Genomic DNA, 57,671 nt, shown 5'->3' on the forward strand with positions numbered 1-57,671 from the left:
GATCACAGGAGTAAGGTTTCATTCTACAGGCACTTAGACGTTGATATACTCCATCATCCCATACTGTATTGCACTCAAGCAGGAACTGCTATAGAAGTCCAAGCCTGCCTGCAGTTGGCAGTTCCTCTGGTAATTACTCAAATATTAGAAGCGGGCATTCCTTTATTGGATGGCGTAATGATGGGCTTGCTTAACAGCCAAGCTTTAGCTGCGGGTGCTTTAGGTGCTGTTACCTTTTCTACCCTAGCTTCAGTTTGTCGTTCTGTTCTTTCAGCTGCGGGTGTGAGTGTTGCCAATGCTTTTGGTGCAGGAAAAATAGATCAAGTTAGCCGTGCTACTGGTCAAGGAATTTGGTTAGCTGTGACGATGTGCTTACCTGTGATGTTTATCATTTGGCACTTTGACTATATCCTACTGCTAACTGGTCAAGAAGAAAGCAATGTATTATTAGCTCAAACATATTTGCGGTCTATTGTTTGGGGTTTTCCGGCTGCACTTGGTTTTTGTATCTTAAAAGAAGTTAGCTCTGCCCTAAATCGCCCCCAATTCTTAACAGTAATTACGGTAGCTGGACTATTATTAAATGCGGTTGCTAATTACGTGCTAATGTTCGGTAAATTTGGTTTACCAGCCCTTGGTTTAGCCGGTATCAGTTGGGGAAGTGCACTCATTTTTTGGCTGAATTTTATCGCTGCTGCCAGTTGGATTTGCTTTGATAACTACTTTCAAGACTATCAGCTTGATTGTGCTTTGCATCAGTTCGATAAAGATATATTTTTAGATATCTTCCAAACTGGGTGGTTTTTGGGGTTGCAGTATGGAGCAGAAATTGGAGTATTCACTGTTACTGCTTTACTGATGGGGTGGTTTGGAACAGAGACATTAGCAGCACATGAAATTACCGTCGAGACAGAAAGTTTTGTTGAAACAGTGTCTATAGGTATTTCCTATGCCGTCACGATGAGAGTAGGACAGTTGAGGGGACAAGATGATCTTAAGGGTGCAAGCAGAGCGGGATTAATATGCATTGCGCTTGTTACTCCCTTTGTAAGCATTGTGGCACTAATTTTTTGGCTGTTTCCCAACTATATTGTGGCAATGTATTTAGACACCAGTAATCTAGATAATATCGAGATAGTTAAAACGGCAACTTCTTTCCTCGCTGCGGGGGCAATAGTTCAAATATTTTATTCTATTCAGACTATTGCTGCTGGTGCTTTAATCGGGTTGAAAGACACCAAAATGCCAGTGTTCATTACTATGTTCGCTTACTGGGGAGTAGGTCTAGGTGGTGGCTATCTAATAGCATTCACTTTCGGCTGGGGTGCTATAGGTTTATGGTTAGGTTTAGTACTAGGGTTACTTATGGGTGCAGTGATTTTAACTGGGCGTTTTTATCTTTTGACTTCTGAGATTGAGTCTGGTTGACTAAAGAGGTAGAGGGACAAGGGGAAAGACTTATTGCAAATTCTCAAAATAGCCAAGTAGCCCAGACTTGTAATTTAATTCCATTAACAGAGCCAGTCCATAAATAAGACAATCCTAATAAGCGTTTAACAGAGTAAAAAGCTTCTTCAATTCTCCATCTTCGTCCATATAAGTCAGCGACGGCGTAGGGAGGTAATATATGTGGGTCTAGGACAGAAGTAATGTAAGAATAGCTAGTTTTACCAATTTTGATTTCGATTAAACGTAAAGTGAGAACTGGTGCGTCACGACGAACAGTTCCTAATTGAATTAATCGGTCTTTAACTAAGTGGTCATAACTAAAAATTTTTAAATACTTAATAGCCGCTTTAGCTTTTAAACGAGTAATAAAATGAACTTCTTGGTCAATAAGTTGTTGAAAAAAATGAAAATGATAAAAACCTCTATCAAGTAAAATCAGAGTTTTAGCAGATAGTAAATTCAGTAATGGAACTTCAAAATTAGTTTCTGAGGCGGCTGGGTTAGTATGGAACCAAACTTCAATGGGTAAACGAGTAACCAAATCAATAACTGTACAGATTTTTCCGGCTAACTGACCTGCTTTCAGGTCTTCCAAGCTTTTGAGCTTGCGGAATAAAGCCTCTAATGTAGAGCCATCAGCTATCCAAATCTGGTCATAAATGCTTAAGGGCAAACTTAATACTATCTGGAAGCGGTCGTCTGAGCCTTTGCTACCAATTGAGTTGCAATTGAGGTATTAAATCTTTAAATACACGCTCAAATAACTCAGATGGAAATACTAAAAATCTTTCTGAAAGTGATTTCTAAGCAATTTTTGTGGCACGACACCATAATAAATCTTCCCTTGCTAATAATCGAGTCAATTCTTGTACACCAAGGAACTTGTCACCACAGCAGTGTTAATACTACCGCAACCATGAGGGACAAATTGAGAACTCTATCTCGCAATCCTAACTGCTTATAATATTTTTGTTGAGCAAAAATGGCAGAAGTTAATAAAGCTTCTAATTGTTGAGAAATAGCTTCATTATTTATGCTAGGAGTGTTGTGCCGTTGTGCATGGTTAGAATTTCGTTTTGTAGTTTTGGGCATGGTAGTCAACGCCGCTTTTATTACCTGGTTTGATTATTGAATTTATCTAAGATTCAAAATTAGTTTTTCCAAAATTATTCTGTTGTTACAATAGTTTTTTGTTTTACATTTAATCTGCCAAAACTTTAACAATAATGATAATCAAAAATTTTGAGTACTTTAGCTCATTAACAAAACACACTTTTATTTAACCCTTCACGAGTGGCTTATGTTGGTCTTCTTTTTTTGTTTTTAATTTTTACTTTTTTAATTTGAGTTCCATAAATATTTCGGCTATTTCATTGTCATTATATTTATTAATTTCTTGAAATCCATATTTTTCAAAAATCTTCCTAGCTACAATAGATTTTCTCATTGTATCCAATCTTAATATATGTAATTCGTTTTTGTTGGCATTCAATAATAAATGTTCCATTAATAATGTACCTATTCCTTTACTCTGATATGAAGGTAAAACAAAGTACCTTTTAATCTCTCCTATTTTATCTATTTTGTTTAATATCTTTAATCCAATACTTCCAATTACTGCGGCATTTTCCCTCATAATCCAGAAATTTCCCCCTTGACTTTGGTATGTATTTTCAATATTCCTTATATCTGACTGTAAGCCAGTTGGATCAAATTTATATCCTCTGTACGAATACATTATTTCCAAAAAATCTTCCAAACTAGCCTGGAATTCGGAACTGTATGAGATTAATTCCATTTGTTCAAAGGGAGTTCTCAGTTTACGTTTAATCGAAATCAAAGTTGGTAAAACTAGCTATTCTTATATCACTTATCATTTCTGTAAGCTAGATTTATCTCCTTTTCCTGCACCCTCTTGACAAATGTGCAATTCTCTTAACCTCTCACGGATGGGTGTAGGTTTGTACACAGCGATCAGAAAATAAAGCATAAATGAGTATCTGAAATAGTGGTCGTGCATAGTATCAGCAATGCCCACTTCTGATTACTTCATTACTGTTGAGAAGGTCTAAGTCTATCCCGCCAAGATGGTTGTGACGATGAAGAACCTGAAGAACCGGAACTGTTTGCGGGAGGCAACTCTCGCCGAGTTCTTCTAGGTGGGGGAGAATCAGATTCTACTCTTCTAGCTCGTCGCCGTGGAGTAGATGATTCTGAGGTAGATGATCTTGAGGAGGAGTTACTAGAACTTGATTCGCTGCGATCGCGCCTTCTCCGTCTTGGGGTATAATCGCTTGCTTGCTGTTCTTCTTGAGAATAGCTCCTGCTTCTTCTACGTCTTCTAGATGAACGACTTTCCTCAGAATTAGAATTTCTAGCTCTTTCCCCTTCTGAGTCATCATCATCATCAGAGGCAATAGAACGATTCAGCACTTGTTTGGGCTTGATGGATTGGGCTTTGATAGTGCCTTTGCGACCTTCTAACTTAGGTCGTTTGGGAAACTTTTCTATGGGCATCCCCTCTACCGCTTTTTCCATAAATTCGTGCCAAGTGTAAGCGGCACTACTACTACTGCCATCAGTAGGGTGGTTGTCATCGTTACCTAACCAAACCCCTGTCACCATCTGAGGAATGTAGCCAATAAACCATAAATCGCGGGCTTCGTCGGAGGTGCCGGTTTTGCCTGCAACTGGTCTATTATCTAATTGGGCAGCACCACCAGTTCCCGCTTCGACGACGTTGCGTAGCATCCAAGTCATGATGGCGGCACTGTCAGCGTCGAGGGCCCGTTTTGACTTGAAATTAGCTGACCAGATGACTTTGCCTTGGCGGTTGAGAATGCGAGTAATACCATGAGGTTCTGCGTGCAATCCTTGAGTAGCAAAACTGCCATAAGCGCTAGTCAACTCTAGCAGATTGACTTCATTTGAACCGAGTGCTAAGGAGTAGGTGGGTTTGAGTTCAGATGTTATCCCCATATCATGGGCAAGTTTAATTGTTGGGGTAAATCCTACATCAATCAACACCTTGACCGCAATAATATTAACAGAGCGAGTGAGGGCATCTCGGATGTTCATTGAACCCCGGAAGTTTTCACTATAGTTTTTCGGTTCATAGCCGTCTACGACAAAAGGCGCATCTTCGTAGCTATCGTAAGGGCTTTTGCCGGTAGCGATCGCAGTGGCATAGACAAACCCTTTAAATGTCGATCCTGGCTGCCGTTGTGCCTGGGTAACTCGATTAAACTGATTTTTACCAAAGTCTTTTCCCCCAACCATTGCCTTAATTTCACCACTGCGGGGGTCAATGGCCACCATTGCAGCTTGCTTAAAGTTTTCCCAGCGTCCTTGGTTTCGCAACGTTTTCGCAACTGCCTCTTCTGCCACCTTTTGCCAACTTGGGTTGAGCGTGGTTTCTACTACTAGACCCCCACTTTTGAGCACATTAGCAGAAACATACTTGGGTAATTCTTTTTGGATGTAGCTGGTAAAATAGGGTGATTCTACTTGGACTCGCTTGGGTGAACTGCTTTTGAGGGCTAATGGCTCCTGAACTGCTGCCTGTCTTTGCTCTGGTGTAATTACTCCATCTTCCTGCATCCGTAGTAATACCAAGTCCCGCCGCCGTTTTGCTGCTTCGGGATTTTTGTCTGGGGCGTATAAGCTTGGAGCAGGAGCTAATCCAGCAATCGTTGCCATTTGGGCCAGGGAGAGTTGATCTGGCGACTTACTAAAGTATACCCAGGCTGCATCTGCTACACCATAAGCTCCACCTCCCAAATAAACCAGATTTAGGTAACGCTCTAAAATCTGATCTTTGGTTAATTCTTGCTCCATTTTTTGAGCTAAGCGGACTTCTTTGAGTTTGCGCCAGATTGTCTGTTCTTGTTTCAAAAACAGAATCCGCGTTAGCTGTTGGGTGATGGTGCTACCACCTTCTACCACGTTTTGCGATCGCAAATTATTCAAACCCGCTCTGACAATCCCTTGCGGATCGACTCCGTTGTGTTGCCTAAATCTTCTATCTTCTGAGGCGATGAAAGCTTTTTTTAAAGTATCTGGTATTTGTTCTAGCTTTAGCTGTTCTCTGGTCGCTTCACCTTGTTGTTGTAATATGGTGCCATCAGCAGCTTTAATGGTCAGTGTTTGCTCTCGAAACACTGCATTCAACTCGGACTTATCTGGCAAAGTCCGATCTATTAAACTGATCCCGTAGATCGAAGCAACTATCCCACCACCAATACCTAGACCTGCCCAAAACCATAAGCGACGATAGAGTGGTTTTTTGCCAGTTGCCCGATTGGTCTTCATCCTAGATGATAAAATTTTCATTTTGCTCAGTAACTGCCTCTTTTTCGCCAGATGTGCTGGTGGTAAGCTCTCATTCGTTCCTCCTTGTCCAGAGTCACTCAAATTACTTGGTTTTCGCTTGAACCAGGAGATAAGCTTCCCCACGTCAGTTCCTCGCTCAAAGTGGTAACTGTATAACCACCATCAATCAACTTTGGGGTTATCTAATTACCATTGTGTTTAGTATAATATCCTATAAATAATTAACTAAATTCACTGTCAAACAATGTTTTTTAAATTTGATTAATTTAGTTTTGTAAAAAAGCTTTAATTTTGATAAATACTGGGAATATAAAAGCTATTGACAAGTATCCGCAAAGACAGCCCGAAAACGGCTTATTTCAGGAAAGTATAATGTCTACACCGAGTTACGACGAAGCAGAGCTAAGACGAAGCGCCGTTGCTCTTGGTAGTAATATCGGCGATTCCCAGACAATTTTATCAGCAGCTATAGAGACTTTAGCCCAAACGCCAGGTATTGTTTTAGAAGCCAGATCCCATTGGTATCAAACCAAAGCTGTTGGGCCACCACAGCCAGATTACCTCAATGGCTGCGTCACATTGCAGGTAGAAATACTTCCCCAGCAGTTATTAGAAATTTTGTTAGGAATTGAACAACAATTTGGGCGCGTGCGTCAGGAACGCTGGGGACCACGAACCCTAGATTTAGATTTGTTATTATATGATGACATTATTTTGGATACACCAAATCTCCAGATTCCCCATCCACGAATGCGGGATCGGGCCTTTGTGTTAGTCCCACTGGCAGAAATTGCCCCAGATTGGATAGAACCAGTTTCCGGGTGTGTTATTAAAGAGCTGCTGAAAAAGGTAGACTGTTCTGATGTACATTTATGGATAGACTATTAAAATTACCATCCTTAAAAGTAGAAGAACACTGATTTTGCCTCTGTATTCACGAGATAATCAGATTTTATTATGCCATTAGGTAGAGAATTACCACAACTGCTGAGACAACGCCTGTTTCATAAAGGACGCAAATTTGATTTTGAAGTTAATCGCTTGCGTTTGCCGAATAACTCGGAAGGAGAATGGGAATGTATTCGTCACCCTGGCGGTGCCCTAGCTGTACCAGTGACAGCAGAAGGTAAACTTATACTGGTGCGCCAGTACCGTTTTGCGATTCAGGGACGGATATTAGAATTTCCGGCAGGGACAGTGGAAGGAAGTGAAGATCCTTTAGAAACAATACAGCGTGAAATTGCCGAAGAAACTGGCTACAGTGCCCAAAAATGGGATAAGTTAGGCGAATTTTTCCTAGCTCCTGGCTATTCTGATGAAATTATCTATGCTTTTCTGGCACGAGATTTAGAAAAGCTGGAGACACCACTACTACAAGATGAAGACGAGGACATCGAAACTGTGTTTATGACTCCTGAAGAATTAGAAAAAGCTATTCTGGAGGGAGAGGCGGTAGATGCTAAATCAGTTTCTAGCTTTTTTCTAGCGCGTCCGTTTTTAGGTTAACACCCGTTATGCTGCTAGAGTTAGCGATGCCTACGGCAGGCTAAGCCTTGGCATCTATCCGACACCAGAAAAAGTCATTAAGGCGGTAACAATTCAAGCGGCAATTACTCACAATACACCCAATGGGATCGATGCTGCCGTTGCTGCTGCCTTAATGTCACATTATTTTATCTATCGACTGGGAGCAAAACGCAAATTAGGAGAGTTTCTGGAAGGTTATGTATCTGGAGAGTGGAATAAACCGTGCCAAGGTAAAGTAAAATCCAAAGGCTGGATGAGTGTCAGGGCAGCGATTACTGCCGTGATGCGAAATGACAGTATGAGTGAACTTTTACAAGATTGTATCGCTTTTACTGGGGATGTGGATACAGTAGCTACGATTGCCCTCGCTGCTGGTTCTTGTAGCGAGGAAATTACTCAAGATATTCCTCATTATCTTGTCATAGGCTTAGAGAATGGAGCTTACGGTAGAGATTATCTCATCGAACTGGATAAGCAGTTAATGAGTTTGGTGGGCAAAAATATCGGCTAAATCTTATACATCACAGAACGAGAACCACTATATATAGATAGAGCGATAAATCGCTCACTACAAACTAGGATTTTATTTTATGTTGAATTATGCCTACTGGTCTGTCAAACCCATTTTGACGTTTGCACAGACGCGATAAATCGCTGTCTCTACAGAAAATTTATTTGTCAATTATTTCTTGACAGACTACTACCTACTTATTAAAAAGGCTGATAGCGCACTGAAAAATTAAACCCATTCTCTTGCAGTGAACTACCGCGATCGCTTGTGCCAACTAATGGTATACCATAGTCTGCACGCAATATCAAACCGTTAAAAGGTTGCCAGTTCAAGCCCAACCCCAAGCTAGCAATGGTTTGCAGGTCGGCATTAATACCGCGATTATTCCAAGCTGTACCGATGTCAAAAAATGGGATTAGCTGTAATGTTTCCACATTTGAGGACAGGGGAATCCGAACTTCCATACCTCCAACTACCCCATTGTCAGCAACAATTTGATTTTGATCGTAACCGCGCACTGTATCAACTCCCCCAATGCTAATTTTTTCCAACGACAGTAAGGAATCAGGAGTAAGTTGAGTGTTGACTTTAGCTAGCATCAAGATGCGGGGAGATAGCCGTTGTACCCATTGAAATTGTCCCACCCAAGAGAAAAAACGCCCATCGGTACCACTATTGTTAACGGTTGCGTCAATTGCATCAATCCCAAAACTAAATTGCGATCGCGCTGCTAGAACACTGTTAGCATTACGTTGTAACCAATCTTGAGAAAAGCGGATTACCGTAACTCTTGATTCCCCATCTTCGGGCCCTTCGGTAAAGGAGAAGGGAATATCATTGAGGATGTAGGTTTGACTGCGCCGTAAATCGAATGCTAACGAGAGAGCAAATTCTCTGTTTGGCGTATGGATTAGCGGTTGACGGACGTTAAAAGAAAGGGTTTCGGCTTCGCTGCGGATATTTAAGTCACGAAATTCACTTTCAATAATGCGGCTAGCGCTGTTGCTGTAGCGGACACCAATGGTTCCATCTAAGGCGTTAAAGGGAATAGAATAATTGATATCGTAAATGTCTAAACCTTCGCTACTACCATATTCAGCACTAAATTTATCCCCAAATCCTAATAAATTATCATGAGCAAGAAAAATACTCCCTTGTTCTGAGCCGACGCTAGTTGATTGGTTATTTGCAAAGGTAACTCCAAGGTGGAAGGGTGGTGATTCGGTAATTGTCACCTGTAAAATATTATTTCCGGGAGTGCTACCTGCGGTTAACTCAGCATTAACTCGTTGAATCACTGGGTCAAGTTGTAATAATTGTAGCGCTTGTTCGAGGCTTTTTTGATTTAAAGGCTTACCTGCAAGCCGTTCAATCCGGGAACGCACATACCCAGGCTGCAATCTTTGTAACCCTAAAATGGAAATTCCTTCGAGTTCGCCTTCCACAATTTGGATTTGCACGATACCGCTAGCGACATTTTGATTGTTGGAAATAAATGCACCACTGGTGATATAGCCATTATCAACATAGAGTTTAGTAATTTGCGATCGCAGTTGCAATAACTGCTCAAATGTAATTTTTTTATTTTCTAAAGGTTGTTTTAACTTGATGATTTCATTTTTTAAAACAGAATAGCCTATGACTTGAATTTCTTTGACAAAGAACTCTTCACCACTAGGAAAAGCTGTATCAGGTAGATTTTCCTGTGGGGGTGATGGGAGTATGGGGACAGTTGGTGTCGGTGGTGTGGGTGGAAGAGTTGGGGTAGGTGATGGTTGGGGTAGAGTTTCTTCAACTTTCCCTGGTGTATCGGGAGGAATTGTGACTCCCGATGGGGGTGTCGATTGTGCAAATACTGCAAGTGGAGTGATGCTAATGCAAGTAAGTAATATGAAAAAAAGCTCTTGAAACCGAAAGTATGAACCCATTGTTTATATATGATATGTAAAATTTGTAAAAGATAGTTTCTAAATTTTTGCAAGTCACTACCGGGTATCTGAGAAGATAAAATACCCAAATATCCGACTTCTGTTTAATCATTAATAAAGCAGACATGATGTTATATCATGCCCAGATTAATAATTAATCAAGCAGACATGATGTTAGTAGATTCTCTAAAATTGCGTTTCCAGGCTGAAATCTGGAACAGGATATTATTATTTAATTAAAATACCATAATAGTTTTCTTGATGATTGCATAAAAGTGCAAATCATCAAGAAACAATTTGGAAATCTCTAAGATTATTGATGGTCGCCTCCATGACCATAAAAAGTTATTACATAAGTACTGCAAAGATTGGCCTGACGCATGACATCATAAGTACCATCGCTATAAATAGCTTTGACATCATAGGTACAATGATTACTATTATTGTCAAAGGTAACGGCGTCAGATGAACCGTTAACAATATCTGAATTGAGAATATTACTACCCCAATATTTAGATTTAGTTGAGGATACATACAATTGAGTGATTTCTAACTCATTATTGTTGTAAACTAAAAAATCGCGCTCGTCTGCAAGAGCATTTTGGCTGGTTAATGGCACTATTGGTAATGCCAAAGCTGTTGCTAAAAGTGTGTTGCGAAATAGTTTGGAAAGCATAAAAACCTCTCAATCTGAATGAATAAAAATTACAAGATTTTTATCAGCAACGGTTAATCAATGATAGTTTTGGTTGTTTTTCGATTGATTAACCGTTTCTTTAATACTCAGATTAAGAGATATGACTAAGTAATGCATTCACTATTTCTGCATATAAATTTGCATGAATTGTATGGTGCGATCGCATGATGGTGCGTCCCATTTTGCAGAAAACTGTGTACGCAATTCTTCCGATATGTGCAATATTTATTTTGAACAACTTCGACTTAAGATTAATTGCCCATTGGGCAATCGATACAATCCTTGTGGTTCAACTATTGGGTCGCCTTTTTTCCAAGGACGTGATGTTGGTTCAACACTACGTACATCACCAGTTATATAGGCGGAAATTAATACATCCCCTGGACTATTGCGTAAAGCACCAGAACCTGTAATTGTAAAAGAGTTTTCCTGTCGCTTGGTGCCGCGTGAAATACAGCTATTGGCAATGAGTGCGTTGGTATCGATGACGTTTGGTGATAATCCGGTGAAGCTATTTTGAATAGAACTGTTATCGGGTGTATTGATATTTGTTACACCCAAAACGCCTAATTCCGAACTGGCGGTAATATCACTTTTTTCGGTTAGTTTTGGACGCGATTCGATACCGAAAATACCTTGGGAGTTGATTTGGATATTTCCACCACTTCCTGTAAAGGCGTTGGCTGTGATGTCGCTATTTTCACCAGGGACGGCAACGATAAATCTTGAGTTGAGATTGATGTTACCGCCATCGCCACCTAGTTTTTCTGTACCTGCGCTGGTGGAAATTTGAGCACCATGACGGAGTAAGAGTAAGTCGCTGTTGACGTTGATATTACCACCGTTACCGGATGCAGATTCAGCGTTGAGTTTACCTTGGTTATCTAAGGTAATTTTGGGTGAGTTGATTTCGATGTCGCCTGTAATTCCTGAACCTGTGGAACTGACAAATAAGCCACTGTTAGCACCGATATTTCCTACTGTGCTAGGAACTTTAGTAATACGGTTATTGTAATTAGAGTCAATACCGTTAACAATTACTTTGTCTGTAGCATTGACTACAATTTTACCTGCACGTCCATTGCTTGAGGTAGTGGTGGTGAGTTGTCCGCCATTGATTGCTTCAAAGACATTTGCATTTACCGTAATATCGCCACCCTTTTGATTATTTCTAGTGCGTGCATCCACTAAAGCGCCGTCTGATACGCGAAAGATATTGGTGTTTACGTTAATATCGCCACCTTTGCCTTGAAAATTAGAATAAGTAGATGTGAATAAAGCACTAAATAATCCTGTCTCTTGACTAGTTCCAGAAACAGTTACTGTGTCTTTTGCATTGATGCGAATATTCCCCGCATTTCCCTGTCCCAAAGTTGAGGCAACAAGTAGAGCGCCATCACTTAGAGAGAAGTCACCAGAATCGATAAAAATGTTACCCCCATTCCCAACTGTTCCTATGTCCACATTGCTGCCAATCTGACTCTCAAAACTGTTTTTCTCCCCAACAATATCGACAGCACCTGTTACTTTAACATTGACATTGCCAGCATCCCCCTGCCCTGCTGGTTGGGTAGCAGATGCTTCACGAGTAGCAGTTAGCAGTTGAGCGCCATCAGTGAGTGACAGTGTTGTAGCATTGATGTCGATATTGCCTCCTTTACCTACGCCTCCTGCTTCTACGGTGCTGAAAATGTTAGCATTTGCAAGGGAAATAGCATCTTTTGCACGTACCGTTACATTCCCTGCATTCCCCACTCCAGAAGTTGAGGCTTCAAGTTGAGCGCCATCACTTAGAGAGAATGAACCAGAATCGATAAAAATGTTACCCCCATTGCCAACTGTTCCTATGTCCACATTGCTGCGAATCCCACTCTTGAAATCGTTTTTCTCCCCAGCAATATCAACAGCACCTGTTACTTTAACATTGACATTGCCTGCATCCCCCCGTCCTGCTGGTTGGTTCCCAAATGCATCACGAGTAGCAGTTAGCAGTTGACCGCCATCAGTGAGTGACAGTGTTGTAGCATTGATGTCGATATTGCCTCCTTTACCTACACCTCCTGCTTCTACTGCACTGAGGATGTCACTATTTGCAAGGGAAATAGCATTTTTTGCACCTACTGTCACATTCCCTGCATTCCCCACTCCAGAAGTTGAGGCAATAAGTCGAGCGCCATCACTTAGAGAGAATGAACCAGAATCGATAAAAATGTTACCCCCATTGCCAACTGTTCCTATGTCCACATTGCTGCGAATCCCACTCTTGAAATCGTTTTTCTCCCCAGCAATATCAACAGCACCTGTTACTTTAACATTGACATTGCCTGCATCCCCCCGTCCTGCTGGTTGGTTCCCAAATGCATCACGAGTAGCGGTTAGCAGTTGAGCGCCATCAGTGAGTGACAGTGTTGCTGCATTAATGTAGATATTGCCTCCTTTACCTACGCCTCCTGCTGACACGGTGCTGAAAATGTTAGCATTTGCAAGGGAAATAGCATCTTTTGCACGTACCGTTACATTCCCTGCATTCCCCTGTCCAAAAGTTGAAGCATTAAGTAGAGCGCCATCACTTAGAGAGAAGTCACCAGAATCGATAAAAATGTTACCCCCATTCCCAACTGTTCCTGTGTCCACCAAGCTGAAAATCACACTGGGAAAACCGTTTTTCTCCCCAGCAATATCAACAGCACCTATTACCAAAACATTGACATTGCCTGCATCCCCCCGTCCTGCTGGTTGGGTAGCAGATGCTTCACGAGTAGCAGTTAGCAGTTGAGCGCCATCAGTGAGTGACAGTGTTGTAGCATTGATGTCGATATTGCCTCCTTTACCTACGCCTCCTGCTGACACGGTGCTGAAAATGTAAGCATTACCTGCAAGGGAAATAGCATCTTTTGCACGCACCGTTACATTCCCTGCATTCCCCACTCCAGAAGTTGAAGCACTAAGTTGAGCGCCATCACTTAGAGAGAAGTCACCAGAATCAATAAAAATGTTACCCCCATTCCCAACTGTTCCTGTGTCCACCAAGCTGAAAATTCCACTGGGAAAACCGTTTTTCTTCCCAGCAATATCAACAGCACCTGTTACTTTAACATTGACATTGCCTGCATCCCCCCGTCCTGCTGGTTGGGTAGCAGATGCACCACGAGTAATAGTTAGCAGTTGAGCGTCATCAGTGAGTGACAGTGTTGCTGCATTGATGTCGATATTGCCTCCTTTACCTACACCTCCTGCTTCTACTGCACTGAAGATGCCAGCATTATCTGCAAGGTCAACAGCATTTTTGGCACGCACTGTCACATTCCCTGCATTTCCTTGTCCATAAGTTGAGGCAATAAGTTGAGCGCCATCACTTAGAGAGAATGAACCAGAATCTATGAAAATATTACCGCCATTGCCTTTTGAATCTTCACGCACAAGATTGTTAATCCCACTCCCGGAGTCAGCAACTTTGATGTCCCCCGTAGCATTAAGCGTAATATCCCCCGCAGTCGCCTCTGGTTGACCCAAACCTTCAGCGATACCAGCAGAAAGCTGACTCCCTCTCAAAATATTTATGTTGCGCGCATTAACCGCAATATCACCGCCACCAGCAGCTTCTACATACACACGCGCTTCATTGGTAAGTGATACCGAAGCACGAGTCACATTAAGAGGAAATTTCAAGCTGAGATTATCGCCATTAAAAAGAAGATTGACATTTCCAGGTGCTGCTAACCCCCCTAATTCAACTCTCCCACCATATGCATTTAACTCGCCACCATCCATGCTGACATTACCGCCTACTAGCAGCAAACTTTTACCATCAGCTACTCGTAAACCATATACATTAAACCCTGCTGGGTCTGTTCCGGCTCGTGCAATTGAGTTATTTTGAATTGCTGCACCTTGATTAAGCTGATTAAACCACAACGCCGAGGGTTGAATCGTCAACAATGCTGGTGCTTTGGGATTGGTGGCACTGAAAATACCTTGATTGCCAAACTGCACTCCATTGGCTGTTGTCCCGACAAAACTCCCTTGCACATCTAACCGCGCATTCTGTCCAAATAAAATTCCATTGGGATTAATCAAAAACAAATTTGCTGCACCAGTAACTCCCAATGTCCCGAAAATATTCGATGCATTTCCACCTGTTACCCGCGTCAATATATTTTCTATTCCACTGGGATTGGCAAAATATACTTGTTGCCCATCCTGGATATTAAACTCGCTAAAACTATGAAAAAGATTGCTGCCGCGTCTTGCACCACCGTCAATTTTGTCGCCTAGTGCGCCATTAATGGTTAGATTTTGATTCAGTTGAGAAGCTTCTGCACCCAAGGTGTTATCAGGTGTAATTTGTGCCTGGGCTGGCGAAGCTTGGCTGAATGCAGTGGATATTAGGCATAAACAAAGAATACTTTTAATACTGGCTTTTTGAGGATGATGTGCTTGATTCATAAATAATTTACCTTGGATAAATTAAAATAAAATCCCCGATCAAGTAAACGACTAGACAATGCATTCACTTTTTATGCAAATATCGTTGCATGATTTTGTCTGGTGCGATCGCATGATAGTGCATAGCATTTTGCAGAAAACTGTGTATGCGATTTTTCCGATATGTGCAATATTTATTTTGAATAACTTCGACTCAAAATTAATTGCCCATTGGGCAATCGATACAATCCTTGTGGTTCAATTATTGGGTCGCCTTTTTTATCTTTCCTTCGGACAAGGGAGCTATGGTGTTTAAATTAGAACCATAATGAAAAGCAAAAGTTCAGGCTAAACTCTGTATGCTGACATTCACCCAACTTAAACCATTTAATAACGATGCTGCTGTTACTTTTACTTTGGCGCTGACAGCAGAAGAACGTACCCGCAGTCGTCATCGCTTTGAAACTGAAGATGGTAAAGTTGTGTTTTTACATTTACCCAGAGGGACTGTCTTACACGATGGCGATATTCTGCAAGAAGAAACCCACAGCAATTTAATCAGAATTACTGCCAAACCAGAACTAGTGCTGACTGCCTTTGCCCAAACACCACTTTTATTATTACGGGCTGCATACCATCTGGGAAATCGCCACGTACCTGTAGAAATTACTCCGACTTATTTACGCTTGTCCTCAGATTCGGTTTTACACCAGATGTTGGAACAATTGGGGTTAGAAGTTAAAGAGGAAATTTTACCCTTTCAGCCAGAATTGGGAGCTTATGGACAACACAATCATGCTCACTGATAGCCATCTTTTGAGTATTTTGCAGCTAGCTAGCCCCGCTTTGCCTGTGGGAGCATACAGCTATTCTGAAGGTTTGGAAATGCTGGTGGAAAATGGTACGATCGCTAACCACACATATCTCAAAGATTGGTTAAAAGCAGAGTTACTTTATGGGGCAATTAGGTTAGAAGCGGCGGTGATGGTACGATCGCAGCAAGCTGTAAAAACAGGTGATGTTGAGTCCCTATGCCGTTGGAATCTGTGGTTATCAGCTGCTAGGGAAACAGAAGAGTTACGCGCCTCTAGTTGGCAGATGGGGCGATCGCTGATCCAATTACTTGGTAAACTAGAACCGCAGATTATACCTATTGCTAATGTTGTCGGGAATCCTTGCAATTATGCGATCGCTTTTGGCATTGCCGTTGCCCATTGGCAAATCAGCATCCAAGCCGCATTACTCGCATATCTGCATAGTTGGGCAAGTAATTTGATTACTGCTGGCGTGAAACTTATCCCTCTTGGACAAACAGCAGGACAGCAGTTATTACTAGATTTGCAACCATTACTCAGTGCTGCGACATTGGAAATTCTCGCTTTGGAGGACGATCAACTCGCCTGTTGTAGTTGGGGTTTGTCGCTAGCGAGTATGCAGCATGAAACGCAGTATACAAGGTTATTTAGGAGTTAGTCATTGGTCACGCCCCTTTGGGGAAGTCAAAAATCAAAAGTCAAAAGTCAAAAACTAAGAACTAATTACCATGTACCAAGAAAAAGTGATAACTGACAAATGACAAAGGACAAAGGACAAATCACAAATGACAATGAATGCATTTCGAGTAGGGGTTGCTGGGCCAGTGGGTTCGGGGAAGACGGCTTTGGTGGATGCTTTATGTAAAAAATTGCGCGAGCAGTATCAGATTGCGGTAGTGACGAATGATATTTATACTCAGGAGGATGCTCAGTTTTTAGTGCGTTCTCAGGCGTTGGCAAGCGATCGCATTTTGGGTGTAGAAACTGGTGGTTGTCCCCATACTGCCATCCGCGAAGATGCTTCGATGAATTTGGCGGCAATTGAACAGTTAGAGGAACGTTTTGTTGATTTGGATTTGGTATTTTTGGAAAGTGGCGGTGATAATTTAGCTGCTACCTTTAGTCCAGAATTGGTAGATTTAACGATTTACGTCATCGATGTTGCGGCTGGCGATAAAATTCCTCGCAAAGGCGGCCCCGGTATTACTAAATCTGATTTGTTGGTGATTAACAAAACTGACCTAGCACCTTATGTTGGTGCAGATTTAAGTGTGATGGAACAAGATACTAAAAAAATGCGCGGCGATAAACCTTTTATTTTTACTAATTTAAAAACTCAGTCTGGACTTGCAGATGTAATTAACTTTGTTTGCATAAATATCTGTTAAAAAAGAATTCGAGCAAAGCGAGTGACTCCTGAATTCTATTTCTATAATGCTTTCTGATGACGACTTCGCATCCGTTCAGCACTACCAGTGGGAATCGCAGCAATTAATTTTTGCGTGTATTCCTCTTTAGGTTGTTGGTAAATGCTTTCGGCTGTGCCTTCTTCAACAATTTGACCACGATTCATGACTAAAATGCGATCGCTCATAAATTTCACCACACTTAAATCGTGAGAAATAAAAATATAGGTAAGCTGAAAGTCTGACTGTAATTCTTTGAGAAGATTTAATACCTGCGCCTGTACTGAAACATCTAAAGCTGAAACTGATTCATCGCAGATGATAAACTTAGGATTTAACGCCAATGAACGGGCTATGCAAATCCGTTGGCGTTGACCGCCAGAAAACTGATGAGGATAGCGGTTAATTGCATCTGCACTCAACCCCACCCGTTCTAAGAGTTCGATTACCCGTTGGCGTCGTTGTTGTTTTGTCTTACCCACAGCGTGAATTAACAACGGTTCCATCACCGCGTCCCCAACCTTCATTCGGGGATCGAGGGAACTAAAAGGATTTTGGAAGACTATTTGCATTTCCCGCCGCAGTTTTTGCAACCGTTCTCCTTTGAGACTAGTAATATCTTGTTTCTCAAAGAAAATCTGACCACTCATCGGTTCAATTAAGCGCAGCAAGGTTCTACCAAGGGTAGTTTTGCCGCAACCGGATTCTCCTACCAAACCTACTGTTTCTCCTGGTTTGACATCAAAAGAAACGCCATTAACTGCCATAGTGTAGCGTTTTGTCCCACCAAACACCCCGCGCACTGGAAAACCAACTTTCAGGTTGCGGATTTGCAACAGGGGTTCCTTCTCATTGAAGTTTGCCAATCTTGCAGCAATCTCTTCAGTAGTCACTTCTATAGGTTGTGCGGGTTCTTTTGGCTGAATTATTACTTGTCCCGTTGGCGTCTCTTCTGCACTCATATAGTCAGAAACGGTAAGTAATTTTTGGGGACGACGGTTGAGTGTGGGGCGACAAGCTATCAAGCCTTTAGTATATGGATGCTGGGGATTGCTGAAAATTTGCTCAGAAGTACCAGATTCAAGAACTTTGCCTTTATACATTACCGCTACTTGGTCAGCAATTTCTGAAATTAGTCCCAAGTCGTGGGTGATGAAAATCATTGCCATATCACGGCTTTGCTGCAATTCCCGCATTAACTCCAAAATAGTCGCTTGTACCGTCACATCTAAAGCTGTGGTTGGTTCATCAGCAATTAAGATTAATGGGTTGCAAGAAATTGCCATTGCAATCATCACTCGTTGCAACTGACCCCCAGAAAGTTCATGAGGGTAGCGTTCCAGCATGGCTTCTTTGTGTTCTTTAACCAATTGTGCTAACTTTGATGGTTCTGGTTTCGATGAATTGCTGTTGGTTTGATGCCAATCGATAAACTGCTGCTGAATCTCCTCATCGCTAGGTAGAAGTTTAACCTCTTGCAGACCTGCGATCGCAATTTGTCGTGCTTGGGCAGCTGAGACATTTTGATGCCGCATAATTGCTTCTGTTAGCTGAAACCCGATGTTATAAACCGGATTAAGCGAACTCATCGGTTCTTGAAAAATCATCGCGATGTCGCCACCCCGGTGTAACTGCATTTGCTCAGGAGGCAATGTTACTAAATCGATGGGGTTAGCATTCTCTTGCGGACGAAACCAGATTTCACCGCCAGTCACTATACCGGGAGTTTGCAACAAACTCATCACAGCTAGGGCTGTCACTGATTTACCACTCCCCGATTCTCCTACTATTCCTAGAGTTTCACCTCGATGCAGCCCAAAGGAAATACCATCCAAAGCTCTGACGTGATTGCCATCACCGGGAAATTCAACTTGGAGATTGCGAACCTCTAGGACAGTTTCTCTCATAGGAGTTGGGTATGAATCTTAACTGAAAATTATTTGGATTTTAACAAGAGTTTTGATGTATGTGTCGATAAATTTGATTTTTACACTCCTTAGCGGTTTTTCACTGCTTAGACCTCAACCACAATTTTTAATGTTTTGAGAACTAGTTGCCTCATCCATCAAGATAATTTTCGGCTGATTGAGTTGTACTAGCTTTCCTCACAGCTATTTGTGCTGCCAAATCTGCTATTGTAATTTGAAACAATTCTGTTGTCTCGCGATTGCTACCGCTAAAAAGGATTTTGGATTATCAGGTGCTGTACCAAACAATGCCTCAAGAGCGTCCACATTGAACAGATAGCGGTGATGTCTGTTAACTTCCCGCTTTGAGCGATTGTCTACAGGCTACTTATCCTTGACTTCGGTGGCAAACAATGATTAAAGCTCAGATTTAATTCTTTTGAGGCGATACAAGACTTCCATATTGAGACAAGGTATTTTCTATAACCATTGCTGCGTATGAACTCAAAGATTCGAGAACAAGCACAAGAAATATTCAATAAAATTCCGGATATTTTTCTCCTTTATTTGTTGCAAGTAGCAGCGAAAATAAGCCTGAAAAGTTTGCAAAAAGACACTGTTAATGCTGTCTCTGTCCAACAAAAGCTTCTAAGAAATATTCTCAAACTTCAAAAGGATACAAAATACGGTAAGGAGTATAACTTTGCGGCTATAGATTCGGTTGCAGAATTTCAAAGGATACATCCTCTGACCACTTATGAAAATTACCGCGAAGTTATCGAAGATATTGCTAAGGATGGAAATTTCTCTCAATTAGTAGCAGAGCCAATTATTCTTTTTCAAGAAACATCAGGAACAACGGGTAAATCTAAACTTATACCTAGAACAAAACGCTTACTATCAACTTTACAAAAATCTTTTCAGGCTGTAAACGCGATCGCACGCTCTTACTATCTCAATGGTAAAGCATACACAAAAAACAGTCGTGGTTTGGCTTTGGCTAGTGCACTACCACTTAAATCTACACCTAGCGGTATTCCTAGAGGTTCAGGAACTAGCGGAGGAATTAGACAATCTAAGTCATTTCAAAAAATAGTCAGTCTCAATTTTTCTAGCCCCACTAGCATATTCTTGATTCCCGATTATAGGAGCGCTTATTATTGCCATATGCTTTTTGCTCTCTTGGAGCCAAAGCTTACTTATATTACGACAAATTTTGCCTCCAATGTTTTGGATGCTCTACAAATATTAGAACGAGAGTGGCCACAAATGGTAAATGATATTTACCACGGTCAAATTAATTCCAACTTGGAACTGGATACAGCTACAAGAAATGAGCTACAAAATAGGCTCAAACCCAATCCAGAAAAAAGTAACACACTCCGAACTGAATTTGAAAAAGGGTTTGAGGGTATTATACCTAGAATATGGCCGCAGTTATCTAACATCCAATGTATCATAACTGGATCGCTGCAACTTTATAAAGAAAGTTTGAAATTTTATGCAGGTGAAATACCAATTTACTCACATGGTTATGGTGCTTCTGAAGCTTGGATCGGGTGTAATCTAGAGCCACAAAAAGATTCTCCAGCTTACGTAATTACTCCTCATTCGGCGTTTTTTGAGTTTATACCTATTTCCCAAATTGATACAGAAAAACCCACTACAGTTGACTTGACTTCTCTAGAGGTAGGTGAAAGTTACGAAGTAGTTGTGACGACAGTAGCTGGACTTTACAGGTACAGGATGGGAGATATCGTTAAATGTGCGGGCTACTATAACCAAAGCCCCAAGATTGAATTTTTGTATCGCCAAGGTTCGCTGCTAAATATTAGCGGAGTTAAAATTTCTGAAAACGAAATTTTTGCTGCTATCACTGAAGCTTGCAAAATTTGGGGAGACGACTGCAAAATAATAGACTATACCACAAGCATTGATGTTTCATCATTTCCATTGAGTTACATTATTTACCTAGAGGTTTCAAAAATATTTGAAACTTTTCCTGATTTAACATCATTTCAAGATAAATTTGAACAGATTATTTATGATTTAAATGTGCTTTATCTGAATACGAGGAAAGCAAATGTTCTTTGCGCACCTGAAATTAAACTTGTTGAAAGAGACAGTTTCAAAATGCTTAAAAACCAAATGATTTCTCAAGGTACTTCAGAGGCACAGTTCAAAATGCCACGGTTGCTAAAAAATGTAGAGCAGGTCAACTTTATAGAAAGCAAATCTCTTAATTAATAATCAATAACAATGCGTTGGTAGGGTGGGTAATGCCCACAACAACCCAGATATGTATGGAGAATTAGTGAGCAAGAGTAGGTAAATGTCTCATAACAAGATGCAAAGCGTCAACGCAAACAAAAAAATAGCACATCCTAAAGGATGGCTACTTGTAGAAATTGTCTAATCGCAATTTTTTTTGCTAATTATACTTAGCAAATTGGATACACGCTTAACTAGCAAATTTAGAAGGGAATATCATCTGGATCTGGTTCTTCCTCTTTCACTGCTGGATAAGTGGTTCGCTCATAAGTGGGTTGGGGTACGGGTTCGTAAGTTTTCGTTTGGGGAGCAACGCCAACAGGATTTGTCGCTGGGGTAGGTGCTGGACGTGGTGACTCGTAAGTGGGAACGTCTTTTTGTGGAGGACGAGATGCTGATGGTTGTCGGGGAGCAGTTTCAGTAAATGATGGAGTTACGGTTGCTGAGGGTAATGGATCGGTATTAAAACTACCTCCAACAGATTGAATTTGTTGTACTGTCAATTCAGCGCGTTTTTCTTTAAAACCTTCTTGACGATCGACAGTATTCATACTTAAACGTCCTACCAAGATGACGCGATCGCCTTGGTGGTAGTTTTGCTGAATTTCTGTTGCTAAATTCCCCCAGCCAACAACTTTCAGAGTGGCTGGCGGATCTTCTGGTTTCTGGGAATTGGGAAACTGCACCAGCATTTCAGTGACTCCCAGATTATCGGCTGTATAGCGGAGTTGCGGTTCGTTAATAATTTCTGCCATCAAAACGCAGCTGTTCATTAAAATTACTCCTGACTGCAAAAAGTACTGATTCCAAAGAGGGGGTTTTTCTATGTAGTGCCAATTAATATCTAGATAGGTTTAATCTTTTGCATTTTTTAATAATGTTTAAACAAATTTTCTACATCCACTCTGAGTTTTTAGTCCTTTCTAACATAAAAGCCAAGCGATCGCTTTGAACAGCATTGAGTATACTGTTCGCCACCTTCGCTTGACTAAATTGAGCATTCAATTCTGCATAGAGTAGTATGATTGTACCACTTAATTAATTAAATAGAAAAAATTTTTGCCAAAAATTAAGCCTTAACGTGAACTGGAAAAACACCCAAGGCGATCAACCTGGCTGGAAGGTCGCGCAAGATGGGTAAGCGCAAAAATGCAGGTGGTACAAAAGTGCGATTTGAGGTGAGAACCGGGGTCAATACCCGCTTTTGGATAAAAGTTTGAAACGCCTGAATGATACGTGTAGGCAACTCACGTTGACGTTGTACTTTCGCTAGATCGCTAAGTTGTACTTGTTGGTTTTTGAGCGGTTTGCTGAGTACATTCGCCGCAACTACAGCATCTTGAACCGCGTAGTTAATGCCAACTCCACCAACGGGGGACATTATATGAGCTGCATCACCGATGAGTAACAAACCTTCACGATACCAACGTTTGACACGGCTGGACTCGACTGAGAGAAAAGCTATTTGTGACCAATCATGTAAATTTTGAATGCGTTGCTGGAATTCTGGCACTACTTCGACAACAGATTTTTTTAATTCCTCCAAACCCGTAGCCCTTAGTTGTTGATAGCCTCCTTTAGGAATAATATAGGCAACTTGCCACTCATCACCACGGTCAAGCATGGCGACTAGCTTACCTTGACCAAAGCGCCCCATTCCCCCCTCTGGGTCTTCTGGCTGACGCGGTAGGCGAAACCAGAGGACATCCATTGGTGGCGAGGTTTCGATGGATTCAAACTCAGCCAGGTGGCGTAAACGTGAGTGGCGACCGTCTGCACCCACTGTCAGTATTGCCCGAATTTCATGCCAACCACCGCCTCCTCGATAGCGGACACCTTGAATCACGTCATTTTCAGTAATCAATTCCTGCACATTCGCACCCATTACCAGATGGAAACTAGGATATTTTTGTGCTTCTTGGGTGATGAACTCCAGGAATTTTACCTGGGGAAGCATTGTAATGTAGGGATAATGGGTTTTCAGATGGCTAAAATCTGCAAATGTGACATTATCTTGAGGAGTTTGAATACTAATTTGGCGCATTTTAGTATGGGGAAGTCCTAGCAAGCGATCGCTAAGTCCCAATTCCTCCATAATTTCCATCACCGACGGATGAATTGTATCGCCACGAAAATCACGATCAAAGTCTTTGTGTGCTTCCAGCAGCGTCACCGAAATGCCTTGACGCGCTAATAACAGAGCCAATACTGCTCCTGCTGGCCCCCCACCCACAATGCAACAATCTGTGGTTTGTACGTCTACAATGTCATGGATAGGGTTAACACTTGGGTCTTGGGAAAGATTTTTAGGTACATCGGTAGTCATCACAACACCTCCTGACAGCCCTAAAATTTAGAATAGTTTGCTTTTTATCGTAAAAGCTATTTTTTTAACTTTTCGTATTTACCCTAAACGTGTATTATTATGAGCGCTAAACAGTCATTAGTCATTAGTCATATTGTCCAATGCCCCATGCCCCATGCCCAATGCCCAATGCCCCATGCCCCATGCCCAATGCCCAATGACAATAATTAGTTGTGTCCCAAGTTATTTTAGAAAACGTTTATAAAAGTTTTTCCTCGCGTCAAGGGGAAAGTGTTACCTCACAAATCCAATCTCCTCTCACGCTTGGGGAGAAAACTGATGCAGCCCAAGAACGTCCAGGAAGTGTTAACGTCTTGCGGCGGATTAACCTGACGATCGCAGATGGCGAGTTTATGGTGCTGGTAGGCCCTTCTGGTTGTGGTAAAAGCACGCTACTGCGGTTAATCGCTGGTTTGGAAGTGATGACTGGAGGCAATATTTGGGTGGGCGATCGCTTGATCAATGACCTACCACCCAAGGAACGCGACATCGCAATGGTGTTTCAAAATTACGCTCTCTATCCTCACATGACGGTGTATGACAACATTGCTTTTGGGTTACGCCGCACGGGAAGCAGGGAAGCAGAGGAGCAGAGGAGCAGAGGAGAAAATACTCCTTATTTTCGGACGTGGGCGGAAAATCTTTTTGTGGGGGCGACAAGAAAGTTACCTAAAGGATTGCGATACATTTCTGATAAGGAACGGGCGGTGAATGAACAGGTGCGTAGTGTTGCTCAATTGTTGCAAATCGAAACATTGTTGAATCGCCTACCCAAACAGCTATCTGGGGGACAAAGACAACGGGTTGCATTGGGACGAGCGATCGCTCGCAATCCCCAAGTATTTTTAATGGATGAGCCGCTTTCTAACTTAGATGCCAAACTGCGGGCGGAAACCCGCGCTCAAATTGTGAAATTGCAGCGCCAATTGGGGACAACGACAATTTACGTTACCCACGATCAAACAGAAGCGATGACAATGGGCGATCGCATTGCAATTATGTCTGAGGGTAAAATTCAGCAAGTTGCTTCTCCTCTAGAACTTTACAACCGTCCTGCCAACCTTTTTGTCGCAGAGTTCATTGGTTCACCACCGATGAATTTCCTTACTGTAGAATTTCATGCCCCGCAGTTGATTACTCATTCCCAGTTTCGGCTTACACTTCCAGAGGTTTGGGGAAAAGCTTTACAAAAATATGATGGGAAAACTTTAATTTTAGGCATTCGCCCAGAACACTTAAATTTGAGTCTGCCTGCTACCAAAAATCTACCTGTGCAAGTAGATTTGGTAGAGAATCTCGGCAACGATTCCTTTCTTGCTGTTAAGATTACCGAACCGGGATCTCAACCTGCGACTACAGCCAATTACCTACAAGTGCGAATACCACCAGACCGATTTGTACAAGTTGGTGAGCAACTTTGGTTATCTCTAACTCTAGAGAAAATTCACTTTTTTGACCCGGAAACTGAGTTGGCGATATTTCCTTAAGAAACCAATTGCCTAGTTGATATTTTCAGAAGTAGCAAAGTGGCGTAGGCGTAGCCCGTCGTAGACATCGCTTGACTTACCATGAATTCTTTGAACGTAGACGCACATTGGCTTCCCATATTTCCTTAAAACAGAATAAAGTCGATCCTACCTGTGTACTTGATCGCGGTGCAACAAGGTTTAAAGTACCTCAAAACGACTTTGGAGTACCTCAAAACGACTTTGGAGTACTTCAACACGACTTTGGAGTACCTCAAAACGACTTTGGAGTACTTCAACACGACTTTGGAGTACCTCAACACGACTTTGGAGTACCTCAACACGACTTTGGAGTACCTCAAAACGACTTTGGAGTACTTCAACACGACTTTGGAGTACTTCAACACGACTTCTAGGTATAATTTAAACTATTAGCCATATAAAGTATGACTATAAATTCGCCTGTTCCCCAAGATTATCAATATCAATTTGGTGGTAGTCTTCCTGCTAATGCACCTACCTACGTCACACGCCAAGCTGATGCAGATTTGTATCAGGCTGTGAAAGCCGGAGAGTTTTGTTTTGTCCTCAACTCTCGACAAATGGGGAAATCTAGTTTGCGTGTCCGCACAATGCAAAGGTTACAAGGTGAAGGAATTGCTTGTGTATCTATTGATTTAACTGCAATTGGGACATCAGGGCTAAAGTCTGAACAATGGTATTCTGGGATTATTGATACTATTGCTGGTTCTGAAAGTTTAAACTTAGGTGAGCAGTTTGATATAGATGAGTTATGGGAAGAAAATTCCCGATTTTCTGATGTGCAGATTTTTGGGAAGTTTATTGACAGATTACTCAAATTAATTTCCCCACAGATTGTTATTTTTATAGATGAAATTGATAGTGTTCTCAGTTTAAAATTTCCGGTTGATGATTTTTTTACTTTAATTCGAGCTTTCTTTAATCAAAGAGTTGATAATCCTGAATATCAACGCATTACTTTTGTGCTTTTGGGAGTAGCTACCCCTTCTGAGTTGATTCAAGATAAAAAGCGTACTCCTTTTAATATTGGCAAAGGAATTGAATTAACCGGATTTGAATTTACAGAAGCTTTACCTTTAATCAAAGGATTCTCTGGACAAACTAGTAACCCAGAAGCTGTACTAAAAGCGATTTTAGACTGGACTGGAGGACAGCCATTTTTGACTCAGAAAGTCTGTGAATTTGTCCGTAAATCTGCAACTGTAATTCCTTCAGATGAAGAAGCTCCTTTTGTAGAGAATTTAGTCAAAGATAGAGTGATTCAGAATTGGGAATCTCAAGATGAACCGGAACACTTTATAACGATTCGGGATAGATTTTTAAAAAGAGATGAACATAAAGCAGCATACTTGTTAGATTTATATCAACAAGTATGGCATTCAGGCGGAATTGATATTGATAGTAGTATTGAACAGAGTGATTTACAGTTAGCGGGAATCGTTGTTAAAAAAGAGAGGAAATTAAAGGTTTATAACCTAATTTATCAAACCATTTTTGACAACTTATGGATTGAGAAAAGTTTAGCCAGTTTGCGTCCTTATGCAGAGAATTATCGTCAGTGGATTTTATCAGGAAAACAGGATGAGTCTCGGTTATTGCGGGGGAAAGCTTTAGTAGAAGCGTCAACTTGGGCAAAGGATAAAAACTTAGGTTTTCAGGATTTAGAATTTTTAGCAGCTAGTCGGAAACGAAAGCGAGAAGAGGAACTAGCAGAAACAGAAATCCAGGCAGAATTAGAAAGAGAAAGAAAAGAAAAAGAAGCAGCAGAAAGGGCTAGACAAATTGAAGCTGAGGCTAAACAGGAAGCAGAAAAACAATTGGGAACTGCTAGCAAAAGAATACGTTTAGGAGTTATCATTTTATTCATTACTTTAGGTGTATCTGTAATAGTGGCATTTATAGCTGGTAGTAAAGCAATAAATGAACAACAAAAAGCTGAAAGCGCTAAAATAATCGCTATACAAGCTGAAAATAAATCTGACCAAGCTAACCGAGAACTTAATAATAGTAATAAGCAATTATCAAGCTTAAATGAGCAAATGAAAACACAGCAGCTAGCAGTCAATAATGCTCAAAAAAAAGCTAAAAAAACTAAAGAAGATTTAGATAAAGTTCAAAAAATTAAAAAGAGTTTAGAAGTACAAAAAAATCAATTAACTGATGCTGCTGAAAAACTCCAAGGAGAACTAAAATCTAAATCTAGAGAAATTAATAAGGCTGAACAGCAAGTTAAAAAATTCAAAAACCAGCAGCAAAACATTGAAATACAAGTTAAAGTTAAAGAACAAGAGCTTGAAACTGCTAACAAAAATACAAACGAACTCAAACAATCTCTAGCCAAAATTAGAGAAATATCAACAGTGGCTTCTCAACTTCAACAAAAAGGGAAAACAAACGAAGCTAATCAGTCTTTGAATATTGCTGGGTTAGTTTTACAGGACAAAATTAGTAATTCTCAGCTAAAAGAGGCTTTACTAGATAGTGCGCTGGTTTTAGGGTATCAATATTTAGCTGGTGAAGAAAAAGAGCGAAATCAAACAGAGGATTTAAAAAAGACTGAGAAGGATTTTACTAGAAGTCTGCAAGAATTATCAAAAATAGAAAAGCAACTTGATAATAATTCAACCAATTTAGCTACTTTAGTTTATATTAATTATGTTAAAGGTGAATTAGAAGAACGCTCAGATAAAGCTAAAGTTTTAGCAGATTACAAGAAAGCATTTGAGCATCTCAGCAGTCTAGAATCTAAGTTTAAATCTAATGTTGAATTATTTACCTTAGACCTAAATATTCTCTACAATGGCAATGCTGATATTGTGGCTTTGCTTTATCGTCAACTTAAAGAATTAAATGGCTCAAATCCAGTTTATGAGCAATCTTTAAAGGAACATTTATTGAATGAATTAGACTATTTAATGAAGCAACAAAGATGGAGGGAAGCAGATTTAAAAAATTGGCAGTTTATTCTCTATTCAGCAGGAAGGGAAGGACAAACTCATATAGATTTAACTGATGTTATAAGCTTTAATTGTAAGGATTTAAAACAACTAGATACACTTTGGGTAAATAACTCTAAGGGGCATTTTGGTTACAGTGTCCAGAAAAAAATATATTTGGCTACTGGCAATTCTCTTGATTTTGATTGGGAGAAGGGAGAATGGAAAAATTGGAACGAGAAAGGGTATAATGATTTCGCAAAAAATGTGGGATGGAGAGTAAAGGATGAGGAGTGGATAGTAAAGGATGAGGGGTCGAGAGGAAAGGATGAGGAGTGGATAAGATATGAAGAATTACCCATGAATCTTGTGGGAGAGGCAGGGGTATCTATATCTATGAAGGGAGAACTCCCGTGTGGTGGTGGGTATGTGTTTGGTGGGATTGTGAGGCGTTGTGGGCGTGGATGGGAAAAGGGGAATGAGATTATTGCGAAGGAAGGTGTGCAGGATGTGGCTTCTCCTTTCTTCTTGCAAAGACTTGAAAATTGCAGCAGATAAGGCTTTTAGAGAATTATAAAGATTTCTTCTTGGGAAGTTTTCCACGCAATAATAAGGTTTTTGGAGATTCAATACTAGGCGCTAGGCAATACACAAGGCAATAAAAAAAACAATACAAAGGAAATTGAGAAGAGCTAATTATGAGTTTTTGATATTACCAAAAAGTAGCAAATTCGTCTAAAAAAGACATTTTTAGTGATAAATAGAGACATTGCACCGAGTAGTGACATGATAGCTGTATTCTAGTTTTAAGTCGCGCTGTGGCCGTGGCATAAGAAGAATTTGTCATCCTCTAATTCTCCGTATACTATCCATGCCCTTTAAAAATTTTTTTGGTCAAACCCCAAAACCTCAACCCCCAGAGATGACTGGTTTAATCAAAATATCAGGATGTGACAACCCTAAGCGATGTGGGGATGTGATTTTTGTTCACGGGTTAGGTGGTCACGCACGCGGAACTTGGCATCCGCAAGAACTACGCAACGATGATAATTTCTGGTTAACGTGGCTAGCACAAGAAAGACCAGATTTAGGTATTTGGTCTTTTGGCTATAAGGCTGAACCCTTTGAATGGAGAGGTTCAACAATGCCACTTTTTGACCGTGCTAGTAATTTACTGGAATATTTACAAGTTAATGATATTGGCAAATACCCAATAATTTTTATCACTCATAGCATGGGTGGATTATTAATCAAAGAAATGCTGCGTAATGCTCAGACATTTAAAAAAACAGCAGTTATTGAACAGACAAAAGGTATTGTATTCCTCTCCACTCCTCACACTGGTTCTCATCTCGCCAACTTAGTCGATAAAATTAGGATTTTGGCACGCAGCTCTATCAGTGTTGATGAACTAAAAGCACATATTCCCCAACTGCGTCAACTTAACGAGTGGTATCGGCAGAATGTTGATTCCTTGAAGATTAATACAAAAGTTTATTTTGAAACTAAGCCCACTCAAGGTTTTTTAGTTGTAGATCCAGATAGCGCTAACCCAGCCATCAAAGATGTCCAACCTATCGCTACAGATGATGACCATCTTTCTATCACCAAGCCAACATCAACAAATAATTTAGTTTACAAGGGAGTAAGTCAGTTTATTAAGCAACAATTGCTAATTAATCTAGCCATTGTTAAACAATCAACACCAAAAGCAAAAGAGAATAACTCCTCATCCTCAATGATTTTTGAAAATACTGATGGTCAAGTTCCTCTTAATTCCCTCTTTTATATCGAACGTCCAGAGGTGGAAATTAAATGTTATGAATCCATCCTCCAACCAGGTGCGTTAATCCGCATCAAAGCGCCGCAAAAAATGGGTAAAACTTCTTTAATGAGCCGCATTCTTGAGTATGGTAAACAAAAAGGTTATCGCACAGTTTCTCTTAATTTATGGAGTCAAGAAAATCTTACCGCTCTCAAAAATTTCTTACAGGCATTTTGTGCAACTCTGAGTTATGAATTAGGGCTAGAAGATAAAATAGATCAATTTTGGAAAAGACGCTTAAGCAGTCAAGTTAACTGCACTAATTATTTAAAAGACTATTTATTAAAAAATATTGATGTTCCCCTAGTATTAGGCTTAGATGATATTGATAAAATTTTTCCTTATCCCGAAATTGCTCAAGAATTTTTTGCTCTACTCCGAGCTTGGCATGAAAACGGTAAAAACGAGGAAATCTGGCAAAAATTGCGTTTAGTAATTGCTCATTCTCAAGAAGTATATGTTTCTTTAAATGTCAATCAATCCCCCTTTAATGTAGGTTTACCTATCGAAATCGGAGAATTCAACGTCACACAAATAAAAGAATTAGTCCAACGACATAAATTAAATTGGTCAGATACAGAAATCGGACAATTAAAGGAAATGATTGATGGTCATCCTTATTTATTAAGGACTGCTCTTTATCAAATTGCCACAGGTAACTTAACTTTAGAACAATTTCTGAAAGTTGCTCCCACTGACGAAGGATTATTTAGAGGCTTTTTACATCCCTATCTTTCACTGCTAGAAGAAGATAAATTGTTAAAAGCAGCGATGAAAAAAGTTATTGAGAGTGATATTCCTGTGCAATTAGACTATACACAAAGTTTTAAATTACGCAGTCTGGGCTTAATTAAATTTAAAGAAAATAAAGTTCAATGCCTTTGTAATTTATATCGCCTTTATTTTCGAGAGCGCCTATCCGAATGATTACACCCAGCTTGAGAGGATGAAGCATCAATAATGAGTGGTAAAATGATTAGCGATCGCAGCACCAACACCAAAGGCGAATGCACCTCAAAACACCTCAAATTTAACAATAGCGAGTGCACTCTCAAAGTTACTAATTTGTAGAAGTGCTAAAAGATAGTGCAGATGCTTCCAGTAGATGCGGATGGTGGCATTGCCAAAAACTCAAAATCTCTTCGCCAACCTGTTGAGGATAGAAGTAGTGAAAAAAATGATACCCTTGTGGGCATTCCCAGAGTTTATCTTCTGGCTTCAACCAATTTAACCAGTCATGCAATGCAGGTGGGTTGACTACCGGATCGCTCTTGCTACCACATACCATCATTGGCATAGAAACTCCACCTTTGGGTAAATAAACCAACTTAAATAAAGAGTGTGATGATGGAGATTGTTCTAAATCTTTATCTAAGGCAGCTACTAACTTTTTAGTAGTATGAGGCGGTTGATTTCCAAAAAGACTGCGAACGCTGCTTGCTAAAACTAACTCACGGCTGATGCTAAAGAGTTGTCGTTGAAAGTAATAATGAGCTTGCCAATTGTTTGCAGGTTGAGCTGCTACAGCCAGCAGGGTAAGCGATCGCACTTTTTGAGGAAATCGACGCGCAAAGGTTAAGGCGATCGCACCACCCATCCCATGTCCTGCTAAATGCACAGGGCGATCGCGCGATTTTAAAAAGTCATACAGCAAATCCACAGCTTGATCTATGCAACTGGCTTCATCTTTAGTTTGCTGGTATTCCCACTGGGCGACATTTATATAACTAGATAAATGTTCAAGTAATGGTTTATCAAAACGCTGTAAAGCAGGACTGGCACTTAACCATAAAACATCAAATGAATCAGACATAAATACCTATAACTTCTAAATTATCAATTACAGTAAGAGTACACAGATGTGCATTGGTGTCAACTTAAGCTGAAATCTTCTGACTGTATAAGTTTTTCCCTCACTCCCAGTCCCTCTTTCCCAATTTAGGCAGAGAGGGAAGCAAATTCTCCAGTTTCCCTTCTCCCAAGCTGGGAGAAGGGGTTAGGGGATGAGGGCAATTAGAACGCTTTCTCTTACCTAACTTCTACGTTAAGTTGATGCCAATAACAGATCTGCGCCCCAAATCTCTACAAACCAAATTCTGTCTTCAACTGAGCAACCCAAGTTTTAATTCGCTCATCTGTTAGCTCAGATTGACTACCTTCATCAAGTGCCAAACCAACAAACTTGCCATTTTTCACAGCTCTCGATTCATTAAAGTCATATCCCTCAGTTGGCCAGTAACCAACAGTTTTACCGCCTCGTTGGGAAATTTTTTCTTCCAGAATTCCAATTGCATCCTGAAAGTTATCGCTATAGCCATATTGGTCTCCATCACCAAAATAGGCAACCAGTTTACCACTAAAATTTATTTGATCCAGATCGGAGTAAAAGCCTTCCCAATCGCTCTGAAGTTGACCAATATCCCAAGTGGGAGAGCCAATAATCAGCAATTCATACTCATCAAAACTGCTAGTATCCGCCTCGTAAATGGGATGTAATGTTACAACATCACCACCAAATTCATCCCGAATTTTTTCAGCATCAGATTCAGTGTTGCCAGTTTGAGTACCGTAAAACAAACCAATTTTTTTTGACATATTGACACCTGATAAATAAATAGTTGTGTGATCGGCAGAAAAGTCACCCTGAGAGGTTGGTTAATCCAGCGTTCGCTGCCCATCAAGGCATTGACTCCAGTGTTTGAACTGCCACGCTTGTCATGGCGTTATCTTTTCAGAAAGTTTGCAAATAGCTGAAATACATGACCCGCTTAATGAGTATTAGTCTCAATTACTCTGAAGATATACTACCAGAGTTATTGAGAGTCTTTTTCATTTCTTTAAGTAAACTTTTGTTAAGTATTTCAGGAAATAAACTGAAAACTAGACGAGGAAGCAAGAATTATCGTACCTTAATTGGTCAAAAACCTTGCACTTACTCGAATAAGAGTAGTGAGATGAACGCCTGAACAAAAAGTATTTCTCAGTTACTGGAGTTTAGACTAGTTCCTGGTGCAAGACTTGATATTAGAAGAGTTATATGATATTATTTATTGGCTAATTTAAATACTGTAACTTGACGCATTTACCGTATTTTCATATTAAGAGTGAATAACTTACTCTGCAAGAGGATAGTTTAAATCAAACGGAAATTGCCCCTTATCCCGCTTTTGTCACTCTCCGAAAAAAAATCAAAAGCAATGTTTAAAACTTTGACTGAGACTGGGTTTGTGATTTTATTTGCTAATATGATAAACATTCTCACTGCTTGATCCTAAAACCCTTAGAGCTGATTCTCAAAAACCTCTGGCATAAAGCTCAGGCTCTTGGTTTGGAACTTGTCCCTATTTCTCACCTCACCGAATGTGTTTCTTGAAAGAGGGTTATGCCAAAAGACTGGTTTGAAAGTCTCTAACTGATGCAAAATCAGTTGTAGCGCCTCCTGTTTCTTTCCTCGTTCTTCTCCCTTTTGCAGAATGTCTTGGTAAATTACAGATTCTTGCATAATTTTATCTTTGGAAAGCTGTGTAATCAAATTTTTATTCAACCGTAAATCGGCTAAAACCTATATACAAGCTGATATATTCTGAAAACTACTTCATCAAACATAGGTTTTATTAAAAATTCATATACTTTTTGCTTTAGTTAGTTAAATATGCGAGTGAGAGTTAATTTATATATAAGTCAGTTTTTTAAAAACTTCAGTAACATTGCTCTTTTATTTAAAAGTTAAATATAAATAGAATATTAATAGTTGTGCTGGCTTAGTTGATTAAAAAGCGTCAATTATTCCAGGTGTATCTATTTGCTAACTTTCTTTTAAGCAGATTCAGTAGTCTTAAAATAACCTCTCTCTTTCTTTTTACAAAAGAGAATTTAGCTTCCTCTTGCTTGAGAGAAGTTAGATTGTTGTTAGCAAATTAATGTACTAAGCATTAATAGTCTGTTCACTTGGAAATTGCTGTGTTCAAGTTTCATTGGACAACGCATCATGATTTCTATGGAAAAATTGCAGTTTTATTTTTAATTGAGAACAAACACAACTTCTTTAAGCTTTGAATATTTATCAACCCATTTTACCAATCCCTATGCAACACTATATTTCTCATTTGCTCGTACTGGTATTAGGAACAAGTTCAACTTTCCTAGTTACTCCATCTCAAGCTCAAACTCCGGTAAAAATCAATAGTCAAAATCCTGAGAATGTTACCTCCATATCTTCAAGTTCACCTTCGGCTACCCAATTGAGTGATTTTGCCAATTCTACTAATAGCAAACCACCTCTCCTTTCTGAGGTAACTAATAACTCTTCCGCTACTAATGCCAATATTACAGCGAATAAACCTCGTGCACGGGTTCCTATATTCAGCAGAATTTTTGCCACACCTTTGATGCAGCAATAATTAGCAGCTAAACATTAAGTTTACTTACTTGAGTTAATCGGAATTTGCATTCATACGTTACATATAACATTATCTAGTGAAAATACTACCCCAGCAAGAGGGATTCTAATTGTTCTCTCTTGTTGGGGTAGGACGAATATCATCTATAGCTGTTCTCGTTTGTATGTAACAGAGATTTGGTGAAATTAAATATGCGTTATCAAAAACCTTTTAGAGACTTAGCAGTGCTATGTCTCTACATTCTTTTTCACTCATATCTATATACTTCTTGCATGAATCAAAAGCCCTCACCCTAAATCCTTCTCCCATGCTTGAGAGAAGGACTTTGAAATTGGCTCCCCTTCTTCCAAAATTGGGAGAAGGGGTTGGAGGATTTAGCAAGAACCCGCAGGGTGGGCAAATTTTGCATTTGTGCAAGAGGTCTAATGCTTTATGCTTGCAGCTGACAGAGCATTAAGCCAAACCATTGATTCGGATCTCTCCACACATGAAGAGGTAATAAACCTTGTGCAGTTAGTTGCTGTTTGATATTAGTAAGGTCAAATTTGCGGGAAATTTCAGTGAGGATAGTCTCACCTAATGCAAAATTAACCTTAAGATTAAGAGCGCGTAATTCTACAGTTTGCGATCGCAGGCTGCATAAATGCATTTCTATTTGATGCTCGCTTTCATTGTAAAATGCTCGGTGTTCAAACTGGGTGGTGTCAAAGTTACCGTCAAATCGCTGATTTAAATGTTCCAGCATATTGAGGTTAAATGCAGCTGTCACCCCCTGGCTGTCGTTATAAGCTGGTTCCAAAATCTGTTTTGGCTTTCGTAAATCTATCCCCAATAAAAAATACTCACCTACTTGTAGAGCATTGGTAATTTGAGAGAAGAACACATCACACTCATCAGGGGTAAGATTACCTAAACTGCTACCAATAAAACAAATCATCCGACTGGGTAATTGCGTCGGTAGGAGTTTTGCAAGAGCTAATTCATAGGTTCCTACCAATGCATAAACTTGGAGTAAGGGATAATCTTCTAATAACTGCTTGGCACTACTTTCCAACATACCTGCACATACATCAATTGGTAAGTAATGCAGAGGATAGCTTAGTTGCTGGTAGGCATCTAGTAAAATGCGGGTTTTACTAGAACTACCACTGCCAAGTTCTACCAATTCACAAACGCCAGTTATCTTGGCAATTTCACTAGCATACTGCTGTAAAATCGTTGTTTCTGTGCGTGTAAGATAATATTCTGGTAAATCACATATTTGCTCAAACAGATCGGAACCACGGTCATCATAAAAGTAACAAGGGGGTAGAGATTTAGGTATTTGAGTTAATCCCTTCACTACATCACTCCCAGCACTAGGTGCAACTATTTGAGTTGCTCCGATTAAACGCTCTATCTGCAAGCGTTTTTCAACGCTGCTTTCAAAAGTAACCTTGCTATTAATAGCTTTAGATATCGACATGAAACCTCCGTTTACTTGGCGTAATAGGTTACTTTGATAGCAGACCTTTACCCCAATCAATGAAACATATAGCCATAGTTAATAAAATCATGATTGAGCAATATAGCTCAAGCTTTAAAGCTATTTTTTAGCATTTTTCCATTAAAATAGTAGCAAGTAAGTGCCTAAGTGCTATGTTCTCGCAGCAATAAAGACTCGATATAGGCAATATGCCCCAAGTACCAGCAACAGCAGATCAAGTCAGAATGAGGTTGACTAGAGAATGTGCCTTCATCCATATCCTGGAATAGCGCAAAAGTTTTCGAGCGAAATTTATCGAAGGCTTAAGAAATAGCCTCTTTCACACTAGATTTGCTCAATTTGGATATCACAGTCTGCTCCTACACTAATGATGCTATTTTCTGGGCAAGCAATCCAATTACCTAGAAATAGAGGTTCAGACGCAATAATTACGGATTGTGGGAAAGTCGGATCATCTCGTATCCAGTAAAGAGATGGAGGCGGTGAAGTGGTAGCAAAACGAGAAGCTATCAGGCGATGTCCGTCGCTAAAGATTACATTAAGTGAGGCTTCTACTTGATAGCGTTTTGCCATCTCTAAAAGCGTTAATAATGTGGTGCGTAAAGCATACTCTGGAGGTCGATGTTTATTAATTTGACTTTGTGAAAGTAACAATGCAAAAATGTGTTCAGAGTCAGTACTGCCATTAATTTTTTCGTAAAATTCTTGGGTTAAAGTGCTGCGGATTTTTCTGTGTAATGTTTTGCGGAAATTCTCGATTCGTCCATTGTGAATAAATAGCTGTTGTTGATGGTTAAAAGGTTGACAATTAGCAAAATCTACGGCTTCTTCTGGTGTAGCACTGCGAACATAAGCAAGAACACACTTTGATTCAACGTAACGGCTGAGACTGGGTAAGTTTATATCATTCCAAATAGGTAGGGTATTTTTGTAGATAAAAGGATTAATATCTTTTTGACTATGATACCAACCTACACCAAAACCATCTGCATTTACCACCTCAGAGATCATTTCGCGGGGTTGATAACTCTGGACTATGAGTGAGTGTTCTGGTTTATATAGAATATGTTCTAAAGAAATAGGCGAACCGAGGTAAGCAAGTAAACGGCACATTATGAATATTCCAACTTCTACTAACACAATTATTGGGCAATAGCCTTACCCGTTTTTATTTACCATCATCAGTGGTTCTCACTTATATGGCTTTCCTTCACTTGATTCTGATTATGACTTACAGGGTGTGCATGTTTTACCAGTTCAAGAAGTAGTGGGATTACAGATTAAAAATGAAACTATTGAAGTTTCAGAAGTTCGCGAATCTTTAGAAATTGATTTAGTAACTCATGATGTCAAAAAATTCTTTTTGAGATTACTTAAAAACAATTGTTATGTGTTAGAGCAATTGTATTCTCCTTTAATATTAACAACCTCACCTAAACATGAAGAATTGAAAGTTGTTGCCAAAAATTGTATTACTCGTTATCATAGCTACCATTATATGGGTTCTGCCACAACACAATGGAAACTGTTTGAGAAGGAAAATACACATCGAATTCAACCATTAATTTATGTTTATGGAGTCTTATTAACTGGTATTTATTTTATGCAAACAGGCGAGATTGAGTCTAATTTAATTAAGCTCAATGAGGTTTTTAATTTATCATATATTCCTGATTTAATTGCCCAAAAACTAGCAGTTACATGAAATTCTTTTTTATCAGATATTAATGTAGCTTTTTATCAAAGAGAATATGAACATCTGCATAATAAATTACAGGAGGCATATCAATCTAGTCCATTACCTAAGACACCTTCAGCTAATGTCGCGTTGGATGATTTGTTAATACACCTGAGAACAAGGAGCTATAAATTATAAGCTTTTAACTCAATACGCTTGGATTAAGAAGAATAGTAGGTTGGCTTTAGAACGAAACTCAACCTACGCCAGTTTTAGTTTTTAGGCTTAACCCAAGCGTACTGGCTTTAAACTCCTCAGTACTAGATTTTTTAAAAAGATAAATTTAGGAATTTGAAATTCTGTGTTCCCTCTAAATAACGGTACTAGTTTATTAGTGTTTTAATAGATAAAATGATTACAAACTCCGCCCATTGTTCAAATTATGATTTAGTAATTGGTCAATCTTATTTTTTATAAAAGATTTTTGTTAATTTATTAGTTTTTGTACATATATAAGTATAAGAGTAACTTTACCTACTTAAAAAGGAAGAAATTGAGTTGATTATTTGCATTTTTTGGATATTAAAATGCTAAAGACACTATAGCATATTTTTATAAAATATGTTGTAACAATTAGGTAAATGAGCTTATAAAAAATGGAGTTAGGAGTTAAAAACTCTTAACTCCTAACTTTTTTACAACTTCAAATTCCAAGCAGCAAAAGCTAAAGCACCCCAACCGACAAGAAAGGCGGTGCCGCCTAGTGGGGCGATCGCTCCCAAGGATTTAATACCGGTTAAGCTAAGGGCATACAAGCTACCTGAGAAAATAGCAATACCAATGATAAACAACCATCCACTGGCTATAAGTGTGGGTTGAGGGGACTCGGTACGACTAATTAGTATTGCTACTAACAAAAGTGCTAGAGCGTGATACATTTGGTAACGAGCGCCAGTTTCAAAAATTTCCAGCGATCGCTCACTAATTTTTTCCCGCAAGGCATGGGAAGCAAAAGCACCAGCACCAACTGACAAACCGCCTAAAATGGCAGCTACGCTCAAAAAAATCTGCGTCATTAGACCTAGCCGTAAGTTAGTAAAGTAGTCATTAGTCATTAATGAATAACAAATAAGAAATGACAAAGGACAAAAGACAAATGACTAATGACAATTAGACATCAAAATGATATGATACAGCCCCTTCTTCGTTCACCTTAAAGTTTGCATTGAATTCTTTAGCTTTTTCATCTAAATATTGTCTGGCATGGGCTGCGGGTAGTTGTGACTGCATGGCAAAACCTAAAACAGTTACGCGTCCGTGATTTTCTTGTACCATCTCATAAAAAATCGATTGCAGGCGATCGCTAACTTGTTGATTAATCGCTTTTTTCTCCTCCCGACTTTGACGATACAATCCCAATGCTAACCATGTGCCCAGTGTTAGGGTAGGGACACCAAAAATTAGACCACCAACAGCAGCATTATTATCTTCATAAGTAGCATTTGGTGCGTTAAACTCATACTCACCCGTGGGTATTATGATGGCTTGACGTGTAGCAAATTTTTCTAATGCCGCTGTTGCTGATAGAGTTACAAACATGAATCCGAGTGTCAGTAGCCAACTGGCAGCTAATTTTTCAGCAGTTTTCATAGTTTAACTTCAGATTTACACTTTGCTTGTGATTTTAACCTGACTTTCATAAAGGTTCCAATATATCAATTTACTCGCTGCGACAGTTTTTTAGCTTTTACACAATATTTTTTTACCTACATTGCTTAATTAGTGCACTGTTGGTTAATACAATGTCACCGATTATGGTATGAAATTAGGGAATGAGAGAAACTAGATAAACAAGAAATTAAATACACCTATAAAAGCTTTTGAGTCAGCATCCCCAGAAGTTTGATATCCTCTGTTGAAGCTTCAAAGAAGAAGTTTTATCTGAATAAAACGTAAATGTGGTTATTTGTTTTCACTATTCTCTTGGGAGCAGCTGCGATCGCTTATTTTGTAAAAATGTATGATTATGCAGAGCGGAACAACGGTTATTTAAAGAAAAAACAACGCTTAATACCAACGGCAATATCTACTATCTACCATATCTTAGGTTTGAGATCGTCAAATCGCAGCAAGATGCTTATTATACCTTTGCTGCGATTTTAGCCTTAATTGCGTGTAGCTTCCAGTAGCCGAGAAAAATAGAAGCGAGTCTTCGTCATTGCCCGTCGTTGCAATGAAAAACCATTACTTTCCAAGATTTTTACCACATCAGCCTCACGATGCAAATATGCACGAGTGGCTTTACTTGGCCCAGGAAAGAAACTACCAATTTTCTTGAGTATACTCAGGGCGCAAGTCTTCGGCGCAAAACTGAGAATTATCCGCGACTGTGCCAAAAAACAGAGGTGAGATATCATCTCATCGGCTTTTTCTTGAGGGTAATGGATGAGAACATCTAGGCAAATAACGGTATGGTAGCTACCACTCAATGATTCCAAATCCTGCACAGCAAAAGTGGGATTTTCGGCATTTCCCAAAGTTTGCTTTGCTCTATCACTGCCTTCTTCTACCATTTTTTCCGAAATATCGGTGGCATAGACTTTGGCACCATCTACTGCCAAGGGAATGCTGAGACTACCGACACCACACCCAGCATCACAGATTGATAGCTCTGATAAATTGTTATCAGCTTTCAGCCAACTGAGAACTGTATCCACTGTTTGCTGATGTCCATTGCGGATGTCTAATTGGACTTTGTTGACTTCGCCATCACCGTAGATTCGCTTCCAACGGTCAAACCCTGTGGAATTGAAATACTCGCGAACAATCGTTTTGTCGTCGGCTACATTCATAAACTTCGATTTTTAGGGGTTCACAATGCTTAAAATTATCATTGATAGGAACCCATAAGAGCGGTCTTCCAGATTTTTCCAGATGATAGTCGCTGATAACGAAGAATACTTACGTACATAGAGCAACTCAAGCTGTCGAATTTCAGTTGAGACGTGCAAAATTGAAGCTGTACTGGCTTAATAAGCAAAATACTGAATTTAACTTGGGTTTTATGGCTTTTTAGATATACCTTTTGCCTCTAACAGCGATTTATTTAAAAAAATCAGCAAATCACGATACTTTTACAATTACTTTGGATTAGTCTATATTACTAAATTTGATGTTGTAATTTCACAAGCTATAGGTATTTTTTCCGTTTAAATCATTGTTCAGATAATATTTTTTATTTAAATGAAAACTACTATTTTTTTTCTATAGTTTCACAATTCATGATTGCTAAATACTATTTATAGCTATTTAAATATCCATAATTTTTGCAACTTTAAATTTCATCGATATTTATATCTGTAGATATAAAAAATACCTCCTGAAGATAGAATTGAATTGCGATCGCAACATTTATGTATGCTGTTAAAATTTTGATTATCTGTAACCAATGTGTTGTTGGGAGAGCCTCATTCGTGATGTGCAAGTCAACGCCAGTAAAAAGGGAAAAGTAAAAATACTTACGGCAAAAAAATTACAAAAGTTCAATATTTAACACTCGTTATAATACTGATAATACTGTTTTGAGAGCAAATAGAGCCTGCAATTTGTAAAAAATTTGGGACAAAAGAAACGCACCGCTACCGCTAACGCAACTCAGCACTCTTCATAGACTAGTACAAATCGGCGGAAATAAAACTACTATTCAAAACAGCCAAAAAGCCCAAAATTAAAGCAAAGTCTTTTGACCGAAAACGTTTTCGTATACAAGCCCCTGAATTTACTTATGGGATCATTAATTTTGAATTTTGAATTTGGAGCAAAGCGACGTAACTTCCGCCTTACAGTACTAGCTATTTCCTTTCCTTTGCCAAAACTGCTGTAAAATCTCTCCTGGCTTTCTATCCCAGGTGTCAATATGCTCGTATATCAAATTATCTTGATTAAGTTTATACGTCGAATAGCCATTAAAAAGCAACCCTGCTTTCCAGGGAACGCGCAACACTCCCCGCACCGTCCACTTTGCTAAAATCGTGTCTTCGGCTGACTGATAAACTTCATGCACATCAAAGTAAATTTGAGTAAAAAATAGCCGAGCGTGAAATCGTAAAGTCCAAAATATAATCCGATAGTTAAATTTGTATTTGAATGTATTCACCGGGTCTTTAAAATAGATATCTTTTGTATAAATATCATAAGAAATATCTTTTTCAAAAAGTGTCGGTAAATCTTCTTTTAAGATATTAATTACCTTTTCCACTGGCAAATTATATTCCACACGCCTTTTCCCTTAAAAAATATTTTTTAACAAATTTTCCACTCCTGGCCAAATAGAAGATGTCATCTTGTGACTCACACCACCTGCACTCAAATCTGACAGAGTGGGAAATGATGCAGATTCAGTATAAGGCCCATTTCGCAAAACTTTAGCAAGGGTATTGTTATTCTCGCGCAAACCTTCGTAAAAAAAGAATACCTCTCCTTGAATGCCAAGTTGACGATTGTATTCAATTGCCTGCACCAGATATTCTGGACTAATACAGTAAGAGCCAAGCTTCATCAGTATTCCCGGTACTAACTTGGGCAGTGTCGCATCTGTAAACTGCTGGTTTACTAGTTTATCAACGATCGCAGCGTAACTCCTAAAGTCACGGCGATAAATCTGCGGCTGAATCATATCGACTATTCCCCGCTTCAGCCATGCAGGCGAGTCTTGCAGATATTCCTGGAATGCCCAATCATAAATATTAGGTGCGATCGTTACTAATAAATTAGGATTCACCGCTTTTACCTCCCGATAAAGACGCGCCAAAAACTCAGTGAGAATATCTGCACGCCACTGTAACCATTGCCTATTTTTGTGGTTCTGTGGTGGATTGCGATCGAATTCCTGACGATAGCGGCTGATAGTTCCTCGATCGTAGCCACCTTCAGAGGGTAATGCTGGCAAGCGATCGTCACCTTGGACACCATCAACATCGTAATTCTTCGCAACTTCCAGCACCAAGTTCAACAAGAATTCTTGCACTTGTGAGTTAAGGGCATTTAACCACTCAAAGCCGTTTTTCTTCAGTAAGTTGCCGTTGCGATCGCGCGTAGCCCATTCCGGTTTTTTCTGTAAAAGTATACCACCATTTAAATTGTAGGAACTGGCAAAACCGTATTCAAACCAAGGAATAACTTTCAACCCAACTCGCCGCGCTTCTATCACCACTTCTTCTAAAGGGTCGCGGCCTACAGACATAGGGTCAATTTCGATTCCAAAAGTCTGCTGCATTATTTGACTGGGATATAAAGTTACTGCTTTATTCCAAACAACTGGAAACACCACATTAAATCCCGTCTCAGCTAGGAAATCCATTGCCTCAGCAATGCGTTCCTTCGTTCTGAGAACTTTACTATCAGTAATGGTCAGCCAGATACCACGGGTTTCAATTATTGCCATTTCTATAAAATTGAAATTCTTGGTACTGCACATCTAAACATTGACTAGCTGACGATACCACGTCTGTATTTATTATTGTGTAAATCTTATAGACAATCAAACCTAGTGCCACAACGCCTAAAAGCCATCCTCGTCCCAATCATAGCACTGAGCTTTATTTACCGAAGTGAAATTAGTGGAGTGTTGTGACTTAAGAGTTCATTCTTTAGATAGTCGTAAGTCAGTAGTAGAACTTGTTTAAATTAAAAAATATTCAAAATAGCCAATAGTTAGTAAATATAGTTAATGACTGCAATCAAGTTTCAAAATTTACCGAATACACAGCAGTGTGAAAAAACTACAATGCCCAACTTAGGGCTAGTTTGCATTACCTCTGATAAACAAGTGCGCTTTCGGACAATCACACGCACACGATATTTAAAACTGGACTTAAGTGAACGTGAAAGCGTTCTGAGTGAACTATATCAACATAACTTACAACGCTTGCATGACGCTCTCTCATTTTGTCAGCAAAATAAAATTCAATTGTATCGGATGTCTTCTGCTTTATTTCCCCTAAGTGACTTAGAAGACGAAATCGGGGCAAATATATTAAAGACAATGAGCGCTGATTTAGCCACAATCGGTCAACGAGCAAATGCATTGAGCATAAGAATGGTGTTGCATCCAGATCAATTTGTAGTGCTGAGTTCAGATTCTCCCTCAGTAGTACAAGCAAGTATCAACAACCTAGCAGCACATTCCTGTACACTTGATTTACTGGGCTTACCGCGATCGCCTTGGTCATTGATGAATATTCATGGTGGCAAATCTCAACGTCCTGAACAACTAATAAAAGTAATTTCCGAACTACCAGAAAATATCAAAAGCCGCTTAACTTTAGAAAACGACGAATACGCCTATAGTGCCAATGAAATTTTAGCAGTATGTCAGCAAACTGGCGTGCCAATGGTATTTGATGCCCATCACCATATTTGCCACGAAAATTTAGATAGCTACGATCATCCGAGTGTAGCATCCATGTTTTATGCAGCGCGAGAAACTTGGAAAAATCCGGATTGGCAATTAGTCCATATTTCCAATGGTGAGCAAGCTTTCAATGATAGAAAACACAGTGACTTGATTACCGATATGCCCAACGTCTACCACCAAGCACCGTGGATCGAAGTCGAAGCCAAACAAAAAGAAAAAGCGATCGCATATTTGCGCTCTTGGTGGCTGATGAAAACATAATATTGATATTTGTTTAATTATGTCTGTAATAGAAAGTTCTTGGAAACACGATTATATAACTACTAATGGGGTAAAATTACACTACGTAACCCAAGGTGAAGGCCCTTTAATGTTGATGTTGCATGGGTTTCCTGAGTTTTGGTACTCTTGGCGGCATCAAATACCAGAATTTGCCCAAAATTTTCAAGTTGTCGCTCTTGACTTGCGTGGTTACAACGATAGTGATAAACCAAATGAGCAATTAGCTTATGTAATGAAGGAGTTTATCAAAGATATTGAAGAAGTAATTAAAGCCTTAGGATACCAAAAATGTGTATTAGTTGGACATGATTGGGGAGGTGCGATCGCTTGGGATTTTGCTTATGCTCATCCCGAAATGGTAGAGCAATTAATTATCCTTAATATGCCTCATCCTGCCAAATTTGCCCAAGGCTTACGCACTCCCCAACAGTTACAGCGAAGTTACTATATCTTCCTCTTTCAACTACCTTGGATGCCAGAATTCTTCTTACAATCTTTAGACTACCAAGCAATTGAAACAATTTTTAAAGGTACAGCAGTTAACAAGAGTGCTTTCACTAAAGCGGATATTGACGCATATAAAGATGCTGCTGCAAAACGCGGTGCGCTCACAGCAATGTTAAACTACTACCGCAATGTTTTTCAGCAGAGAATGCTAAATCTAAATAGGGGCGTTCTGGAAGTGCCAACACTGATTATATGGGGAGAAAACGACACTGCACTTGGCAAAGAACTAACCTACGATACCGCAGCTTATGTCAGGGATTTTCAAATTAAATACATTCCTAATTGTGGCCATTGGGTGCAGCAAGAACAGCCGGAATTGGTTAATCAGTATATGCGAGAATTTCTGAGGACTTAAACTAAACCATCAATTGAGCGATAAAGTACAAATACTCATAAATTACCTATAACAAGTAGCGCCAGTTTTTACTTTTAAAAAGATTTAATAGTGATTTAATACTGGGCATTTTTGAGGATTTATTAGCTAAAAATAGTCAATAAATCGGAATTAATGCCATTTTTGAGATAATTTTTATCTGTGTTTTAGATCGCAATCAATTTGTCAGGAGATAGATTGTCACAAGATAGATTGACCTCTCAAAGTTTAATGAGATAATAGAGGTGTGAGGGACAGAACGGACGCAAACTTGATTATTAAGGGGGAAATTATGAAACTCCAGCTATTAGCGGCCATGGCCTTAGCAACACCCCTATTTTTCGCTAGCTCGGTTAGAGCCGAGAATCCACAGGATTTACAAAAGCTGCTTTCAACTGGGGCATGTGTTAAGTGCAATCTATCAGGAGCTAACCTCAGTGGTGCTCATTTAATTGGTGCTGACTTGAGAGGCTCGAAGCTTCAAGGAGCTAACCTTGTAGGAGCTAACCTCGAAGGTGCTGACTTAACTGGTGCAAACTTGGCAGGTGCTAACCTAACATCTGCTTACGTAACCAATGTGAATTTGAAGCAAGTCAACCTCGACGGAGTAAATTTTACTCGTGCTACAATTCACGATTCTAATGTGTATCAAGCATCAATGAACAATCTAAATCTTACTGATGCGGAAATATTTAACACTGGAATCGGGATTGGTGGTGAAGACGCTGAAATTCCCGATTGGAAATAGGTTTAACTGAGCACACAGGTAAGAATCAATACAACATAGGTTTTGGTGGGTTTTAAATCAAATAAACGAGTTTTCTGCCAGGATTATCCTTAAAACCTGCCTCTACAAAAATATTAATAAAAATGAAACCCCTCTGCGTTGTAATCACTTTACTATAGCAAAAGCAGAGAGGGTTTCTTTTTGCGATCGCACTGATATTACTTGTGTAAGTTGTATCTAACACAAAGAGTTTTTCGCTAGATGTAGCCGGACGCTATTGATTTGGCACGATTTTTGCATAAGGGTATTGTGACCTCTCCATTGCTCACAAAATATCACTAAAGACTTATGCAACAACAGCGAAGACCGAGTAAGAAGAGTTTGCGATCGCTTGATTGCTTAAATGTGTTTCTCGCAGATGTGCGCGATGGTGTTGGGCCATATCTGAGTATTTACCTAAAAGCTTCAGCAAATTGGAACCCTGCCCAGATTGGATTGGCGATGTCAGCTTCGGCAATTGCCACAGTTATTGCTCAAACACCAGCTGGTGCATTGGTTGACAGGCTACGTCAAAAACGGATGTTGATTATACTGGCGGCTGTGTTTGTTTCTATCGGCTGTATCGCTATGGGCTTGTTCCCCAATTTGCCTGTTGTCATTGGTTCTCAGATTATGATTGGGATTGCTGCTGCAATTTTCCCACCTGCGATTACTGCTATTACTCTGGGACTCGTAGGACATGAGAGATTAGATAGGCGGGTAGGTCGTAATGAAACATTTAACCATGCAGGTAATCTGCTAGCTGCTACTCTCGCTGGTTTAGCAGGTTACTTTATTGCACGCAAGGCAATATTTTTCCTGGTTGCAGTTATGGCTGTGGGCAGTATTATTTCAGTGAGGATGATTCGCGAAAGAGAAATTGACCACAAACTAGCGCGTGGAGATGGTGAAGAAAAAGAGGAGGAAGATAATCAAAAACATCAGCAGCGCTATGAAGGCATATTGCAATTATTAAGCGATCGCCAAATCTTATTCTTTACTGTTGCAGTAGTTCTGTTTCACTTTGCCAATGCTGCCATGTTACCGCTAGTTGGTCAAGAATTGGCACAGGGTAAAGGGACAAGTGACACAGTTTATATGTCTGCTTGTATCATTGTCGCTCAGTTAGTCATGATTCCAGTGTCTAACTTGGCTGGGCGTTTCGCACATACAGCCCGAAAACCCATATTTTTGCTGGGCTTTGCCGTTTTACCGATTCGAGGAGTGCTGTATACGTTTTCGGACAATCCCTATTTTCTCGTTTCTGTACAAATTCTGGATGGTATTGCAGGCGGAATTTTTGGTGTGCTTTCCGTGTTGATGGTAGCTGATTTGACTAAAGGCACGGGACGCTTTAATCTTACCCAAGGGATGCTCAACACTGCTATTGGTGTCGGTGCGGGTTTGAGCAATGTGTTGGCTGGGTTTGTGGTCAAAAGTGCTGGTTACAATGTTGGTTTTTTGATTTTAGCAGCGATCGCAGTTGTAGCTTTAGCAGTTTTTTGGTTCTGTGTACCTGAAACAAAAACAGGAGTTAATAGAAAAGCATCACATCAAACTGCTTAGGGGAGTCATTAGTTATTAGTCATTAGTCATTAGTCCAAAATAAACACGTCCACTCTTTAACATGGCTTGAATTAGTCCCATGAAAGACAAAGTTTTTCTACCCACAAGGGGCGAGGTATGCACTAAAATCCAATGACTAATGACCAATGACTACTTAATCAAAAGCATCTAGCAAAATCATGATTGTTTTCAAATACATCATCATTGGGCTGACTTATATCGGTTTGGGTTTAGGATATCTCCCTGGTTTGCGGATGAACCGAGCCAGTATTGCTTTAGTTGGTGCATCTTTGCTAATGGCATTCGGGGTATTAGACCTCAAAGAAGCATGGCAAGCGATAGACTATAAAACGCTGATTTTTTTGTTTGGCATGATGGTAATCAGCACAAACTTAGCTTACGCTGGTTTTTTTCAACTAACCCTTGATACAGTTACACACTTCACCCGCAGCCCTTTAGGTTTGCTAATTGTTTTAACTTTTGGCAGTGGAATTCTCTCCGCTTTTTTTCTGAATGATACCATCGCTCTAATTTTGACTCCTTTGGTTCTCGGTTTAACCCAAACTTTGAACCTCAATCCGATTCCTTACTTACTTGCTTTGGCGGGAGCAACTAATCTAGGCTCAGTAGCTACCTTAAGTGGTAATCCGCAAAATATTTTAATTGGTTCCTTCTCTGATATCAGCTATCTCGATTTTGCAAAAGCATTGACTCCCATCGCATTAGTAAGTTTGTTGATCCAAATTGGGTTATTGTGGTGGCTTTATCCTGATGTTCGTTCTACTAAGTCTTGTCCGAGTGTAACCCCCGGGCGTTACCGCATATTTAAACCGTTGCTTACTAAAAGTCTTTTGATTACCGGAGGACTATTAATTGCATTCTTAATTGGAATACCACTAGCCCAAGCAACACTTGTAGCTGCTAGTTTACTATTCATTACTAGGCGAATCAAACCGCAACGAGTTTTAAATAAAGTAGATTGGGATTTACTGGTGATGTTTTCTGGACTGTTTGTTGTGACTGCTGGAGTAGAAAAATTAGGTATATTGAATTTATTTAGCGGTTTAGTTTATACTCCTCTGAATATATTAGGAATTACTGCTCTCCTTTCAAATTTAGTTTCTAATGTTCCAGCAGTATTATTACTACAACATTTAATTCCTCATCCAGACACGAAAACCTGGTTACTATTAGCAGCAGGATCTACTTTAGCTGGTAATCTAACTTTGTTAGGTTCAGTTGCCAATTTAATTGTTGCTGAGGCTGTCGCCAAACTTGGTTATCAGTTATCATTCTGGGAACATCTGCGTTTTGGTCTACCGTTAACTATGCTGACTCTTATCTTGGCTTATTTTTGGATTTAGTCATTAGTCATTTGTCAACAATCAAACTTAAAATTTCAGGCTCAAAGGTGCAACTTCCAAGTTCAAAGGCGCAACTTCCAGGCTCAAAAACGCAACTTCCAGGTTCAAAGCCGCAACGTTCAGGTTCAAAGCCGCAACATTTAGGTTCAAAGGCTCAACGTTCAGGCTCAAAGGCGCAACTTCGAGGTTCAAAGGTGCAACGTTCAGGTTCAAAGCCGCAATGTTCAGGTTCAAAGGTGCAACTTCGAGGCTCAAAGGCTCAACGTTCACCTTCAAAGGCTCAACTTTGATATTTCAACAGACTTCCTTGCTTCCTACTCTTGCTTCCCATCTTTTTATCAGTCAACTTGCGTTGATGTGATGACTTTATTCCGGCAATTTTACGGTATTTTGTAACTGTTCTGCGAGTGATTGGCAGACAAAATCGGATTTTCAAAAGCTGGGCTAATTGCTCATCAGTATAAGGATTGGCGGGTGATTCTTCTGCAATTAATTGTAATAGCATCTGTTGGATTTGTTGAGGAGTACGTCCGCCTACTCCTATAGGAATACATAGTGAATGCAACGGAATTATCCGACTGTTTTGATTACAAACTAATATATACCGTTCCCGCACAATCCGACTGACTGTAGAGTTACTAAGTCCTACCGATTGAGCTACTAATTGCTGAGGGGTAGATACTAAATCTAATTTATCCCGACTTTGCAAAAAAGCTTGCTGGCGCTCAACTAAAAATTTCCCAACTTTGAGCAGATTTTCCTGCCATTGTTGTAAAGCTGTGAGTAAATTTCTAGCTTTTTGTAATAATGCTTCTAATTGTTGGGTATCTCGCCTTGCTTTTGGTGATTCCTGCAAAAGCTTAATGGCTTCGGAATTTAGACAAAAACGTTGTTTGACTTCATAGGCTAAAGAAATTTGCCAACTTCCAGCTATTAGCTCAATTTTTAAATCAGGGGTGACGATGGGAGCATCGCTACCACCGAAGTTTCTGGCGGGACGGGGTTCTAATTCTTGAATCTTATGAATAGCATCGGTGATTTTATCGATGTCAACATTAAAATATTGATGATTTTGGTGTAATTTTTGCAATAGTAATTGATAATTGTGCTTTGACTCGGAAGAATTCTCAATACAATTTGCTATGTCTTCTAAATAATTTTTAACTAGTAGCAAAGCTAGGCTTTCTGGCTGGTTTTTGAGTTGTATTAACAAACATTCTTGTAGAGTTCGCGTACCAATTCCAGGTGGATCTAAACTTTGGAGGAGAGGAATAACAGCCTCTAGTTCTTTTGCACTCCAGATACTACCATCTGCCCAAACTTCTGGAGTTCCTTCTAAGTAACCTGAGTTTGATAACCACTGAGTTAGATAGGTTAAGGCTTCACGTTGTTTGTATGGTATTGACAAAGCTGATATTTGTCCAAGAAGATGCTCGCTTAAACTTAATTCCTGGACGATGGGACTATACCAATTAGGTAGAATATCATCTAAAAGTGCTTCCCTATTCTGGAAATCAGAATTTTCTACTATAAATGGATTGTGTTTAGATTCTTCTTGAAGATAGTCGAATACTCGCTTACCATCCCACGGCAAGAAGCGAACTAAATACTGTAGAGTTGGGTAAATAACTGTTTGAGTTTCTAGGTGTGTTTCTAGTGTAGATGCTGAATTTAAGGAATTCATGATACGAACCGCCAAGGCGCAGAGGACACAGAGAGTTGGGAAAATGGTTAAACCAAGGATATTTTGCTATAAATTCCATTGTTTCTTTTTTTGCTCAAAGCTTTCAACAGAAATTCCTAATGCTTTGTGGGGTTCTTGAGGATAAAGTGCTAAAGCATGGCGGATAAAGTTTATTTCTAACTGAGCGATCGCTTGTTCTAAGTTCAAATTCATCTGATATTCTTGATTAAAAATGAGATGCTCTGAAAGAATAGTTCTTCCTCCAGAAAAAACTGCTGCTCTCTCTAAAGTATTTTGCAGTTCTCGCACATTTCCTGGCCAAGCATAATCTCTGAGTTTTTCTAGGGCGGTTGAGGTAATTGCTAAATTTTTAATTCCATTTCTGAGAGCAATAGAACTTAAAAAATGTTGAGTAAGTTGTTCTAAATCTTCGGGGCGATCGCGCAAAGGTGGCAGTTCAATTCGTATTACATTAAAGCGATAGTAAAGGTCTTCTCGAAACTGATTCAGGCGTACCAATTGTTCTAAATTCCGATTGGTGGCAGCTAAAATGCGGACATCTACAGTTTTGGTTTGGTTACTACCCAAGCGCTCGAAGGATTTATCTTGTAATACTCGCAACAATTTCCCTTGAATTATCTGGCTCAATTCTCCGACTTCATCCAGAAAAATTGTACCGCCATTGGCTTGTTCAAAGCGACCAATTCGCAAGTGATTCGCTCCGGTGAAGGCTCCTTTTTCGTGACCAAATAATTCTGCTTCTAACAAATGTTCTGGGAGGGCTGCACAGTTAACTTTTACTAAAGGGCCGCGACTGCGAGGGCTAGCATTATGCAGTGTGGAAGCGACCAACTCTTTGCCTGTACCTGATTCGCCGACAATCAAAACTGTGGTGTTTCCTTGGGCAAGTCTACCTATAAGTTTAAAAACTTCTGCCATTTTAGGCGATCGCCCCAACAGTTCTTCTGGTTGTCCGAGATTTTGGATGTTTGCTTCACCAATTTGCTCGGCTGATGCTTGGGAATGAGCTAAAGCTTTTTGCGCCAAGTTGACTAAATCTTCTAAATCGAAGGGTTTAGTTAAGTAATCATAGGCTCCCAACTGCATAGCTTCAATGGCTGTACGACTTGTTCCATAAGCCGTCATCACAATTACTGGCAGTTCAAACAACGTTTTACTACCTAAAGCTTTTAGAACAGCATTACCCTGAGTTTTGGGCATTTTCAAATCTAGAAACACCAAGTCAGGACCAGATGTAGCATCTTGTTGAATTATCTTCAGTCCTTGCTCTCCGTCTCCCGCCTCTACTACATCGTGGCCTTCATCTTTTAAAATCTGCGCCATCGCTTGACGCAAGGCTTTTTCATCATCAATAATCAAAATTTTAGCCATCGTTGTGATTCTTCGGTAAGTAAACGCTAAAAACGGTGCAACCCGGTTGAGATTTCAAATCAATATGCCCTCCGTGTCGGGTGACAATCTCGTGGCTAATGGCTAAACCTAAACCTGTTCCTTGGGGTTTTGTGGAATAAAAAGGATCGAAAATGCGATCGCGTTCTTCTGGTGCTAAACCTGCGCCAGTGTCTTTTACCCAAGTCACTAAGTAGTCTTGCTCTTGGCTGACACCAACTTCAACTTCGCTTTCTGGTGGACTTGCTTGGATAGCATTTAAGATTAAGTTAATCATCACCTGTCCTAACTCTCGCTGGCGTAGTGGTACTTGGGGCAAAGGTTCACCAGCAGAGCGATAAAAAAGTGTTACTCCCTGTTCTTCGGCTTTGAGACGTAATAGAGAAACTGATTCAAAAGCGATCGCTTCTAGGGAAGTTGTTACCATTTCTTCTTGCTGATTTTGGTCAAAATACAATAGCCGTCGCACCAACATCTCTAAACGGTCTACTTGTTCTAGTAAACTAGCGATCGGTAAAGTCGTAATTCCCTGCTTTTTTAATTGCCGTTCTGTATATTGCAAATTGAGGCGCATACTAGCTAAGGGATTGCGGACTTCATGAGCTACCCCCGCTACCAGTTGTCCCAGAGAAGCCAAGCGCTCAACTCGGTGCAAGCGCTGCTCTAACTCTTGGCGATGGTATTGCATACTATTAATTGCAGTTCCCAACAGTCCCATTTCTGCGGGTAGCGCAGGAATTAGCGAAGCTTTATCCTCTTCCATTGCTTTAATGCTTTGCTGGAGTCGCTGCACTCCCCACTGTAGTTGTAAGGCAATATAAAAAGTCCAAACTCCTACAACTAAAATTCCTAAAACTACGAAAACACTTAAAACTTTTTGATTGCTATCTTCTAGACGAGGCATACGTTTCATCGTCCACACTGCTCCCCACAAAGGTAGAGGGTCAGCACGCAGTACCAAGACATCAAGACCAGGGTGCAGTACTAATTCCTGGGGTAAACCTTGGCTTGTGGCTCTGCGAGCCAATTGCAAAATTGTATCTCGTTCAGCAGGAGGAATATCTTTTTTGGGGACAGGGCCCGCGTGGGTAGGATAGGCATAGCCTAAAAGCTGGTCTTGTTGCAGCAGATAAAATCCTCCTTCTACGCTTGGGAAAGCAGTTAGGGCATCGTTTGAAAGTTCCGCCAACGGCTTACCTGGCTTTGGTGTTTGCCCAAGATTTGATTCCCAAAACAGTTTAATTAGTCTAGTGTTGGCAAAAGCTAGTTCTCTCTGATTTCTGGCAACAACAGCACCTTCTAGACTTTGAAATAGTTGTACCACTAACCATAAAGCAGCTCCACTTAAACCTAAAAAAAGGATGCTGAGGATTGTTAGCTGTCGCCGGAGTGTCCAACGTTGAGATAACACAATAGGTTGCATGGAATAAGGGTTAGAACTTCTAGAAGTGCAAAAACTATGCCAAATTCCAGTTGCTCATTAGACTTCTTGCAGAAGTAGGGAAAAGGGTAAGGGGGAAAGGGAAAAGAAATAAAAAACCTTTCCCCTTTAACCTTTCGCCTTTTCCCGCCTCTTGCAAAAGTAACTTTTGCAAGAGGTCTATTTTTCATCCTGCCTTACTAGCTAACGAGTGTCCTGTATCTATGGCACAAGTTTTGCACTATTACAGTTCTAGTTAGCAATTAAATTGAATTAAAGCAGATGAATAACTCTAAAGTTCGCATTCCGAAAGAAATTGCTCCCGATGTTTTCGCTCTAGCGGCTCAGTTGTACGCCCAAGAAAATCAGGATTATTCTTTAGAAGAAATTATGCAAGCTGGAGCAGAAGTACAAATTCCTCCAGAGGTAATTCAACAAGCAATACAGCAGATTCAAGCCAAGCAAATCCGAGATCGCGATCGCCAACGCAAGTTAAAGTTAATTTTAACTAGTGGCGGCATCGGAGTCGCGATCGCACTTTTCGGTTTTTGGACGTACAATACTGTTGTTAGTAATGCTACATCAAGCGGGCGATCGCTAGAAGCTAATCTCCCAAGTGCCAATTTAGCCAATGCTAGTCCTCTAGATATTCCCCCAGCACCCCCAGAATTACCCCCCACAGCCGGAACCACTTTCACTGGAGAGGGAAAACAGTATCTTCTCAACCCTGAAGGTAAGGTGGATGGGCTATTACTCAATAACGGGCTACAGGTGAAATTTCCTCCCCAGATGGCGGACAGTTTAGTGCGGATAATTACCCCAAACACGAAAGTGAGCATTTTTGGCAATCCTGGCTTTTCCACTCGCTTTGGACAGGAAGTGAGAGCCAAAAGCATCACCAATTCTCAAACTGGACAGACTTTAGTCGAACAACCTCCCACAACCGCCCCCCAACCACCCAGCTTGAGCAACTACAGTATCTTATCTGTACAGGGAACTGTTCAGAATTGGTTGGTGGGACATCGAGGAGAAATTAACGGCGTCATTATCTCTAATGGCACTATTGTCAAGTTCCCGCCCCATGTAGGTGAACAGCTAACCAGTATGGCGAACATCAAAAACACAATTCAAGCCAAAGGATTTGGTACTCGCAATCGTTACGGCCAGATTTTAGAAGCTACAGCATTGTCAGTTAATGGACAATCTGTATCTTTGCAACCAAAAGCTATCACCGAACCGTAATACAATTAACAAAAATCTTTGCAACAGATGAATCTGCTGTCGGGGCGTTTAGCTTGACAAAGTAGTAGTTTTACTTGTGGATATTCAGGTGGCTAGCAAAAAATGAGGGTATTGCTAACTTGTTAAGTTGCCAATACCCTCACGTAGATAAACTAAGTTTTTGTAGTAGCCTATAAGTCAATACAGTTTAGTTAAGCTTTTTTTCTCCCCCTGCCTGCTTTAACAGATAAATTTGTTAACTGAACCGTATTGGCCTATAAGTCTAAGTTAGTGCCTGAGCAACTGCTGTCGAAAGTGACTCTTTTGCTGCTTGCTTCAACAATTCGGCTTTATCAGTCTGTTCCCAAGGCAAGTCTAAATCAGCCCGCCCAAAATGACCGTAAGCCGCGACGTCCTGATAAAAACGTCCGCCTCGTTCACTTGGTAAGTTGCGTAAGTTAAAGGTATGGATAATCCCTGCTGGACGAAGTTCAAAGTGCTTGTTAATTAATTCCAGTAAGGTTTCTTCATCCACTTTGCCAGTGCCAAAGGTATCTACTAGGATACTTGTTGGTCGCGCTACACCAATCGCATAAGATAGCTGGATTTCAACTTTTTCTGCTAACCCAGCTGCGACAATATTTTTCGCCACATAACGAGCCGCATAAGCAGCAGAACGGTCAACTTTTGTGGGGTCTTTGCCAGAAAAAGCGCCGCCACCATGTCGTGAATAGCCACCGTAGGTATCAACGATTATTTTCCGTCCTGTTAGACCAGAATCTCCTTGAGGGCCACCAACGACAAATTTGCCAGTGGGGTTGACTAAAAAACGTGTTTCTTTATTCGGCTTAACATCAATGTCGCCAAAAACAGGTTCGACCACTGCTGACCAGAGGTCTTGTTTAATTTTGGCTTGTACCGCCGCTTCATCCGTAATTTCCCCAATATTAGCTGTATGCTGGGTAGAAATTAGAATCGTATCAATACCTACTGGGCGTCCATCTTCGTAGACCACAGTTACTTGGGTTTTACCGTCAGGACGCAGGTATGACAATTCACCTGTTTTGCGGACTGCTGCCAATCGGCGAGCAATCCGGTGGGCGAGACTGATGGGTAAGGGCATCAGTTCTGGTGTTTCGTTGCTGGCAAAACCGAACATTAGACCTTGATCGCCCGCGCCAATTTTGTCGAATTGTTCATCACTATCTTGTTCGCGGGTTTCTTGGGCAGTGTTAACGCCTTGGGCAATATCGGGTGATTGTTCGTCTAAAGCCAGCAGAACGCTGGTGCTGTTAGCAGAAAAGCCATTGTCGGCATTGGTATAACCAATTTCAGCAATTTTTTTCCGGGCGAGATTGACGAAATTTACATTAGCTTTGGTGGTTATTTCACCAGTGATTAGCACCAAACCAGTATTAACTACAACTTCAGCTGCGACACGACTGCTAGGGTCTTGTGTCAATAGGGCATCCAAAATGGTATCAGAAATCTGATCGCAGATTTTATCTGGATGGCCTTCGGTGACTGACTCGGAGGTAAATAAATATCGACGAGACAAAGGAAATTCCTCCTGACTTGAAGTTTTTTCGCTGACTAAATGTGAGTATTTAGTTCAACTACTAATTTATGAAATCATAACAATATTTATACTTCAGTCGTTAGTATCTTTTTGATATTAATAAAAACCACTAACTATAAGGTAAATATCCGTAAGTCAGATAAATGTATGCTAATTATTTTTTGGTAAAAATGTATTTAATAATACAAAAAAAAGGGACACCCGAAAGCGCCCCCACAAGCTTTGACACAAACACTGCTGCTTTAAACCTGAATCGCTAACTTTGCTTCTGTAGCTGTCAACCGCTCATAAGCAGCACGCATCTTCAAACCTGTAAGCACTTGGAAGAAACCAGTTCCATTATTGGAACCTGGATACTCGCGGTGCTGGAGTAACAAATGAGTCAATTCCCCCTGATATTTCGTGGATGTATTACTGAGATGGGTTTCGATGTAAATGACTTCTTCCAAGTTGTCAAATTGACCATCCACCTCTAGTACTGAGACATAGCGACCGTAGTAAACATCTGAACCATAGTATAGTTGCATACCAGGATAAGAACAAGTCAGCTTGCGTCCACAGGGAGTCCAATTGATTGTTGACCCTTCATCAAATAGGTAGGTTGGATCGAAGCCTTCCTTACCTTCCCGCTGGAGCATACGTACCCGTAAGACTCTACGTTCGGTGTCGTTTTTGATCAAGTTTGTGGGCAATACCTGGAGAACCACATCAGCAAATTCTCTTTGCGGTTCGATAAATTTATCAAAGTCAGGTTTGCGGGAATTGATTTGCGCTAACACATCTTCGTAGCGATGACCGCGTTCAGCCATATCTCGCTGGATTTTCCAGGCAATTTTGACCTCATCGCTAATGTCAAAATAAACACTGAAGTCGATTAGCGATCGCACCCGCTCATCATATAAAGGATGCAGCCCCTCAATAACTATAATGTGATTCGACTCGATCCGCTCTGGCGGATCGAGCAAGCCGGTTTCATGGTTGTAAATCGGCTTATCAATCGCTTCACCACTTTTGAGCGCTTTAATTTGCTCATACATCAGATCAAAATTGTTTGCCCTGGGGTCTAGTGCCGTTATCCCCGTTTCTTTACGCTGTTTGCGATCTAGCGAATGATAGTCATCCAAGCAGATGACAGTCATTAACTCTTCACCAAATAAATCTATCAAACGACGCAAAAACGTAGATTTACCGCATCCAGAGTCTCCGGCTACTCCAATCAGTACCACGCGTTCCGGCTTTCTTGTCATAAATCTCCTCTAAAATACTAAAGTCGTGTCAATAATTTTTCACACAGCAGATTCTCAAGCCAGGAGTTTACCCCTTTGGTTTATCCTGCGTTCTTGCTACCTAGCACATCTATAAGACACCAAGCGGGTAGGTAACAAAGTGATTAGGAGGTAGGAAACAGGAGTGAACCACGTTTAAAAGCGTGGGACTTAAGCTGTAGATGCCTCGAATGTCGCGGCACTTTTCGCTCAATACAATTCTTATTTTTAAACTGGGCTTTTGACCCAAAAATAAAAAAATTCATACTTTTTTCCTCCTGCCTTGTCTACGACACGCTGCGCGATCTGCCCTTTGCCTCCTGCCTTCTCTTTTAAGTTGCTACTCGTCGGAC

Annotated in this window: 47 protein-coding genes; 21 read left to right on the plus strand and 26 right to left on the minus strand. The window is 40.2% G+C overall.

Annotated features, from left to right (window positions below; all coding sequences use genetic code 11):
• On the plus strand, positions 1-1,428 hold a 1,428-nt coding region (locus V7K89_RS15700), incomplete at its 5' end, for an MATE family efflux transporter (protein WP_335188595.1).
• A 43-nt stretch (positions 1,429-1,471) separates the two neighbouring features.
• Here the strand turns inward: V7K89_RS15700 and V7K89_RS15705 are convergent.
• From V7K89_RS15705 to V7K89_RS15720, 4 genes are all read right to left on the minus strand, one after another.
• Positions 1,472-2,122, minus strand: a complete 651-nt coding sequence (locus V7K89_RS15705; protein WP_335188596.1) for an IS4 family transposase — start codon at positions 2,120-2,122, stop codon at positions 1,472-1,474.
• A gap of 212 nt (positions 2,123-2,334) precedes the next feature.
• Positions 2,335-2,541 (minus strand): hypothetical protein, encoded by a 207-nt coding sequence (locus V7K89_RS15710; RefSeq protein ID WP_335188597.1) that lies wholly within the window; start codon positions 2,539-2,541, stop codon positions 2,335-2,337.
• Positions 2,542-2,779: 238 nt separating this feature from the next.
• Positions 2,780-3,247 (minus strand): GNAT family N-acetyltransferase, encoded by a 468-nt coding sequence (locus tag V7K89_RS15715; RefSeq protein WP_335188599.1) that lies wholly within the window; start codon positions 3,245-3,247, stop codon positions 2,780-2,782.
• Between the two features lie 254 nt (positions 3,248-3,501).
• Complete coding sequence (locus tag V7K89_RS15720) at positions 3,502-5,904, minus strand: transglycosylase domain-containing protein (RefSeq protein ID WP_442941677.1); 2,403 nt, start codon at positions 5,902-5,904, stop codon at positions 3,502-3,504.
• A gap of 249 nt (positions 5,905-6,153) precedes the next feature.
• Here V7K89_RS15720 and folK point away from each other — a divergent pair, with 249 nt between their 5' ends.
• From folK to V7K89_RS15735, 3 genes are all read left to right on the plus strand, one after another.
• Positions 6,154-6,669 (plus strand): 2-amino-4-hydroxy-6-hydroxymethyldihydropteridine diphosphokinase, encoded by a 516-nt coding sequence (gene folK, locus V7K89_RS15725; RefSeq protein ID WP_335188601.1) that lies wholly within the window; start codon positions 6,154-6,156, stop codon positions 6,667-6,669.
• Positions 6,670-6,738: 69 nt separating this feature from the next.
• Entirely contained in the window at positions 6,739-7,287 is a 549-nt protein-coding gene (locus V7K89_RS15730; protein WP_335188603.1) for an NUDIX hydrolase, read from the plus strand.
• Between the two features lie 52 nt (positions 7,288-7,339).
• Entirely contained in the window at positions 7,340-7,819 is a 480-nt protein-coding gene (locus tag V7K89_RS15735; protein WP_335188684.1) for an ADP-ribosylglycohydrolase family protein, read from the plus strand.
• Between the two features lie 200 nt (positions 7,820-8,019).
• Here V7K89_RS15735 and V7K89_RS15740 read toward each other — a convergent pair whose 3' ends face one another.
• The 3 genes from V7K89_RS15740 to V7K89_RS15750 all read right to left on the minus strand — a co-directional run bounded on the left by V7K89_RS15740 (position 8,020) and on the right by V7K89_RS15750 (position 14,890).
• A complete protein-coding gene (locus V7K89_RS15740) occupies positions 8,020-9,747 on the minus strand; it encodes a ShlB/FhaC/HecB family hemolysin secretion/activation protein (protein WP_335188605.1) in 1,728 nt (575 codons plus the stop codon).
• Between the two features lie 313 nt (positions 9,748-10,060).
• Entirely contained in the window at positions 10,061-10,423 is a 363-nt protein-coding gene (locus V7K89_RS15745; protein WP_335188607.1) for a hypothetical protein, read from the minus strand.
• 246 nt (positions 10,424-10,669) lie between these two features.
• Positions 10,670-14,890 carry a beta strand repeat-containing protein gene (locus V7K89_RS15750; RefSeq protein WP_335188609.1) on the minus strand — a complete coding sequence of 1,407 codons (4,221 nt, stop codon included), beginning with the start codon at positions 14,888-14,890 and terminating at the stop codon, positions 10,670-10,672.
• Positions 14,891-15,228: 338 nt separating this feature from the next.
• Here V7K89_RS15750 and ureE point away from each other — a divergent pair, with 338 nt between their 5' ends.
• From ureE to ureG, 3 genes are all read left to right on the plus strand, one after another.
• The gene (ureE, locus tag V7K89_RS15755; RefSeq protein ID WP_335188612.1) at positions 15,229-15,675 is read left to right on the plus strand and encodes an urease accessory protein UreE; all 447 of its coding nucleotides are present in this window, start codon (positions 15,229-15,231) and stop codon (positions 15,673-15,675) included.
• A complete protein-coding gene (locus V7K89_RS15760; protein ID WP_335188614.1) occupies positions 15,650-16,342 on the plus strand; it encodes an urease accessory protein UreF in 693 nt (230 codons plus the stop codon). Before ureE ends, V7K89_RS15760 begins: the two co-directional genes overlap by 26 nt.
• A 133-nt stretch (positions 16,343-16,475) precedes the next feature.
• Positions 16,476-17,072 (plus strand): urease accessory protein UreG, encoded by a 597-nt coding sequence (gene ureG / locus V7K89_RS15765; protein WP_335188686.1) that lies wholly within the window; start codon positions 16,476-16,478, stop codon positions 17,070-17,072.
• A 41-nt stretch (positions 17,073-17,113) separates the two neighbouring features.
• On the opposite strand, the gene V7K89_RS15770 is transcribed toward ureG, so the two are convergent.
• Positions 17,114-18,997, minus strand: a complete 1,884-nt coding sequence (locus V7K89_RS15770) for an ABC transporter ATP-binding protein (RefSeq protein WP_335188616.1) — start codon at positions 18,995-18,997, stop codon at positions 17,114-17,116.
• 498 nt (positions 18,998-19,495) lie between these two features.
• Between V7K89_RS15770 and V7K89_RS15775 the strand changes: the two genes are divergently transcribed.
• A complete protein-coding gene (locus tag V7K89_RS15775) occupies positions 19,496-21,244 on the plus strand; it encodes a GH3 auxin-responsive promoter family protein (RefSeq protein WP_335188618.1) in 1,749 nt (582 codons plus the stop codon).
• Between the two features lie 227 nt (positions 21,245-21,471).
• Here the strand turns inward: V7K89_RS15775 and V7K89_RS15780 are convergent, their stop codons facing one another.
• Positions 21,472-22,041, minus strand: coding sequence for a single-stranded DNA-binding protein (locus V7K89_RS15780; protein WP_335188620.1), 570 nt, complete (start codon positions 22,039-22,041; stop codon positions 21,472-21,474).
• Positions 22,042-22,337: 296 nt separating this feature from the next.
• The gene (locus tag V7K89_RS15785; RefSeq protein ID WP_335188622.1) at positions 22,338-23,594 is read right to left on the minus strand and encodes an FAD-dependent oxidoreductase; all 1,257 of its coding nucleotides are present in this window, start codon (positions 23,592-23,594) and stop codon (positions 22,338-22,340) included.
• Positions 23,595-23,806: 212 nt separating this feature from the next.
• Here V7K89_RS15785 and V7K89_RS15790 point away from each other — a divergent pair, with 212 nt between their 5' ends.
• The 4 genes from V7K89_RS15790 (at position 23,807) to V7K89_RS15805 (ending at position 30,829) form a co-directional block, all read left to right on the plus strand.
• Positions 23,807-25,120, plus strand: a complete 1,314-nt coding sequence (locus tag V7K89_RS15790; protein ID WP_335188624.1) for an ABC transporter ATP-binding protein — start codon at positions 23,807-23,809, stop codon at positions 25,118-25,120.
• 71 nt (positions 25,121-25,191) lie between these two features.
• A complete protein-coding gene (locus V7K89_RS15795) occupies positions 25,192-25,515 on the plus strand; it encodes a hypothetical protein (protein WP_335188626.1) in 324 nt (107 codons plus the stop codon).
• A 30-nt stretch (positions 25,516-25,545) separates the two neighbouring features.
• Positions 25,546-28,635 carry an AAA-like domain-containing protein gene (locus tag V7K89_RS15800; protein ID WP_335188628.1) on the plus strand — a complete coding sequence of 1,030 codons (3,090 nt, stop codon included), beginning with the start codon at positions 25,546-25,548 and terminating at the stop codon, positions 28,633-28,635.
• Positions 28,636-28,948: 313 nt separating this feature from the next.
• Complete coding sequence (locus V7K89_RS15805) at positions 28,949-30,829, plus strand: AAA-like domain-containing protein (protein WP_335188630.1); 1,881 nt, start codon at positions 28,949-28,951, stop codon at positions 30,827-30,829.
• 133 nt (positions 30,830-30,962) lie between these two features.
• Here the strand turns inward: V7K89_RS15805 and V7K89_RS15810 are convergent, their stop codons facing one another.
• The 3 genes from V7K89_RS15810 to V7K89_RS15820 all read right to left on the minus strand — a co-directional run bounded on the left by V7K89_RS15810 (position 30,963) and on the right by V7K89_RS15820 (position 33,404).
• Positions 30,963-31,715, minus strand: coding sequence for an alpha/beta hydrolase (locus tag V7K89_RS15810; RefSeq protein WP_335188632.1), 753 nt, complete (start codon positions 31,713-31,715; stop codon positions 30,963-30,965).
• Positions 31,716-31,984: 269 nt separating this feature from the next.
• Positions 31,985-32,497, minus strand: coding sequence for a flavodoxin FldA (fldA, locus tag V7K89_RS15815; protein ID WP_335188634.1), 513 nt, complete (start codon positions 32,495-32,497; stop codon positions 31,985-31,987).
• A gap of 685 nt (positions 32,498-33,182) precedes the next feature.
• Positions 33,183-33,404, minus strand: a complete 222-nt coding sequence (locus tag V7K89_RS15820) for a hypothetical protein (protein WP_335188636.1) — start codon at positions 33,402-33,404, stop codon at positions 33,183-33,185.
• A 583-nt stretch (positions 33,405-33,987) separates the two neighbouring features.
• Here V7K89_RS15820 and V7K89_RS15825 point away from each other — a divergent pair.
• Positions 33,988-34,302 carry a hypothetical protein gene (locus V7K89_RS15825; protein ID WP_335188638.1) on the plus strand — a complete coding sequence of 105 codons (315 nt, stop codon included), beginning with the start codon at positions 33,988-33,990 and terminating at the stop codon, positions 34,300-34,302.
• Positions 34,303-34,732: 430 nt separating this feature from the next.
• On the opposite strand, the gene egtD is transcribed toward V7K89_RS15825, so the two are convergent.
• Both egtD and egtC read right to left on the minus strand, forming a co-directional pair.
• Complete coding sequence (gene egtD, locus V7K89_RS15830; RefSeq protein WP_335188641.1) at positions 34,733-35,767, minus strand: L-histidine N(alpha)-methyltransferase; 1,035 nt, start codon at positions 35,765-35,767, stop codon at positions 34,733-34,735.
• A 345-nt stretch (positions 35,768-36,112) separates the two neighbouring features.
• A complete protein-coding gene (gene egtC / locus V7K89_RS15835; protein WP_335188643.1) occupies positions 36,113-36,901 on the minus strand; it encodes an ergothioneine biosynthesis protein EgtC in 789 nt (262 codons plus the stop codon).
• Positions 36,902-36,965: 64 nt separating this feature from the next.
• On the opposite strand from egtC, the gene V7K89_RS15840 reads away from it, so the two are divergent.
• The gene (locus V7K89_RS15840; protein WP_335188688.1) at positions 36,966-37,493 is read left to right on the plus strand and encodes a nucleotidyltransferase domain-containing protein; all 528 of its coding nucleotides are present in this window, start codon (positions 36,966-36,968) and stop codon (positions 37,491-37,493) included.
• A gap of 668 nt (positions 37,494-38,161) precedes the next feature.
• Here V7K89_RS15840 and V7K89_RS15845 read toward each other — a convergent pair.
• Together V7K89_RS15845 and V7K89_RS15850 are read right to left on the minus strand one after the other, a co-directional pair.
• On the minus strand, positions 38,162-38,542 hold the full coding sequence (locus V7K89_RS15845) for a DUF423 domain-containing protein (protein WP_335188690.1): 381 nt from the start codon (positions 38,540-38,542) through the stop codon (positions 38,162-38,164).
• Between the two features lie 94 nt (positions 38,543-38,636).
• Complete coding sequence (locus V7K89_RS15850) at positions 38,637-39,116, minus strand: hypothetical protein (RefSeq protein WP_335188645.1); 480 nt, start codon at positions 39,114-39,116, stop codon at positions 38,637-38,639.
• A 306-nt stretch (positions 39,117-39,422) separates the two neighbouring features.
• On the opposite strand from V7K89_RS15850, the gene V7K89_RS15855 reads away from it, so the two are divergent.
• A complete protein-coding gene (locus V7K89_RS15855) occupies positions 39,423-39,629 on the plus strand; it encodes a hypothetical protein (RefSeq protein WP_335188647.1) in 207 nt (68 codons plus the stop codon).
• Positions 39,630-39,631: 2 nt separating this feature from the next.
• Here the strand turns inward: V7K89_RS15855 and bchM are convergent, their stop codons facing one another.
• The 3 genes from bchM to V7K89_RS15870 form a co-directional block, all read right to left on the minus strand.
• On the minus strand, positions 39,632-40,318 hold the full coding sequence (gene bchM / locus V7K89_RS15860; protein WP_335188649.1) for a magnesium protoporphyrin IX methyltransferase: 687 nt from the start codon (positions 40,316-40,318) through the stop codon (positions 39,632-39,634).
• Between the two features lie 995 nt (positions 40,319-41,313).
• Positions 41,314-41,742, minus strand: coding sequence for a DUF2358 domain-containing protein (locus V7K89_RS15865; protein WP_335188651.1), 429 nt, complete (start codon positions 41,740-41,742; stop codon positions 41,314-41,316).
• A gap of 12 nt (positions 41,743-41,754) precedes the next feature.
• Positions 41,755-42,909, minus strand: a complete 1,155-nt coding sequence (locus V7K89_RS15870) for a glycoside hydrolase family 10 protein (RefSeq protein WP_335188653.1) — start codon at positions 42,907-42,909, stop codon at positions 41,755-41,757.
• A 285-nt stretch (positions 42,910-43,194) separates the two neighbouring features.
• Between V7K89_RS15870 and uvsE the strand changes: the two genes are divergently transcribed.
• The 5 genes from uvsE to V7K89_RS15895 all read left to right on the plus strand — a co-directional run bounded on the left by uvsE (position 43,195) and on the right by V7K89_RS15895 (position 48,739).
• On the plus strand, positions 43,195-44,142 hold the full coding sequence (uvsE, locus tag V7K89_RS15875; protein ID WP_335188655.1) for a UV DNA damage repair endonuclease UvsE: 948 nt from the start codon (positions 43,195-43,197) through the stop codon (positions 44,140-44,142).
• Positions 44,143-44,161: 19 nt separating this feature from the next.
• Positions 44,162-45,025, plus strand: a complete 864-nt coding sequence (locus tag V7K89_RS15880) for an alpha/beta fold hydrolase (protein WP_335188657.1) — start codon at positions 44,162-44,164, stop codon at positions 45,023-45,025.
• A 310-nt stretch (positions 45,026-45,335) separates the two neighbouring features.
• Positions 45,336-45,791, plus strand: a complete 456-nt coding sequence (locus V7K89_RS15885; protein ID WP_335188659.1) for a pentapeptide repeat-containing protein — start codon at positions 45,336-45,338, stop codon at positions 45,789-45,791.
• A gap of 327 nt (positions 45,792-46,118) precedes the next feature.
• The gene (locus tag V7K89_RS15890; RefSeq protein WP_335188661.1) at positions 46,119-47,375 is read left to right on the plus strand and encodes an MFS transporter; all 1,257 of its coding nucleotides are present in this window, start codon (positions 46,119-46,121) and stop codon (positions 47,373-47,375) included.
• Between the two features lie 179 nt (positions 47,376-47,554).
• Complete coding sequence (locus V7K89_RS15895; protein ID WP_335188664.1) at positions 47,555-48,739, plus strand: anion transporter; 1,185 nt, start codon at positions 47,555-47,557, stop codon at positions 48,737-48,739.
• Between the two features lie 27 nt (positions 48,740-48,766).
• Here V7K89_RS15895 and V7K89_RS15900 read toward each other — a convergent pair whose 3' ends face one another.
• The 4 genes from V7K89_RS15900 to V7K89_RS15915 all read right to left on the minus strand — a co-directional run bounded on the left by V7K89_RS15900 (position 48,767) and on the right by V7K89_RS15915 (position 53,256).
• On the minus strand, positions 48,767-49,009 hold the full coding sequence (locus V7K89_RS15900) for a hypothetical protein (RefSeq protein ID WP_335188666.1): 243 nt from the start codon (positions 49,007-49,009) through the stop codon (positions 48,767-48,769).
• A 10-nt stretch (positions 49,010-49,019) separates the two neighbouring features.
• The gene (locus tag V7K89_RS15905) at positions 49,020-50,423 is read right to left on the minus strand and encodes an RNA polymerase factor sigma-54 (RefSeq protein WP_335188668.1); all 1,404 of its coding nucleotides are present in this window, start codon (positions 50,421-50,423) and stop codon (positions 49,020-49,022) included.
• A 66-nt stretch (positions 50,424-50,489) separates the two neighbouring features.
• The gene (locus V7K89_RS15910; RefSeq protein WP_335188670.1) at positions 50,490-51,815 is read right to left on the minus strand and encodes a sigma-54-dependent transcriptional regulator; all 1,326 of its coding nucleotides are present in this window, start codon (positions 51,813-51,815) and stop codon (positions 50,490-50,492) included.
• The gene (locus tag V7K89_RS15915; protein ID WP_335188672.1) at positions 51,808-53,256 is read right to left on the minus strand and encodes a sensor histidine kinase; all 1,449 of its coding nucleotides are present in this window, start codon (positions 53,254-53,256) and stop codon (positions 51,808-51,810) included. The genes V7K89_RS15910 and V7K89_RS15915 overlap by 8 nt, the downstream gene beginning before the upstream one ends.
• Before the next feature lie 279 nt (positions 53,257-53,535).
• On the opposite strand from V7K89_RS15915, the gene V7K89_RS15920 reads away from it, so the two are divergent.
• Positions 53,536-54,495: a hypothetical protein gene (locus V7K89_RS15920; protein ID WP_335188674.1), complete on the plus strand. Its 960-nt coding sequence runs from the start codon at positions 53,536-53,538 to the stop codon at positions 54,493-54,495.
• 262 nt (positions 54,496-54,757) lie between these two features.
• Here V7K89_RS15920 and metK read toward each other — a convergent pair whose 3' ends face one another.
• Together metK and V7K89_RS15930 are read right to left on the minus strand one after the other, a co-directional pair.
• Positions 54,758-56,032 (minus strand): methionine adenosyltransferase, encoded by a 1,275-nt coding sequence (metK, locus tag V7K89_RS15925; RefSeq protein ID WP_335188676.1) that lies wholly within the window; start codon positions 56,030-56,032, stop codon positions 54,758-54,760.
• 263 nt (positions 56,033-56,295) lie between these two features.
• Complete coding sequence (locus V7K89_RS15930) at positions 56,296-57,300, minus strand: phosphoribulokinase (protein WP_322710540.1); 1,005 nt, start codon at positions 57,298-57,300, stop codon at positions 56,296-56,298.
• Positions 57,301-57,671 lie beyond the last annotated feature (371 nt).

This window comes from Nostoc sp., from assembly GCF_036917515.1.
Taxonomy (GTDB): domain Bacteria; phylum Cyanobacteriota; class Cyanobacteriia; order Cyanobacteriales; family Nostocaceae; genus Nostoc.

What these genes read in the sequence shown, in the direction of transcription:
- V7K89_RS15710 (WP_335188597.1), bottom strand. Translation starts at nt 2,541, where the DNA reads ATGCCCAAAACTACAAAACGAAATTCTAACCATGCACAACGGCACAAC.
- V7K89_RS15715 (WP_335188599.1), bottom strand. Translation starts at nt 3,247, where the DNA reads ATGGAATTAATCTCATACAGTTCCGAATTCCAGGCTAGTTTGGAAGAT.
- folK (WP_335188601.1), top strand. Translation starts at nt 6,154, where the DNA reads ATGTCTACACCGAGTTACGACGAAGCAGAGCTAAGACGAAGCGCCGTT.
- V7K89_RS15730 (WP_335188603.1), top strand. Translation starts at nt 6,739, where the DNA reads ATGCCATTAGGTAGAGAATTACCACAACTGCTGAGACAACGCCTGTTT.
- V7K89_RS15740 (WP_335188605.1), bottom strand. Translation starts at nt 9,747, where the DNA reads ATGGGTTCATACTTTCGGTTTCAAGAGCTTTTTTTCATATTACTTACT.
- V7K89_RS15745 (WP_335188607.1), bottom strand. Translation starts at nt 10,423, where the DNA reads ATGCTTTCCAAACTATTTCGCAACACACTTTTAGCAACAGCTTTGGCA.
- V7K89_RS15750 (WP_335188609.1), bottom strand. Translation starts at nt 14,890, where the DNA reads ATGAATCAAGCACATCATCCTCAAAAAGCCAGTATTAAAAGTATTCTT.
- ureE (WP_335188612.1), top strand. Translation starts at nt 15,229, where the DNA reads ATGCTGACATTCACCCAACTTAAACCATTTAATAACGATGCTGCTGTT.
- V7K89_RS15760 (WP_335188614.1), top strand. Translation starts at nt 15,650, where the DNA reads ATGGACAACACAATCATGCTCACTGATAGCCATCTTTTGAGTATTTTG.
- ureG (WP_335188686.1), top strand. Translation starts at nt 16,476, where the DNA reads ATGAATGCATTTCGAGTAGGGGTTGCTGGGCCAGTGGGTTCGGGGAAG.
- V7K89_RS15770 (WP_335188616.1), bottom strand. Translation starts at nt 18,997, where the DNA reads ATGAGAGAAACTGTCCTAGAGGTTCGCAATCTCCAAGTTGAATTTCCC.
- V7K89_RS15775 (WP_335188618.1), top strand. Translation starts at nt 19,496, where the DNA reads ATGAACTCAAAGATTCGAGAACAAGCACAAGAAATATTCAATAAAATT.
- V7K89_RS15780 (WP_335188620.1), bottom strand. Translation starts at nt 22,041, where the DNA reads ATGAACAGCTGCGTTTTGATGGCAGAAATTATTAACGAACCGCAACTC.
- V7K89_RS15785 (WP_335188622.1), bottom strand. Translation starts at nt 23,594, where the DNA reads ATGACTACCGATGTACCTAAAAATCTTTCCCAAGACCCAAGTGTTAAC.
- V7K89_RS15800 (WP_335188628.1), top strand. Translation starts at nt 25,546, where the DNA reads ATGACTATAAATTCGCCTGTTCCCCAAGATTATCAATATCAATTTGGT.
- V7K89_RS15805 (WP_335188630.1), top strand. Translation starts at nt 28,949, where the DNA reads ATGCCCTTTAAAAATTTTTTTGGTCAAACCCCAAAACCTCAACCCCCA.
- V7K89_RS15810 (WP_335188632.1), bottom strand. Translation starts at nt 31,715, where the DNA reads ATGTCTGATTCATTTGATGTTTTATGGTTAAGTGCCAGTCCTGCTTTA.
- fldA (WP_335188634.1), bottom strand. Translation starts at nt 32,497, where the DNA reads ATGTCAAAAAAAATTGGTTTGTTTTACGGTACTCAAACTGGCAACACT.
- V7K89_RS15820 (WP_335188636.1), bottom strand. Translation starts at nt 33,404, where the DNA reads ATGCAAGAATCTGTAATTTACCAAGACATTCTGCAAAAGGGAGAAGAA.
- V7K89_RS15825 (WP_335188638.1), top strand. Translation starts at nt 33,988, where the DNA reads ATGCAACACTATATTTCTCATTTGCTCGTACTGGTATTAGGAACAAGT.
- egtD (WP_335188641.1), bottom strand. Translation starts at nt 35,767, where the DNA reads ATGTCGATATCTAAAGCTATTAATAGCAAGGTTACTTTTGAAAGCAGC.
- egtC (WP_335188643.1), bottom strand. Translation starts at nt 36,901, where the DNA reads ATGTGCCGTTTACTTGCTTACCTCGGTTCGCCTATTTCTTTAGAACAT.
- V7K89_RS15845 (WP_335188690.1), bottom strand. Translation starts at nt 38,542, where the DNA reads ATGACGCAGATTTTTTTGAGCGTAGCTGCCATTTTAGGCGGTTTGTCA.
- V7K89_RS15850 (WP_335188645.1), bottom strand. Translation starts at nt 39,116, where the DNA reads ATGAAAACTGCTGAAAAATTAGCTGCCAGTTGGCTACTGACACTCGGA.
- V7K89_RS15855 (WP_335188647.1), top strand. Translation starts at nt 39,423, where the DNA reads ATGTGGTTATTTGTTTTCACTATTCTCTTGGGAGCAGCTGCGATCGCT.
- bchM (WP_335188649.1), bottom strand. Translation starts at nt 40,318, where the DNA reads ATGAATGTAGCCGACGACAAAACGATTGTTCGCGAGTATTTCAATTCC.
- V7K89_RS15870 (WP_335188653.1), bottom strand. Translation starts at nt 42,909, where the DNA reads ATGGCAATAATTGAAACCCGTGGTATCTGGCTGACCATTACTGATAGT.
- uvsE (WP_335188655.1), top strand. Translation starts at nt 43,195, where the DNA reads ATGACTGCAATCAAGTTTCAAAATTTACCGAATACACAGCAGTGTGAA.
- V7K89_RS15880 (WP_335188657.1), top strand. Translation starts at nt 44,162, where the DNA reads ATGTCTGTAATAGAAAGTTCTTGGAAACACGATTATATAACTACTAAT.
- V7K89_RS15885 (WP_335188659.1), top strand. Translation starts at nt 45,336, where the DNA reads ATGAAACTCCAGCTATTAGCGGCCATGGCCTTAGCAACACCCCTATTT.
- V7K89_RS15890 (WP_335188661.1), top strand. Translation starts at nt 46,119, where the DNA reads ATGCAACAACAGCGAAGACCGAGTAAGAAGAGTTTGCGATCGCTTGAT.
- V7K89_RS15895 (WP_335188664.1), top strand. Translation starts at nt 47,555, where the DNA reads ATGATTGTTTTCAAATACATCATCATTGGGCTGACTTATATCGGTTTG.
- V7K89_RS15905 (WP_335188668.1), bottom strand. Translation starts at nt 50,423, where the DNA reads ATGAATTCCTTAAATTCAGCATCTACACTAGAAACACACCTAGAAACT.
- V7K89_RS15910 (WP_335188670.1), bottom strand. Translation starts at nt 51,815, where the DNA reads ATGGCTAAAATTTTGATTATTGATGATGAAAAAGCCTTGCGTCAAGCG.
- V7K89_RS15915 (WP_335188672.1), bottom strand. Translation starts at nt 53,256, where the DNA reads ATGCAACCTATTGTGTTATCTCAACGTTGGACACTCCGGCGACAGCTA.
- V7K89_RS15920 (WP_335188674.1), top strand. Translation starts at nt 53,536, where the DNA reads ATGAATAACTCTAAAGTTCGCATTCCGAAAGAAATTGCTCCCGATGTT.
- V7K89_RS15930 (WP_322710540.1), bottom strand. Translation starts at nt 57,300, where the DNA reads ATGACAAGAAAGCCGGAACGCGTGGTACTGATTGGAGTAGCCGGAGAC.